Genomic DNA, 57,671 nt, shown 5'->3' with positions numbered 1-57,671 from the left:
TCCATGCCTGCAGGTGCACGGGAGATCGTGATCAGCGACTTCAAGTACACGCTGCCCGGCACATTTGCGCCGGGTGAGCAGGTCACCGTCCGCAACGACGACACCGCCGAGCACACCGTGACCGCAGACACCGGCGACCTGTTCGACGTGGAGGTCGAACCGGGCGCGACCGCGACGTTCACGGTGCCCGGCCAGCCGGGCACGTTCGCCTTCCACTGCACCTACCACCCGAACATGGTGGGCACGCTCGAAGTTCGGTGACCCCCGTCAGTCCAGCGGCTCGATGCGGAACACCTCGCACCGGTCGGCCGCGGCCGCGAACGCCTCGGGAGAGGAGTTCGCGACCGTCCCAGCCTTCAGGAACATGGTGACCCCGTGCGGCACCCGGATCGGGAACTCGCGGAGGATCCGGGCTCGCTCCGGCACCGGCAGCGGGACCAGCCGTACCCGCTCGCGGTGGCGCCCGCGGGTCAGTTCCCCGCGCCCGGCCGCGCGGGCGTTCTTCGCCCAATCCGATTCGGCGTACCCGGCGACGACATAGGTGTGGCCGTCCACCTCGTACGGCGAGACCGGCGTCGACCGCGGCACCCCCGTCTTCCGGCCCGGGACGGTGAGCGCCGGCATCGGCATCGGCACCCCCAGCCGGTGCAGGCCGACGATCACCCTGTTGACGTGGGCGAGTTACCACGGCGGCAGCACTCTCCCCGTTCGGCGCACCATGGCATCGACTATTCCGAATCCGTCGCGCTCGTGGCAACCGCCTCGGGCCGAGCGGGCTGATCGCTGTCGCGCCACCAGCAGAAGACGAACAACGCCAGTGACGCGACGAGGGTGGACACCACCCACACCGTGAGGGCGATGTCGACCCACGACCCGATCGGCGGGCTTCCCGGCAGGATTCCGCGCAACGGCACGACCGCGAACAGCATCGCCGCCATCCAGCCGAGCATGTCCGTGTTGACGGCGCGTTTGCGCCGGAACGTCTGCAGCGCGACGAACGCGGCGAGCCCCGCGAGGATTGTCATCATCAGCAGGAGGATGCCGGCGTAGATAAGGTTCCCGCCCGTGCGTGCGAACAACAGCGCGGCGCCGGTGCCGTTCCGCGAGAGGTCCGTGTCGACGGCCACCGCTTCGGCCCTCGCCTTCCACCCGTCGACTCGGCCGTCCACGAGGAGACCCGTCGGCAGCAGTTCACGGTCGGCGCCGGCGCCCTCGTACGCCTCCACGACCATCGGGTTCACCTCGAACCGGTCGAACGGCCAGTACGCCGCGTTGCCGGTGGCGATGAACTCGGTGTCGAACGTCGTCGGTGCGGCGCCCGCCCGGAACACGATCTCTTCGTGACTGGTGCTCGGGAAGAGCAACAGGGTGATGTCCCGATTCAGCGTGTCGCCGTTGGCGTGCAGGTACTCCTCGCCGACGGCGATCGTCACCTCGGCCTGCACCCGGTCGGTCGTCGGCTGCAACGACTTCGCCGTCACGAGGACCACGACCTCGTCGGTGCTGCCCTCGAACGGTCCTTCCTCCTCGCCGGTGCGGCTGCTCAATCCGTACACGGTGAGCGACGCCGCGTAGATCAACGCGAGGAGCAGCGCCGGGGCGACCCATCGGAGGCGGGGATGGTTTGAGTTCATGATCGGCGGCGGATCACAGGGATGCGGTGCTGATCTCGGGGTCGATCAGGATCTTCGCGTGCACCTCGGGGTCACCCAGCGCGGCGAACGCGGATTCGACCCCGGGCAGGCCGACCGTGCCGGTGATCAGAGGTGTCGGATCGACCTTTCCGTCGGCGAGCATGTGGAGGGTGTCGCGGAATTCGCGGGGGTCGTAGGCGACGGCGAAGCGGAGTTCGATCTCCTTGTTGACCGCGAGCGCTGGCCGGAACGTGTCGGTCTCCATGCACACCCCGACCACGACGACGCGGGACCGCAGCGGGGCCCCGGCCAGGATGCCGTCGATGACGCCGGGCATGCCGACGCACTCGAAGACGACCGGCCCGGACGGTGTCGCGCCCACCGTGTCGGCGAGGGCGAACGCATGCCACCACGGCAGCCTCGGGATTCGGCGCAGTTTCTCCATGGTGTCCAGCCCGAGACCGAGCACGTCCGTGATCGAGGTCGTTTCCCGACGTCGCGGATACGACGTCCAGGGCGACGCCGCGGCAGGGTCGACGACGACGTCGGCACCGCACTGCCGGGCGAGTTCGCGGCGGCGGGTGGAGAAGTCGGCGGCCACCACGGTACGGACACCGGTCGCCTTCAGCATGGTGATCACCGCGAGACCGATCGGGCCGCACCCGATGACGACCGCGTTCCGGCGCTTGCCGACGTCGCCCTTGCGCACCGCGTGCCACGCCACCGCCATCGGCTCGGTCAGGGCCGCCTTCTCCGCCGTCAGACCGTTCGGGACCGGCAGTGTCATCGACTCCTGCACCACCACCTGTTCGGCGTAGCCACCGGGCGCCGAGGCAGACAGGCCGGTCAGGTGAATCCCGGTGCCGGTGCGCACGATCGGCAACGCCACCACCGTGCTTCCCACCGGCCACCGTTTCCGGCAGCCGGGCCCGTAACCGGCAACGGTGCCGCTGAACTCGTGACCCAGCACGACCCGCTGGTGTGAACGCATGAAGTCGCGGTAGCCGGTCTCGGCGGCCAGTTCCGCCATCTCGTCGGCGTGCACGCGGGCGTGCAGGTCCGAGCCGCAGATCCCGCATCGGGACACGTCGATCAGCACCTGACCCCTGGCCGGGACCGGAGCCGGGACGTCACCGAACTCCAGGCGAGTCTCGGTGCAGACGACTGCCTTCATGGTGACTCCTCGGGGTGCGGCGGGGTCGGCCTCAGCTCCGAACGTAGAACACTCCCGCCGCCGGGACACGGCGATTGCCGAATGGCCCAGGGGTTGTCTCGGTCCGGCGGCGGGTGTAAACCGACAGCATGAGCGTCCTCGGTCAGATGGACTCGTTTCGCCGCGTCTTTCCCACCGCCCGCCGCAACCGGGCAGACCTGTTCCGCTGGTTGCGACGCCGGCCGCAGCTGCTCGCGGCCGTCGGATTCCACGAGGTCGCGCTGGCGGCGAGCGCCCGGGTCGACCCCCGGTTGAAGGCGCTCGCCGAGATCAAGGCGGCCGCGCTGACCAACTGCGAGTACTGCCTCGACATCGGCTCGGCGTTCAGCCGTGCGCTCGGGGTCAGCGACGCCCAGTTGCGCGCCCTGCCGGCGTTCCGCGAGAGCTCCGCGTTCGACGACACCGAGAAGCTGGTCCTGGAGTTCGCCGACGCGATGACACGCACCCCCGCCCACATCGGCGACGAACTGCGGCGATCGCTGCTCGCCGCCTTCTCCGAGTCCCAGGTGACCGAACTCGCCGCGGCCATCGCCTGGGAGAACCACCGTGGACGCCTCAACCAGGCGCTCGGCGTGCGGCCGTCGGGCTTCTCCGACAGCGACTTCTGCGCCGTCCCCGAACAGTGACGCGAGCGTCGACGTCACCGCCGGACGGTCAGCGGTTGCGGAGCCGCGACCACCCGGTGAGCACGTAACCGAGCCCCATCCCGAGCATCCACGTGTCCTTTGCGATGGCGGTGCCGTTCTCGTTCGGCCAGATGCTGCCGGGGTTCCGCAAAGCGGGGGTCCTCGCGTACATGGCCACGAGACCGCCGGAGAACCCGGTGAGCGCGGCCCCCGCCACAACGGTGGGCACGAACGGTGCGAGTAACGCTGCGCCCGTGCCTATCTCGGCGATCGACAGCAACTTGATGAATCGTTCCGGCGGAATCGCGTTCAGGAATGGGAACGCGCCCGCCGCCATACCGTGAACGCCCTGGGCGGTCTGCTCGTCCGCCGACCATTTCTGCAATCCCGTATGGAGGATGAAGCCCCCGGTCGCGATGCGTCCGGGAAGGTCGCCGAGTGTGGTCAGTCGCATGGTGGTCTCCTGTCGTCCGAGTCGAACCAGAGAACTGTGTCCCACCTCAGCCTCCCACTCGGCCGACGGCCGGGAGCGGTTTCGACGGAGCGAGCCGCCCGGTGGTCGTCGCCGCGCCCGCCCGCGACGCGGCGACGACGTCAAGGCCGGCCGCTCAGTGGGCGAGAACCACGTCGGTCGCCGACGTGGACTCGGCACCGGGTGCGCTCAGCTGCGAAATCCTGCGGGGCAGCGCGACGGCCACCACCGCACCCAGCAGCGCCGAGATCGCGCCGATCACGAATGCGATGGTGATGCCGGTGTCCGTGTAGAAGACGGCGCCCTGCACGACGGTCGCGATGTGCGAGTTCAACACGGTGAACGCGATGACCGGAAGGATGGCGGGCAGAATGCTCTGGAACACCGCCACCATGCTCGCCGTCGTCGCCTGCAATTGCGGGGGCACCGCGGCGATGAGCAGGTTCGGGATGGACGCGTACCCCATGCCCATTCCCACTCCCAGGAGGGCGGCGAAGCCGATCAGCAGCGCCTTGTCGTCGTGGATCGTCGCCGTGAGCAGGCAGGCCGCGGCCATCAGCAGCATGCCCACGACCATCAGAATCCGCGGCCTCACGTTCCGGGGCACCAGGGTTCCGACGATCAGTCCGCCGATCACCACCGCACCACCCAACGGAGCCTGGAAGATCGCGAATCCCTCTGCGCTGATACCGAATCCGTAGCCGAGCCCCAGGATCGCCGGGGTCATGCATATCATCGGGAGCATGATCGTGAACACCGAGGACGTGCCGTAGCAGAACCCGGCGCCGAGCGCCGTCAGGAACACGGGCCGCTTACCGAAGAACCGGACGTCGATCAGCGGGTCCGGCAGCAGAAGTGCGGACACGATCCACGCCACCAGCAGGGCGACACCGCCGGCGATGAACTCGAGGGTCGACCCCGACGTCCAGCCCCACGACGGCCCGAAGCTCACTCCGACGAGGATGCCGGCGAGTCCCGCGCCGAGGAGCGCGGCGCCGATCAGGTCGATGCGCGAACGCAGGCGGACGGTCGATTCGTCGGTCGTCACCCGGATCAGGAAGCTGAGGACCACGAGACCGGCCAGGAAGAACCAGAAAATGCTCCGGAAGCCGAAATTGTCGATCAGCCAGCCGGTGAAGAACGGTGCGGGGATCGCGATGAGCCCCATGCCGCTGGTGGCGATGCTGACCGCCAGTGCCACCGTCCGGGCGGGGAAGACGTCGCGGATCAGCGAATAGCTCAGGAACAGGCACGGCACGAGCAGCCCGGTCAGGGAGCGGCCGGCGATCAGCACCGCGTACGTCGGTGCGATCGCCGAGATCAGCGACCCGACCGCAGACAGGCCGACGGCCGTCAGCAGCAGCTTGCGCTTGCCGTGGGTGTCGGCGAGCTTGCCGATCAGCGGACAGGTGACTGCCCCCACCAGCAGGAACGACGTGAGCAACCACGCACCCTGCGTCGTCCGGTAGTGGGTGACGATCTGCGGCAACGCGATCGATATCATCATGTAGCTGACTGCGAGCATCTCCAGCAGCAGCACGATCGAGGTGAGCGAGAAGATCAGTCGGGGCGTCCATCGCTCGTCGGCGACGTCCTGCTGTCGCGTCCGAGCCGATCCGCCGTCTGACGCATGGGTGACCATCAATCGGGTCCTTTCGAATACCTGCACGGGAATTCGTGGCCGCGCCGCGGCAGTGCGGCGCTCCCGAGCCGGGCGGTAGGGGTGGGTGGTCACATTCGGTGGTCGAAGTCTCGCGAATGTGTAATTGACATCACAGTTCTCGGGGATGCGGCACGCCATGCGGCGTTCCGCCCAGCGGGAGGCCGACGCGCCCGGTCTGCACTCGCGCCCGGGGAAAGGCCAGTTCGGGCCGCCGAATCGGGCGTAGCAGACGCTGCGGTCGGCTTCTTCGTTTGGGCAAGGGGTCGGTTGACGCGAATCGGTGACTCCCGGTCACCGCTCGAGCGAGGATTGACCCATGGCCGAGATGCAGCGCGAGAAGCAGATCCGTCGGCTGAGAACGCCACGCTCGGCGGCCGTCGCGGGAATTGTGTTCGCCGCGTTCTTCTCCGCCAGCCTCGTCCTCCTGCACACAGCGCTGCCCGCCGACCCGTTCGACGAGACACCCTGGGTGGGAAGCGGTGAGACGCGGATCAAGACGGCCCTCGTGCTCGCCCCCTTTGCGGGCATCGCGTTCCTCTGGTTCATCGGCGTCATTCGCGACCGTCTCGGCGACCTCGAGGACCGTTTCTTCGCGACGGTATTCCTAGGCAGTGGCCTGCTGTTCCTCGCGATGGGCTTCGTGTCGATGGGCGTGGCGGGCGGCGTCCTCGCGATCGCCCGGCACTCGGGCAGCTCCGCGGACGAGATCGTCTATTTCGGACGCGAGATCATGCTGCAGATCAACCACGTCTACGCGCTGCGCATGGCGGCGGTGTTCATGATCTCGCTGGGAACGATCTGGCTCCGGACCGGACTGATGCCGCGATTCCTCGTCGTGACCACGTACCTGCTCGCCCTGGCCCTGCTGCTGGTCGTCAGCTTCAGCCTGTGGACGACGCTGGCGTTCCCCGCCTGGGTGCTGCTGGTCAGCATCTACATCCTGGTCACCGGACGACGCCTGCGCGCCGCCCGATCCGAGGCACCGCAGGAACGGTGACCGGGGTGCGGAACGCAATTTACCTGCGTGCGGGCGTGGTGGACACGAAGTCGTCGATGATGCCGACCACCGCGGCCGGATCCTCGAGGTGCGGGTAGTGGCCGATACCGGCGAGGACGGCGAGCCGGCTCCCGGGCATCGCCTCGTGCGCCGCGTAACCGTGCGAGACCGGGATGATGCCGTCCGAATCGCCCCAGATGAGCTGGGTGGGGAGACCCGCGTTCAGATACAGCCGGCTCAGCGCGCTCACTGCCTGCCCCCGATGGTCGACGACCGCTCGGAGCGTCCGAAGGAACGCCTGCCGGGTGTCCGGATCGGACAGCGACGAATAGGCGTGCCACATCTCGTCGCCGCGAACCGACTGAACCCCGATCGCCGCCAGCCAGCTGCGAACCTTGTTGCCGGCGTCGCGAATCGCGGCAGGCGCCATCAGGGGAAGCAGGAACTCGGACCCGGGCGCCGCCAGCAACCTCAGAGTCCAGTTCACGTCCGGTCCCAGTCCGCCGCTGCCGATGAGGACCAGGCGCTCGCACAGTTCGGGATGCTGATAGCTGAACTGCATCGCCACCCCGCCGCCGAGCGACTGCCCGACGACGGTCACCCGTTCGATCTCCAACTCGTGCAACAGGTCGCGCAGCCACGCGGCGAACGCGCCCAGCGAATAATCGCCGCGCGGTTTGGCGGAATCACCGTGACCGGGCAGATCCGGTGCCAGCACCCGGTAGCGCAGCGCCAACTGGGGGAGAACCGCACGCCACGTCGCCGAACTTCCGGCCATCCCGTGTACGAGCAGCAGCGTCTCGCCCTCACCGCTCAGCCGGTAGGCGACGTCGTCCCCGTGCAGTGCGATGTGTCGCATTTCCGGCATACAGCGACCTCCCGATCGGGTGATGCAGCGGTCTCACCGTAACGATAGGGGAGTTCCGCTCGATATCGTCATCAACTGCGGCGTGGGAACTTGATCTTCGGCGCCGGGTTGATCTATCGGCACACCGACGTGAGGCTCGAAAACAGGAGGAATCCGCATGAACTCTGTGTCGAGCCCGGCAGTCGCCCGGCCGCGTGTCCTGCTCATCGACGCCGACGTGGAAAGCTCCCTCGTCGAACGCCTCCGAGACAGCGGATTCTTCGTCACGCGAACCTATGCGGAACCGGTGCGCTCGCGGATCGAACCCCCCGACGTGGTGATCGTCGACGCACGATCACCGCACCTCGACGCCGACACCACGGTTCGGGGGTTGAAGGCGATGCGATTCGCGCTCGCCATCGTGGTGATCGGCACCTTCCGCTCCGGGAACCGTCGCAGCGATCTCCTCGAGGCCGGAGCCGACGACGTGCTGGAGATGCCGGTCGGTGCGGACGAACTCGTCGCCCGGCTCCGCGCGATCCTCCGCCGTGTGAAACCCGAGGTGCCTGCGCCGGCGCCCGCCGGCAGCCAGGACCTGTGCCTGTGCGAGGAGCGCCACGACACCGACTACGACGGGTTGCGCACCACGCTGACCAGGACGGAATTCGTCCTCTTCACCGTGCTCGCGCAGAACATCGGCAGGGTCGTCACCCGCCGCGACCTCATGCTGATGGTGTGGGGTGTAACCGTCGAATCGAAGACGAACGTCCTCAACGCCTACGTCTGCTCCCTCCGGCGGAAGCTGGTGGTCGTCGGATCGCCGTATGTCGTCCACACCGTGCGGGGCGTGGGTTTCGCTCTCGGCGAGGACGTACGCCCGGAGACCAACGTCCCTGCCCGTCAGGTGTCCGCCGCCGTGTCCTGACGCCCAGGCCCGAGGGAATGATTACCGTCCCCGATGCCGCTCGTCGACGAGGAAACGCGAATCACCGTCGACGCGATCGTGGACTCACGGAAGGGGAGCGGACCACCGGAGCGTGGTTCCACCGCCGAGAGTCGAGTCGACGGTGCAGTGCCCGTTGACTTCCCGCGCCCGGGCGGCCAGATTGGCCAACCCGCTGGTGGCGACGTTCTCCTCGAACCCCTTGCCGTCGTCCGCGACCTCGATCGCGAGATCGTCGTAGACCGAGATGCTCACCGTCACCGTCTCGGCTCCGGCGTGCCGGACCGCGTTGCTCAACGCCTCACGCAGAACCGCCTCGGCATGCTCGGCGAGCGAGGCGTCGATGACCGACAGTGGCCCCGACATGTGCACCGTCGTGCGCAACCCGGAATCCGCGGTGGTCTCGGCCACGATCTCATGCAGACGCCGCCGGAACTGGGTCATCCCGCCCGAACCGCCGTGCAGGTCGAAGATGGCCGTGCGGATGTCCCGCACGATGTCGTGCAGATCGTCGATCGACTGTTCGAGCCGGTCCTTGACGACGGGGGCCTTCGCCCGCTGCAGGGTGCTCTGCAACGACAGACCGACCGCGAAGAGCCGCTGGATGACGTGGTCGTGGAGGTCACGCGCGATCCGGTCGCGATCGGACAGGACGTCGAGCTCACGCATCCGGTGCTGACTGTTGGCGAGTTGCAGTGCGACCGCCGCCTGATCCGCAAAACCCGACATCAACGCCAGCTGGTCGTCCGTGAACGGCGGCGCATCGAGGTGACGGAGCGTCACCAGCACACCCGACACCGACTGCGCGGCGCGCAGGGGCAGCGCCAATGCCGGACCGAACTGGGTGGCCAAATCGAACCCGGGATCGAAAGCCAGCGCCATGACGCGTAACGGGGTCCGCTCCCGGAACGCCTCACCGGACGTGGACCGGTCCACCGGGATCGTCCGCCCGATGATCCGATCCGTCACCGTTCCGGACGACGCGGTGACCACGAGCTCGGTCACCTCGTCCGACGGGATGTCGGGATCCTCGGGAACAGCGAGGAAGGCACTGTCGGCGGCGGTCAGGGCCAGCGCGTCGTCGGCGATCACCTGCAGCACCTCCGCGGTGTCACTGCCCGCCAGCAGCTCGGTCGCGATCTCCCGTGTCGCCTCCAGCCACGCCTGCCGCGTCCGGGACTCCTCGTACAGGCGGGCGTTCTCGATCGCGATACCGGCGGCCGCCGCCAGCGCGCGGAGAAGCACCTCGTCGTCCTCGGTGAACTGCGCACCGTTGGCCTTCTCCGTGAGATACAGATTTCCGAAGACCTTCTCTCTAATCTGAATGGGAACTCCCAGAAAGGTTTTCATCGGCGGATGATCGGGCGGGAACCCGACCGATGCGGGGTGCCGGGACAGGTCCACCAACCGGACCGGCTTCGGATCCGTGATGAGGAAACCGAGGACCCCGCGACCACGAGGCAGGTCGCCGATCCGCTCCCGCGTCTCCTCGTCGATGCCCTCGAAGATGAACTCACTCAGGCCCTCACCCGGGGCAAGCACTCCCAGCGCGCCGTACCGGGCATCGACGAGATCGATCGCCGCGTGCACGATGGTGCGGAGCGTGTTGTCGAGGTCGAGTCCCGACGTGACGGCCAGCATCGCCTCGAGTAGGCCGTCGACGTGATCCCGCGCATCGACGATCTGCGCGATGCGGTCCTGCACCTCGGTCAGGAGCTCACGCAGCCTCAGCTCGGACAGGCTACCGAGGAGGGGCCCACGGTCGTGTTCGTCCGGTTGACGGGTCACACGACGCATTGTCCCACCCGGTGACCTCACGAGGAGCCGGAACAACCATAGGTCCCGTCAGGTGCCGGGCGGTTTCGACGGCAACTTCGTGGCCAGCACCGCCGCCTGAGTCCTGCGCTCCACACCCAGTTTGGTCAGCAGCCGGGACACGTAATTCTTGACGGTCTTCTCCGCGAGGAACATGCGTGCGGCGATCTGCCGGTTGGTGAGCCCCTCACCGAGCAGTGCGAGCAAGGTCCGCTCCTGATTGGTCAGGTGCGCGAAGATGCCGTCCTTCCCGTCGGCGTCCGCACGTACCTTGTCCATCAGGACGCCGGCGGCACGACTGTCGAGCAACGATTTGCCCGCCCCCACATCGTGGACCGCCTGAGCAAGCTCCATGCCCCGGATGTCCTTCACGACGTATCCGCTGGCCCCGGCCAGAATCGCGTCGAGCATGGCCTGCTCGTCCGTGAACGACGTCAGGATGAGGCAATGCAACTCCGGCATCAGCGAGTGCAGCTCCCGGCACAGCTCGATTCCGTTGCCGTCGGGCAAACGCACGTCCAGGACGGCGACATCCGGTTTCAGGGCAGGCACCCGCGCCATCGCCTGCGCATAGGACGCGGCCTCACCGATCACCGTCAGCTCGGGATCGGAGGTGAGGAGATCCGCGATCCCTCGTCGGACGACCTCATGGTCGTCCACCAGGAAAACCCTGATCATGGGCACCCTCCAGGCCTGGCCGCGTCACCGTCGGAGTATTCAGATTACGCCGGTGAGCGTCGGTCCGGTCAGCGCGCGGCCGGACGAAACGGCCCGGATCCGCGCCGGCGCGGCCGGTGCGGCATCAACATTGCCGCCGCCAACCCCACGGTGGCGACGAGCGTCGCCGCGGCGCCGACTCCGACGAGGGGAGTTGCGAGCCACGCACCGAGCAGGACCACCAGTCCCGCGGTCACCGCTCCCGCCACCACCGCGAGCGCGAACCCCGCGGGATGCACGTACAGGAATTCGCCGGGCTCGTCCTCCCACCGGTGACGATCCTCGCGCGGCGATGCGGTGGAGTGTTCGAACATGGCGTCCTCGTTCCTTCGCCGGCTCCGATGTCGTGCGCCGGCCCTCGTACAACGGTGCGATAACGGCGAGCACAATGACAGGGCCAAAGGTCACACGTCCGTCCTCAGGCGTCGGCGGCGCCGAACCACGTGGGCAGCACCTCGAGCAGATCTCGCTGATCGTCACCGACCCACGCCACGTGGCCGTCCGGACGCAGCAAGGCCGCGGGCACGTCCAGTTCCTCGCTGACGTCGACGACGTGGTCGATCCGATCCGCCCAGCCCGTCACGGACAGCCGGCCCGTCTGGTCGAGCAGCAGTCCGCGTCCGCCGTGCATCAGCCCGTACAGGCGACCGCGCTTCAGCGCGACGTCCCGCAGACGCCTGCCGAGCAGTTCGTGCCCCGCGCCGAAGTCGTAGCGGACCCCGACCGCGGTGACCTTCTCGATCGGATACCGGTTGACCTCCTCGAAGTCCATCAGTTCCGACAGCAGCCTGCGCACCGCCCGGGGACCCGGCTCGGTGGACGTCAACTCCATCTGCGCGCGGGTGTTGTCCAGCACGGCGGCGGCCACCGGGCGCCGTTCGGTCTGGTAGCTGTCGAGCAGCCCACCCGGGGCCCGGCCGCCGATCTCCGCGGCCAGCTTCCAGCCGAGGTTGAACGCGTCCTGGAGGCCGAGGTTGAGGCCCTGCCCGCCGGTCGGCGGGTGGATGTGCGCCGCGTCGCCGGCCAGCAGCACACGGCCGGTCCGGTAGCGGTCCGCCAGCCGGGTGGCGTCGCCGAAGCGGGACAGCCAGCGCGCCGAGTGCGCGCCGAAGTCGGTGCCGGCGATAGCCCGCACCTGCCGCTTCAGCTCGTCCAGGGTCGGCGGGACCATCCGGTCCTCGGTGACCCCGTCGGCGGGCGCGACGAGGCGGTACAGCCCGTCCCCGAGGGGCATGGCGCCGAACCGCTTCTGCGTCTTGCGGACCTCGGCCACCACGGCGGCCAGTTCCGCCGGCGGCGTCGTCAACTCCACCTCGGCCAGCAGCGTCTCGACTCTCGACGGCTCGCCGGGGAAGCCGACGCCGAGCAGCTTGCGGATCGTGCTGCGGCCGCCGTCGCAGCCGACGAGATACCGGGCGCGCAGCCGGGTGCTGCGGGACTCGGCCAGTTCGACGCTCACCCGGTCCTCGTCCTGACTCAGCCCGACCAGTTCGCAGCCGCGCCGGATCTCGACACCGAGTTCGGTGGCGTGCTCGGCCAGCAGGCGCTCGGTGACGGTCTGCGGGATGCCGAGTACGTACCCGTGTGCGGTGTCCATCCGATCGGGCCACGGTGTGTCGATGCCGGCGAAGAAGCCGCCGACCTCGTACCGTGTGCCCTCCGCGAGGAAGCGGTCCAGCAGGCCGCGCTGATCCATCAGTTCGATGCTGCGCACATGCAGGCCGAGCGAGCGGACCACTGTCGTCGGCTCCGGTTCCTTGTCCAGCACGAGGACGTCCACTCCGTGTAGCCGCAACTCGGCGGCCAGCATCAAGCCGGTCGGTCCGCCGCCGGCAACGATCACATCGATCATTGAAAACCCCCATTTCGGCATGCGTGCATTTCGGCCAGTTTGCTCCGCGTTTTCCGCAGGTTCTGGCTTCGACGGGAGATTCTGCGGCACGACCGGGGTCTTGCCGCAAGGCCACCGGTGCGCCATACGTTGAAAGGGGCACGGAGTGGACGACTCCCTGCCCTTTCCTATGCCGTCCCGTGATTCTGACGGTTCCTTGATCTCCGGCACCGTAGAACACTGGGTATAGGACCACCTCGGTCCCGCACTCACACCGAACGGAGGCCACCGGACATGAACGAGACGACATGGTTGGTGGAGATCGTCATCGACGAACACGACTCGGACGAAGGCGGCTCCAGAACCCGCGCGCAGGCCCGGCTCCGCACCCGCGACACTCGCACGTTCGTCGGGTCCGGACTCGCCCGTCGAAACCCGGACGACACCGAAATCCCCGAGATCGGAGAGGAATTGGCCACCGCACGCGCGTTGTCCGACCTCGCACACCAACTGATCGAGGCCACCGCGGCCGACGTGGAAACGGCCACGCACAGCCGCGTGCATCTCACGGGATAACTGCTCTCACCGCCGCGCCCCGTCAGCGGGGGACACGACGCCGGCCGACCGACAAGACCGATTCGACCGGCCGTCTCGGCGTCTGCCGCGGCGCCGACTTCTTCTCGGTGGTGCCCACCCTGATCAGCGCCTGCGGGAACCCGCGGTCGGGGAGCAGTTCGCGGATGATCTCGCGGCTCTGACGGAGTTCGGTCATGTGGGTCAGCGGACACGTCGACAAACCGCCGACGGTGGCCTCCAGCAGCACCGCGGACAGGGCCTCACCGGCGCGGAGCCACTCACCGCGACCGTCGGTGGCGGTGCTCAGCACCAGTACTGTCGAGTGATCCGTCTCCGTGGTCGCGCCGGCGTCCCGGCCGGCGGGGAAGCGGCGCCCGATGTCGACGCGGTCCCGGTTCTCCGCCGTGGCCAGCGCTTCGGCGGGGATTCCGCCCTGAGCGGTGGAATGACCGGCCCACCAGTGCAGCTCGGCCTGATAGGCGGAGTCGTATTTCCTTGCGGCCGCGGTCGTTTCGGTTGCCCTCGCGAGCGCCGGACGCGCCTCCTGCCTCAGCACGGTCAGGTGGACGTCCTGGCGGCGCACCACGTCGTCCAACGCGGCGGGCAGCGGCGTCTTCACGCTGACGGGACCGAAGGGCCTGCGGTCGGAGTGCCGGTGCCGGATCGCCGCGAGCAGATCGAAGTCGTGCGACTGCGGCCGGGCGTCGTGACGGAACCGAATCGTCGCCAGGTGACCGGAGCGGGGCCCGTCCGGGACACGCTGGACGTCCGCCGCCCATCTGAGTGCGGTCAGCGCCGTCTGAAGATGATTCAGCGCCGCACCGCAACTGACCACCAACTGCCGGCCCGACGGGTCGGTCGACGCCAGTACACGGCCGTGTTCGGTGTAGAGGTCGAGTTGACCGTCGGCGTACGTCCACTGCCACGGCTGGCTGTTGTGCACCGACGGCGCCCGGCAGGCAAGGTCCACGGCAATGCGAACAACGTTCTCGTCGGGAATTGTGCTGTTCACGATCGCCTCCTCGGTGAATCGCGTTCCGCCCCGGCCGGCGCGGAACGCCGGTGCCTTTATCCCAGTGTTCGCCGTCCGTCGGCGCGAGGTTAGGGCCAATGGTCACCGCCGGGCGGCGATCCGGGTCAGAGCGTGACATCCTAATTCGCCACAGTGACGAAATGGAGAGTCCCAGCCGGGCGGCGGGGGACCACCCGGCACCGAAAGTTCATTCGGAAACGGCCGGTTTCCGGGCCACTCCGGCGTCGGCGCGGAATTGGCCTTACCGGCCCGGCGCCGCACATCCGGCCGCGTGAATATTATTCACACTCGGATACTTCCGATCGTGCCTCGCCGCACTTTCGTATGTGCTTCTGAGCATCGGGGCCGATATCGGCATCGGTCGAGAGCCAGGTCTGTGTGTTGACCTCGTCCCTGAGTTTCGACGTGACCCGGGCGTACGGCTGGCCGACACGAGCCCAGCCCGGCGGAGCCGTCTGCCGTCGGGGACTGCCTGGTTGCTGTGGACGACGGTGTTCGGGTCCGAGACATCGCCGTTCGATCCCGGCCTGGGTTCTGCAGCTCACCGGCAAGCACGCCCCGGGTGAAGGGCCGCACGGTCAAGGTCGAGGCTGTCGACGGGGAGGAGGCGCTGTGCCGTGTTCTTGCCGCGCCGTTCGACTCTCCGGAGAGCCGTACGGGTCACACCACACGGATCTGGGTGCGGCGATTCACGCCCACGAGCACCGGTTATCGCCTGATACGCGAGGCGGACGGGCCCCTCGCCCGTGGAGGTGTGATTGTCCGGTGATCGGGATGCGCCCCGGGTCGCAGCCGGCCTGATCAGCGGGACCCTTCGAGGTACGACGCCCGGTCAACCAGTGTGGAGGTGATCCCGGCCTGGTGTGCCGATCGGTCGATGTCGGCAGGCACGTCTGTGGAGCGGATCCGCCGCCGGCGCCGGTATTGGGTGAGCTGGCCATCACCAGCCGTGCTGGTGGTGGTGGCGTGCGGGGCTGGTGTCGGCTCTGACGGCCCGCCCGCCGGTTCGCTCTGGCTGTGGGTGGGAGCGTTCGTGATGGCGGCAATGCCACGGCTCTTCGTGCCCGCCGCGGGTGGCGGCTCGCGCGCACCTGAGAAGGCCCGGTGTCAACGAGGGAAGAGATGTTCCATCAGTTGCCCCACGGCGCCCTCGTCCAGGCGGGGGAGGATGTCCACCCACACGCGCAGTGGTGGCTGTCCGATCACGGGTACGTCGACGAAGACGAGGGAGCGCTGCGGCGAGGACCAGTCGCGAATGTCGAGTGTCGAGCACCCCGGGGTCGGTTCGAAGCCGCTGGTGCACACCACGCTCACCCCTGGGCTCGACTGGAGTCAGGACGCGGGTTCCGGGGACGTCGGGGTTCCAGAAGCCGGGGTCCTGCGGACCGAGTACGTCGTGGACGGTACGCGTCGATGTAGTCGACGATCACCGCAGTCGGCGGTCGACCTCCGCCGCCGCGAAAAACGCACTCGCGGTCTTCAATATCTCATTGGCTCTGCGTAATTCGGATACTTCCCGGCGAAGCCGAGCGAGTTCTTCCGACACATCGGGTTCCGGCTTCGGAGCCCCGGGCGACGCGGCTTCGTCCCGCTCGACCCAGTCCCGCAGCGTCGCCGGCGCGATGCTGAGTGGTCTGATTCGTTAATTCGTCGGGGGTCATGCCGCTTGCAGGGTTCGGTCGTGGAGGTCGAGTCGTTCGAGGTGTCGGTGCAGGTCGGTGGTGGTGTACCGCCACTTGAACGGCACGGAGGTGGCGTTGTACCGTTCCTCGAAGGCGAGCAGGCGCCGTTCGACAGCATCGAGTTCTTCGAAATCGGTGGGCGAGAGCACTTTGCGTTGGACTATGGAGAAGAAGATCTCGACCTGATTGAGCCACGACGCGTGCACCGGGGTGTGCACCATCACCGCGTTCGGATACCTCGCGGACAGCCGATCGATCGCGGCCCGGCCCCGGTGCGAGGATCCGTTGTCGACGATCCAAAACACCCGCTCCGCAGAGGCGTAGGGCTCGCAGGTCATGACCTGATCGACCAGGTCGGTGAACGGCACTATGCCGGTGGACTGTTCGCATCGACCGAACACTCGGGCATGGTGGACGTCGTAGGCCGCCAGATACGCCAACGCCCCACCGCGGCGGTAGTCGTGATTGACGCGCATCGGACGTCCCTTACCGGCCGGCTGGGTGGGATGGCAGCGGCAGCGGGCCTGGATGGAGGGTTTTTCGTCCGCGGAGATCACGTACTCGTCCGCGCCCAGCGCGATGCCGTCGTACCTGCGGGCGTAAAGGTCCAACACCACCGCCGCCTTGGCCTCGAACCGTGGATCCCGGATGAAGATCCACGACTGGTACTGCCAGGGTTTGAGGGCGTCCTGGGCGAGCCAGCGGCGGACCGTCGACACCGAGGCGCCGATCCCGTCGGTCAGTAGCTGGCGGGCCAGTTCCGGGGCGCTCCACCGAGACAGGGGCAGCTGGTGTTCGGCCGGCAACTCGCACGCCCACGCCTTGACTCGGGCCACGTCCGTGGGGGTGTACACCGGTGGGCGCCCCGAGCGGGGCGCGTCGACCAGTGCCTTGATACCCTTGGCGCAGAACCGGGCCCGCCACTTGCGGGCGGTATCGACGCAGATGCCGAGTTCGTCGGCGATGGCCGCGTTCGAGGCGCCGTCGGCGGCCAGCAACACGATCACCGCGCGCAGCACCACCTTCTGCGGGGTGTTGCCCGCCCGCACCCGCCGTTCGAGCCGACGCGGTCGACGTCGTCCAACGCGACCTGGAACGGACTGACCATCACCACAGCAGCACCATCAGGTCACATTCATCACACATGCCACAACCTTCGCGTGCGACACCCCCGAGATAGGTGACCGACACGGGTGGTCATCGGGCACGATGAACCCTGTGCCGACACCACCGGAATCGACGAAGAACTCGCTGCGCCTTCGGTTGTTCGACCATGCCCGCGCCCGCTGGCCGCAACTGCGTGACGTCGACGCCCGATTTCGAGGATCCTTCGCCTACGTCGACGCGACACTGCCGGACGGCACCGTGCTACCGCTGATGCGGCTGCGTTACGGAGGATCGGCCCGCTCGTGGGGATTCGCGATCCACCTCGCCAGCACCGGCAAGTACCAGGACTCGATCCTGCCCAGCGGCGCCTTCGCCGGCACCCCCGAGGACGCACTCGACTGCGCCTGCGGGTTCTACCTCGCCGACCCCACCGCCTGGCAACAACCCCCGACGAACTAACGAATCAGACCACTAAGCTTGGATCTGCATCGGTGCCGGTTGCGGTGGCGAACCGGATTCGGCTCCGGACCCGGTCGCCGTCCGACCGAACTCTTGGAAGGCGATCAGATTGGGGCATGATCGTCAATGCTGCACTGTCGAAACATTTCTCGAATCCGGCGAGCGGCGCGATCGTCGCTCAGGGCAGGATGGGGACATGGGCGACCGAACCGATGCAGACCCCGGATCGCGACCAACAATGACCCCCCGGCGCCCGGGCAGGGGCCGCACATCGTGACCGGTCCGATCGCCGTCACCGGTGCACGCCCCGGGGACCTGCTCGCGGTACGCGTCGACGACCTCGTCATGCGAGCACCCTACGGGGTCATCTCGACCCGACACGGCCGTGGAGTCCTCCACCGGAACCCGCTGCTCTCGGGGAACTACGGATCGTTCTGCCCGGTGACCGCGGATCCCGACCGCGGGTGGGTGGCCTCGATGGCACTGCGCCGCGGCGAGCCCGACACCGTCTCGTTTCCGCTGCAACCATTCCTCGGCATCATGGGGGTCGCCACTGATTCCACGAGCCGAGCGAACTCGATCCCGCCCGGACATCATGGTGGCAACCTCGACCTCAAGCTGTTGACGGTCGGCAGCACGCTCTACCTCCCCGTGCAGGTGGCGGACGCACTGCTGTACGTCGGCGACCCGCACTACGCCCAAGGAAACGGGGAGGTCGCGCTGACCGCGCTCGAGGCTCCGCTTCGCGCGACGCTCACCGTCGACGTCATTCCCGCCGACGATCTCGGCGAGCTGAAACGGGTCGCCGGCCCATTTGCCATCAGCGACGGCCTTCTCATCCCGACGGGACTGCACGAAGACCTCGGCCACGCCTTGTCGTCCTGTGTTGCCAACGCCGTGCAGATGCTCGTCTGTCTGTTCGGCATGGACCGAGAACAGGTGTACCTGTACCTGAGCGCGGCAACAGACTTCCAGGTCTCCCAGGCCGTGGATCTCGTGCAGGGAGTCCACGGTCAGATCCGCACCAGCGACTTCGGTCCCACCGGGTGGGCTTCGCTTCAACGCTTGATCCTCTCCTCGAAGGCCTTAGCGCCGTGACTTTGGAAATTCCTGCTTCCGTATCCATTCTCGCGCACTTTCTTCTCACCGCGATACGCACTCCCGCGAAGGAGTAGGCGGTGACCCCGGCTTCGGTACGATCGACCGGATGTGTTGTACGCGAACGAGGTAAGTGGATGTCAGGTGTCGGGCTCGACGGAAATGCCGCGTCCGTCGGCCCGCGCTATCTCTGTCGGATATGTCGAAAACTATTGTACTCAAGTAACTTTCAGTCTACAGATCGCAGTTCTCGCGCAACATATGGGTGGCACACTCGAGGCTCGGAATGAGCAGTATCGACAGGTAGTCGATGCCCGCCGCTGTGCGGCGCGGGCTCGTCCTTCCTCCGAACCCCAGCTCTCAGAATCCGGGAACCCCGTCGGTCGCCGAGGTCGGCATCGTCGGGATCCGAAACTGAGCCTGTCTACCGAGAAGGGCAATCATGACGACAGACGGGTTTGGTTGCGGGTCTGGAACGCAAGAACGGGTGGACCCTCGCCGAGCGCGCCGGCGAAATCAGCCCGGACGGGATGCAACGGCTGCTGCGGCGGGCGGACTGGGACGTCGACGGGGTCCGCGACGACGTCCGTGACTACGTGGTCGAACGCCTCGGCGATCCGGCCGGGGTACTGATCGTCGACGACACCGGATTCTTGAAGAAGGGCACCCGCTCGGCCGGGGTGCAACGCCAGTACTCGGGCACCGCCGGGCGGGTGGAAAATTGTCAGATCGGGGTGTTCCTCGCCTACGCCAGCGGTGCCGGGCACGCGCTCATCGACCGGGAGCTGTACCTGCCCGAGTCGTGGACCTCCGACCGGGACCGGTGCCGCGCCGCCGGGATCGGTGACGAGGTGGAGTTCGCGACCAAACCGAGACTGGCGCAACACATGATCGAACGCGCCCTCGACGCCCGGGTCCCGTTCTCCTGGGTCACCGCCGACGAGGCCTACGGGCAGGTGAAGTACCTGCGGGTCTGGCTCGAGGAACGCGATGTTTCATATGTGTTGGCCACCCGGTGCAACGACGATGTGTTCACCCCGCACGGCCGCTCCGGCCGCGCCGACGAGATGATCGCCGCGGTCCCGGCGAAGCAGTGGCGCCGGATCTCCGTCGGCGACGGCGCACACGGGCCGCGGGAGTATTCCTGGGTGCGGATCCCGATCCGGATCGCCTGGGCACCCGGGCGTGGGCACTGGCTGCTCGCCCGCCGATCCCTCTCCGATCCGACCGAGATCGCGTACTACATCTGCGCCGGACCCCGCCGCACCACGCTCACCGAACTCGCCACCATCGCCGGCTCCCGGTGGCGGGTCGAGGAATGCTTCCAACAGGCCAAGAACGAGGCCGGCCTCGACCAGTACCAGGTACGCACCTACCGGGCCTGGTACGCCCACATCACCTTGTCGATGCTCGCCCTCGCCTGGCTCGCCGGAACGAAAACCGAAGCGGTAAAGGGGGAATCGGGATCGAAGATCAGGGCATGATCGCGTACACGCTACCCGAGATCCGCCGCCTGCTCGTGCAACTGATCCTGCGACACGCCCACCCGGACGAGCACATCTGGTCCTGGTCGAACTGGCGACGGCGCCGACAACACCAGGCCCGCACCTCCCACTACCGACGTCGCGGACACCTCCCATAAGTGCCGTTGCAGTACTAGGCGACGTCCCACGAGAGGTGAGGCAGTCGTATGCCAGAAGTCGATCGCTGAGAGTCGGGCCCCAGATTCTCGCGGCCGGTGCAGCGACCGGCCCGCTCGCCGGCACCTCGACCGTCGTCAAGGATCTGTTCGCGATTGCGGGGCACCGAATCGGTGCCGGAAACCCGGATTGGCTTGCCGCTGCCCGCGTCGAGTCCTCGCATGCCTGGGCCGTGAAACGCTGGACGGACGCCGGTGCCTCCGTCATCGGAATCTCCCACAGCGACGAGCTCGCATTCAGTCTCTCCGGCACCAACGTCCACTACGGGACCCCGGTGAACCCGGCTGCTCCGGAGCATGTACCCGGCGGCTCGTCGAGCGGCTCCGCCGCAGCCGTGGCGGCAGGACTCGTGGACTATGCCCTCGCCACCGACACGGCAGGGTCCACCCGTGTCCCCGCCTCGTACTGCGGCACATTCGGAATACGCACCACCCACGGCAGAATCCCGATGACCGGCGTGGTTCCACTGGCACCGTTCGTCGACACCGTCGGTGTGCTCGCCGCCACGGGCGAGGCCATGCAGCGGGCAGCGACCGTCCTGTTGAAACCTGGTGCCAGACCTCAGGTCGCTGCCGCATCGCCCACCGAGATCGTCCTCGCGACCGACCTACTCGCGCTCGCTGACTCCGACACAGCCGCCGCCGTGACCGCAGCAGCGCGAGGACTGGCCGACGTCGCCGGGATACCGGTCACCGAGACCACACTCGCCGGGGTCGACACCCTCGCCGACTGGCAGCAGCGGTTCTCAGCGCGCCAGATGACGGACATCTGGGCAACCCACGGCACCTGGGTGACAAGTCGACACCCCCACCTGGGGCCGGGGGTGACCTCACGCATGCGCCAGGCCGCCGCGGCGGATCCCGAGCAGGCCCGGCTCGCAGAGGAAGGACGAGCGATGGTCCGCGAGAAGATCGAATCCACGATCCCGTCTGGAGGCGTGCTGGCCTTCGCAACGGCCTCGGGGCCGGCACCACGAATCGACCTCCCCGGTACCGCCAAAGCCGAACTGCGGAGCCGCACCATCGCCATGACCTGTGTGGCCGGGCTCGGCGGACTCCCGGCGGTATCCCTCCCGCTGTCCACAGTGTCGGGACTGCCGGTAGGAGTGTGCCTCGTCGCCCACCCGGGCGACGACGAGATGCTGCTCGCGGCGGCAACAGTGGCAGACCGCATGCTCGCGCCGACCCGGAGAGTGAAGCCATGACATCGACCACTTTGTTGGCGGCTCGACTGCTCGACCGTGACGGGCTGGTGGACATCGGCATCACCGACGGACGGATCTCGTCGGTGACTCCTGCCGGAACCGGACCCCGACTCGCTGGCGTCACCCACGACGCCGGCGGGCGAGTGGTGTTGCCCGGCTTCGTGGAACCCCACCTGCATCTGGACAAGGCCTTTCTGGGAACACCGACCTCCGGTGGGTCGCTTCACGAGGCCATCGCACAGACTGCAGCGGCGAAGGCACTGTTCACCGACCACGACGTGCGTACACGCGCCCTGCGTGTTCTCGCCCGGGCCGTCGCCCACGGAACCACCTCGATACGCGCGCACACCGAGATCGACCCCGACATAGGTCTGCTGTCGGTCCGAGTGATCGACAAGCTGGCACGTCAACTCGCAGGCGTCGTCGACATTCAGGTGGCACCGTTCCCACAGGAGGGACTGTTCTGCCGTCCCGGCACGATGCCGCTGCTGCGAGAAGCCCTCGACATCACCGGAACCGTCGTCGGCGGGTGCCCCTACGCCGAGGACTCGCTGCGGGACGCCCAACGACACGTCGACGCAATTCTGGACCTCGCAGTCGAGTTCGGGATCCCGGCAGACCTGCACCTCGACCTGGCGAACGACGACTCCGACCCACGCTTCACACTCGCCGAGTACGTCGCCCACCAGACAATGGAACGAGGCCTCGAAGCCCGCGTGGCCATCGGCCACGTCACCACCCTGGCGGCACTGTCACCCTCGACCCGAAGCCGAGTACTCGACGCTCTCGCCGCCGCGAGGATCACCGTCGTCGCCCTGCCGGCGACAGACCTCTACCTCATGGGCCGCGACGACCAACGAAATGCCCGGCGCGGTGTCGCACCGATCCGGGAACTGTGGTCCGCCGGCGTACCGACAGCTCTGTCGTCGAACAACATTCGGAATGCATTCACTCACACCGGGAGAGCGGACTCGCTCGACATCGCCCTTCTCGCGGCCAGAATCTCGCACATTTCCTCGCCGGACGAGTTCGCGCGAATCGTTGACATGATTACCGTTGCGGCCGCCGCGGTCGTCCGGCCGGGCGAGCCCCACGGAGTCACCGTTGGCGGGCGGGGCGATCTGGTCGTCCTCGACACGGACGAGCCCACCACACTTCTCTTCGATCAGCCGCCCAGACGTCTCGTACTGACGGGCGGTGTCCCGGTCTACACCGAACGTCGGGAACGCGACTGGCACCACCAGGCCCGACAACTCGAACTAGCGAAGTAGCGGTTAGCCGTGGAGAGCACTGTGCCTCGAAGCGATTGGGCCAACGAGTTGGTGTGAGGTTCGCGAAGAGCGGCAGGTTCGACGAATTGGTGGTCGAGGTGGATTCGCCAATGGGCATACCGCTGGGGAGGAGACGGCGGGGACGGGATGAGGCTCGCGGACTACGCGAGTCGGCGCGGTCGCTCGGGTAGTTCCGATTCGGTGGTGGCGAGGAGTTGCGTGATCTGCTCCTCGCTGACGAACACGTGGTGGCCACGGTGGCGGAGGTGAGCAGACCGGTCCTGCAGCTTCCCGCGTCCAAGCCGGCGTTGGCGGCCCTGTCGGAGATGCGTCGCGACGATCTCCAGATCGCGATCGTCGGGCGGGACCGCGGGCATCGTCACGCTCGAGGACATCGTCGAGGAGGTGGTCGGGGAGATCGGGGACGAATTCGACGCCCGCCACACCACGGACACCCGTCCGCGTCGCCAGACAGTGGAGGGTCTGTTGATCACCGAGGACTTCGAGCGGGACACCGGGATCGCGGTGCCCGACGGTCCCTACGAAACGGTGGCGGGGTTCGTGCTGCACCGTCTCGGACGTCTCCCACAGCTCGGCGACACCATCACCTTCGATGGCGCCGAGCTCACCGTCAGTGCTCCTGACGGACGCCGCATCTCGCGTCTGAGTGTCACCTTTGCCTGGCCGGTTCTCCCATGCGGTCAGTGCCCGTGTCGGTGCTTGCGCTCGCTAGTGTGCTCTGACGGGTGCCGGGACTGGGAGGCTTCTCGTCATGCAGCAACTTCTCGCCGATCACGAACCGTTCGTCACCGTGGTGATGGTCGTGGTCGTCGTGGCGCTCGCAGCCGCCGCGGTGTGGACGATCTTCCGCTGACCGGCACGGTGCCGGCCACCGCCCGGGCGACCGGATCGTCGGCTGTTCCCGACGAAGTCGGCGTCGGGGTCTGGAGAGTCCACCGGAGCGCTGCTGCTCGACCTCCTCGTGGACAGTGCGCTCCCTTGATGCGATCGCAGAGTTTCGGATGGGTGGTGCGGCGACCACCCTCTGTTGCGTTCTCTACGGCTCTCTAGTGCGCACGGCCCGGGGCGCGCCTTCGACGTGCGCCCCGAGACACCGATCCCGCAACGCTCACCGGTGTCTCGTGGGTGGCCTGGGTTTTAGATGCTGCCGGGGATGTCGAGGACTTCGATTCCGGCCGTGGCGTGCAGCGCATCCCAGAGGTCGGTGCGATCCGATAGTGCGTCGGTACCGGCCACGGTGAAGGCGGTGGGGGTCGCTACCGTGCTGGTCTGGTCTCCACTGGGTGCGAACAGGGCGTGGCAGGCGTGGACGTGGGTCATTTCGTGGCGCGCCCAGTAGCGGATGCCGTCGAAACCGGCTGCGCGCAGTGCCTGCGCCCATTGCTGGGTGAGCGGGTAGTCGGTGGTGGTCGAGATCTCGGACGTCATGCCGAACTGAATTGCGGCGTTCGAGGTCGCGTCGGCGAGGCGGAGTTCTCGGTCGACTGCCACCGCGGAGATGACTCGTTGCGCGATCTCCGGGCTCGGGATGAGCGCGATGCCGCACCAGGTCTCGAGGAGGGTGATCAGTTCGGACTCGGCGGTGTAGCAGGTTCCGTCGGGGCCGGTCAGGTCGAAGCGGCCCCCGAGGCTGGTGCCGAACCACCACGGGGCGAACTTGGCCCCGTGCGTGCGGTACGTCGTCGTGCCGGCGGGCACCGTGCACACAGGGAACCGTCCCCGGAGTGTGTCCGGGGACGGTGGGACGGCGAGGTGTTGTGTCGCTCGGGATGCGCTCACGAAGCCAGCCGTTCGGCTGCCTGCCGGGCGAGCGTCACGACATCGGCGGTGTCACCGTCGAGGAGGGCCTGCCTCGGGGTGCGGTCGTCGAGTTCGGGTTGTGGGCTCGACATCCACGAGGCGATGGTCCAGGTCTGGACGTCGGCGGACGCCCACACCTTCAGGACGTCTTTGATTCCCCGGATCGGGACGTGGGGTGCGGTGTCGGTCAATCCGCCGGACCAGTAGCCGATCGTTCCGTCGGCGGCCTCGAGACGCAGCACACGAAACTCCTTGACGGCTTGGCTGAGGGCCTGCTTCGTCCAGCCGGTGGCGTCGACGGCCTGCTTGTGGGTCAAGATCGCACCGATGTGGTTCTCCCAGGCGCGGCGGGCCTTGAGGTTCGAGAGCACGTTCTTCACGCCGGCGGCGACGTACTTGGCGTCGACGTCGTCGAGTTGTTCTGCGGCCATTCCGCTGGCGGTGAGCTGGTCGTCGACGACCTTCTTCAGTGGTGTGCTCATGCCACCATGATCCTCGGTCAAGTAGGTCAAGTCAAGAGGTCAAGCAGTTCGCTGTGTGACAGCTCTCCAGCTGTCTAAGCAGGGGGTTTCTTCGCGCCACGTGGTGGGGATCACCGAGGTAGCCACCTTTCGGCAGGTATCCGGCAGGCACGGTGCACGCGGGGACCGACGGCCATTCGCGGCCGCCAGACCCTCCGACTGCCTCCCCTCTTCGGCGGGCGGGCCGTTCGTCGCTCGCGGTCGGAGGGGCCCCTCAACCTCCGACCGTGCGCGCCCCTCCCAACCCCTCGGGCCGCTGTTGTGAGGCGTCCGACTGCTACGCGTTTGCCAGCGGCCGGCACGTCGAAATGTGGCACCGCGTAATTAAGTAGTTGCTCGCGCTCGTTTGATCAGAAACTCGTCGGAATAGGCAATTGTCCAATTGAATTGGTCGGTTGTTCAAGTATCGCATTTAAGAAGATTGTCGTATTGGTGAAACTTTTCGGGTGTCGATGCGATATGTGAAGTAAGCGGTGAACGCGATCGCGGCTTCCCTGGTGGGGGCCGGCGTCACCGTCCTATCTGAGTCGGGACTTTTTCAGAATCGAAGGTGAGCACGATGAACAAGATCGCGTTGCGCACAGCTGTTGCCGCAGCAGTTATCGCCCCTGTGATGCTCGTGGGGCCGGCACCGCAACAGCCGCACCTACTGTCACCGCGGGCGGCAAAGGTGAGATCAGCATTGCGGTACCGGCGGGGGAGAGCTGGAATTGCTTCGCACTCGACTCGAATTTCGGATTCAAAGCCGGCGTCGGAAAGATCGGCGGTTTCGCGTCGGGATCCAATGTGAACGTTTTCTGCTTCGGAAGTGTGGCCCCGTTCTTCTTCACCGGGAGCGTCAAGGTCACGTAACCAACTTCGTCCTGCCGAATCCGCATTTCCACTACGAGAATCGGGTCTGCCTGGTGCCCCGGTCTTTCCATCTGTCGGCCGCGCCCGGACCGCGTCGTGGAACAACGACCGCGGATGCCGCGACTGCGCGTACCGTGACCTTTCGACTCGACTGCACACGGGTCAGGACCGGACCCCATCACCCCCAACGCCCGGTCGTCGGGGTGGTAGGGTCCTGTCCCTTTGCCGTCGATGTGTTCGACCGGCAGGCTTCTGCGGCGCGGCCGGTGAAACGGCCAGCACGTGATCGAGGGCCGTTACGTCGAGGAGTGCATCGTGCGGGAGATCGTTGACGAGAGCCCGAAGGCGTCCGCCCTGCTCGAGTCGATCCGCGGCCAGCCCGAGGTGCTCACCCGCGATGCCCGGATTGCGTTGGGCGAGATCATCGGCCACAGCCTGGAGGCCACGCGGGAGACGGACACTCGCACCACTCTCGATGCGTTGTCACCGCTGACCGACACCGTCACCGTCCGCGAACCCACCCACGACGAGGACGCCGTCCAGATCGCGATCCTCCTCGAGGTGGACCGGCAAGACGAACTCGAGCAGACGGTCGGCGACCTGGCCGCATGCTGGGACAACCGGGTCACCATGCGCATCCTCGGCCCCATGGCCCCCTACGACTTCGTGGTGAGACCGAAGCCTGAGGACTGACGAAAGATTTTGTGGCATGCAGGATTCGAAGCCTCTGCTCACCTGTACGTTCGATGCGGCGCTGCGTGCAGGACGATCGCGGTGGGCCTGCGGAGGATCGGGTGAGTCCGGGGATCCGGCTGGTCTGAGCGCCGCCCGACCCCACGGCGTGGTGAGCGGACGGGGTGCGTGCCTACCTGTCCCCGGGCGAGTCTGCAGAACTGCTGGTCGCGGGGGCCGACCAGAGGTGGCGATGGTCGGCGGATCCGACATTGTGCTCGAGGCGTCGGCCATCCGGTGCCGGCTCACTCCGCGTGCTGGTGTCGGGGAGTCAGGTCTCGCAGGCGACGCCATCTCGGTCGCGGTCGAGGTCGAGGCTGTAACCGGGGGAGCCGGCGTACAGGGGTGCTGCTCCCGCTGCTCTCGCTGCGGCGCAGTTCGGGTAAACCACTGTGTATGCCGGCGGTGGCGGTGGCGGTGGGTGGTGGCGGTGGGGGCGGTGGAGATGGAACCTGCGGAGGTGGTACGTACGGCGCGGGCACCGGTGCCGGGGCAACGGGAGGTGGTGCGGGTGCGGGTGTCTGCGGCACGGAGTCGGTATTGCCGTTGCAGGGCGGCCCCCACAGCCCCCTTCCCGCGGCGATCGCGTTTTGCTCGGCGGCGACGATCTGCGGATGGCGAGTGACGGGGGAGTCGTAGACATAGGACTTTGCCATTCCCGCTCGGGCCGACTCGACGGAATAGTCCCAGCCGTCCGGCTTCACGACGTAGACCAGCGTGCGTCCATAGGCGTCCGTCGCGTCCTGGGTGGAGTCCGCTACCAGTGCCACCCGCTCACCTTCGAGTTGCTCCTGCGCCCAGGAGGACGCTTCGGGACCCCAGCACGCCACGGTGTGGCCGGGCTTCTTGGTCTCTGGGGTGTCGATGCCCAGCACCCTGATGGTGAGCGCGCCCTTGGCGTCGTCCTGCACCTCGATCGTGTCTCCGTCGATTACCTGCGTAACCGTTGCCGTGGCCACCACGGTCGCCGTGGCGGCACGTCGGTCTGGCTCGTGAGAAGGACCGACGGTGGGGACTGGCGCCGGCGCGGTCGTGCCGGCCGGAGTGTCGGCTGTGGCCGGTGGTGCTGGATTCGACGTGGTCTCGGGCGGTTCAGACGTTGCGGCCGGTTGGGCGGCCGTGGTGGTGTCCGGGGCACCGTCGGCGGAGGTATCGACGGGCGTCTCGGTCCGGGAGCCGCCGATGTACGCAATGATCAGCAGTGTGACGGCCACCCCGACGCCGACGAGCTTGCCGCGTTTCGGCGGCTCGACGATCGGGGCAGCTGGGACGTAGTGGCCGGTCATTGCAGCCTGGTGTTCGGCGTCTGTCCGCGCCGCGACCCGCAACTGTTCGATCCGCCGTTCCCTGGCTGCCACCACGTGCTGGCGGAACGCCGCGAAGTACAGACAGACTCCAGCCAGAATGAGCAGAAAGAGCCCGGTGAGAATGTCCAGCTCGACGAAGGCGGACGCCGCTGAGAGGACGAAAAGTGCTGCAAGAAGCCAACATACGACCCGTACGCTGGTTTTGATTTTGTTCACGGGAGACTCCCGAGAGGAGAGATCAGTGTGCTTGCTACATCGCTCCTCCGGTGATCGTCGTTACCGGAGGAGCGATGTCTGACAGGATCGCCCTCGCGTAGTCCTGCTCTGGATGTCGGTTGACCTCCGATCTGGGATCGTCGCCGGTGTGCGTCCATGGCAGCGGCGATCTCTCGCCGCATCGTGCCGCTCCTGACTGCGACGTGACCTGGTGGTATGACGGCGGCAGGCCGGTGGGCATCTGCCTTGCTCGGGTGTCGGGAGGAACGGCGGTCCCGGGCGTCCTGGCGCGTCGCCGCGGTGGGTGATGCTGGACGTGGCCACGCGGGTGCTGGCTACGGATGCATGCGGTGTTGCCCCCGCTCGGTGCGGTGACGGCGACGACTGCCGGTGTGGGCGCCGTTGGGTTGTTTGGGTTTCACCGTCCCTGCGACGCTCGTGTGCATTGCCGCGGCGTTGGGTCGCGGTACTGACGGGCACGGTGGCACTGGCGGCCCAGTGCATCAGCAGGCAGCAACCGCTCGGGTGTTCTCCCTCGTCGGCCACACCGGTACCGGTCGGGGCAGGCGTCCGGCGGCTACCGCGTGCGACCGAGCATCGGTGCAGTGCGCGTTATGCGAGGAGCGGGCCCGCGGTGCGTCAACCCCCGCCGGCGACCGACGACGGCGCTCGCGTTCTGGCCTTCTCGCTGCAGTCCGCCGGTGTGTCAGCCGGACGGAGGGCGGGAGTGGTGCAATGAAGGTGGGTGACGAGGTGAGTGAGCGATGAAGCAGGTCCTGAAGGCGGTGCTGGTGTGCCTGGTGGTCGGCGCCGCGGTGCTGGTGGTGTGGGTGGTCGCGTCGCGACCGCAGCCGCCCGAGCCGCCGCGCCCGCTGCCCGATCCCGCGGTCATGGTCCACGGCCGGCCGACGACGTGCAGTGAACTCTTCGGGCAGCCCTGTGATTTCGGGTTGCAGTCCGCCTTCAACCGGTGGGGGCCAGGCCTCGGCCCGTTCGTCGATTCTGGGGTCCTGGGCCCATACGCCGAGAGGATCGGGTTCGTGGCGTCGGCGAAGCTGAGTCTGGACGCCTGCGCACTGTCACACACCACCGGAAAGACGGTCCTCGAATTCGACGAACAAGCGCAACGGCAACACCCGGACGCCGGCAGCCCCGAGTTGTTTGCGTTCTGGAACCGGACCCGGCAAACCCTGTGCCCCCTGTGACCCGCTTGGTCGACGACGGCACGACGTCGGGCGATGGTGACGCCGGATCACTTGTCGCAGGCGATACCGTCCTTGTCCCGGTCGAGTTTTGTCGAGTAGCCGGGCTCGCCTTGGTAGATCGGCGCCGCCCCGGCTGCTTTCGCGTCGGCGCAGGACGCGTAGCTGACCGAGGATTGCGGGGCGGCCGGGATCACGGCGGGGGCGGGCGGGGGAGCAACGGCCACGGGTGTCGTGGGCGCGACCGGGGCGACCGGCGGGGCGACGGCCGGCGTTGTGGTTATCGGCAGGGCGGCGGTGGTCGTGGCGGGCGCCGCGCCCACGGCGGTCGTGGGCCGTGCGCTCGATGCGTCGACCAGCCGGGCCACCGAGGCCGTGGTGGTGGTCGACGTGCTGCTGGACTGCGCGCCGCCACCGCAGCCGCTGATGAGGGCGGAGATGGCCAGCGCTGCCATCCCCAGGGTTGTCTTCTTCATTCCGGCATGAAATCAGGCAAACAGGACGTTCGGTATCCGCTGAGTGACCGACAGACGACACAGAAGGCGCTCCGCGGACCGAGTATGTCGTTGCGGTTGTTTCGTTTGTTGCGTATATTTCGTTTAGGAGGTGTGGGATGTCCGCAGCGCATGATCAGCCGACCGTGGTCGAGCAGGAGCAGGCCCGGCAGGCCCTGCAGCTGCTTCGTGATGTCGATCCGGCGGGGGAGACCCTGGATGTGACCGTGGCCGGCACCGCGGAGTCGGTGCATCTTCCTCGGGCGGCGCTCGATCTGATCCGCGAGGTGTTGGCGAATATGGCCGCGGGGCAGGGGGTCACCGTGGTCCCGGCGCACGCGGAGCTGACGACCCAGCAGGCCGCGCAGATGCTCAATGTCTCTCGGCCGCATGTGATCAAGCTCCTCGACGAGGGGCACATCGAGTACCGGTTGGTCGGCCGGCATCGCCGGATTCTGGCATCGTCGCTGCTCTCCTATCAGCGGACGCAGCTGGGGGCCTCGCGTGCCGCCGCGGACGAGCTGGCGGCCCTGACGGAAGACCTCGGGCTGTACTGACGTGACCTTCACCGTGCTCTACGACGCGAATGTGCTGTACCCGAATGTGTTACGAGATGTGCTGATCCGGCTCGCGCAGACCGGCCTGGTGCACGCGCGGTGGACGGATAAGATCCTGGACGAGACGTTCGAGAACTTGGCCGAGGATCGCCCGGACATCCCGACAGCGACGTTGACGAAGCTACGGGAGCTGATGAACAGGGCGGTACCGGACTGCCTGGTCACCGGCTACGAGACACTCATCCCCGCACTCACGCTGCCGGATGCGGACGACCGGCATGTGCTGGCCGCGGCGATCCGCGCCGGCGCCCAGGTCATCGTCACCGCGAATCTGCGGGACTTCCCCGACGCGGAGCTGGCGCAGTTCGGCATCGAGGCCAAGCATCCGGACGAGTTCGTGATGGATCTGTTCCACCTCGACGGGGTACGGGTCCATCAGGCGGTCAGCGCGACGGCCGCGGCGTGGCGTCATCCACCGGGGACCCCCGCTGATGTGTGCGACCGCCTTGCGGCGGCGGGGTTGCCTATTTCCGCGGCGGCGCTCCGCCGCTGAGCGGCGCCAACGACCACTCCGGTGGCGGCTGCTGTTGCCACTGCTGTGGACGCGGTCCGTCAGCTGGTCGGCCCGGTTGCGGCGCCCGCCGGCCAGTTGCTTCTGCTTTGGAAATATTGGGTGGCTTCCGGGGTTTCGGTGTATTCGAGGAGGTTGCCGACGTGGGCGGCGAGGACGTCGCGGACTTGGGCGGGGGTGGCGAAGAAGAATTCGCGGCGCAGGTTGGCGTGGTTGAGGCGTTGCCCGGTGAACGCGTTGTGCAGTGCGTTTTCGAGTGTGATGGCGTCGTCGGAGAAGTACAGGGCGTGGGTGTCGAAGGGGAAGGGCACGGAGGCGCTGCCGAGTTCGCGGACCCGGTCGGTGGGGTCGAGGCGTCGGGTCATGCCGATCTTGACGACGTTGGGGCCGAAGGCGCCTTGGTTGCTGATGACGTAGACGTAGCCGGCGCGGATGTTGGCTTGGCGGTAGTCGTTGTCCTCGATCGCCCGGTCCAGGTCGGCGAGCTTGTCGAGGATCCGCTGCTTTTCCTGCGGGTCGGCGGTGTCGAGGGAGGTGAGCACGTTCTGGTAGTGGGCGCGTTCCTTGTCGAGTTTCTCGCGTTGGGCGGCGAGTTCTTGTTCGACTTTGCGTTCCTCGCGGAGGCGTTCGCGTTCGGCGCGGGCGGCTTCTTTCTCTTCCTGCACTTTCATCATGTAGTCCGCGGTCAGTTCGAGCTCACGGATCCGTAGGGCGTGATAGGTGTCGGCGACGTGCATTTGCATGATGTCGCCGAGTTTGGCGATCGTCGTTGCTGCTTTGTCGAGGCGTTTGACGGCGGTGGCGAGGTTGCCGGCGCGGATGGTGCGGACGCAGATGTCGGCTTCGGCGTTGTAGGCGCGCAGCATCAGTTTCGTCAGGTCCGCGGTCATCTTGCGGCCCTTGGCGAGGGAGTTGTTGAAGCTGAACATGTTCGACGCGTCGATCGCCTCACCGCTGGTGACCGCGTCCTTGATCGCGGCCTGTATGTCGGTGAGTTGGTCGCGGTAGGCGGCGGCGTTCTCGAGGGGGTGGTGGTAGGTGTAGATGCCGACTTCCTGCAGCACCAGGCGATCGTCGGTCTCCACGATGCCAGGATCGGCACCGCCGCCCGTGGGCGCGAGGCCGTGGGCGGACTGCGCGCCGGCGCGGTGGGCGTTCTCGGTCGCCTGCGCGAGGTCGCGTTCGAGACCGGCGATCCGGTCGAGCAGGGTATTGGCCTCGCGTTCTTTGACCACGAGCATCTCGCGGAGCGCCTTGATGGTGACGCTGGGATCCGGACTGGTCATCTGATAATCCCCTTTCCGCCGTTAGCCACGGACGCCGCGCGTGTTGGCGACCGGAACCAGGTCGTGCGGATTCTTGGACACCCCGGCACGCAGGTGGTCCAGGGTGGCGCGGGCCTCGACCCGAGACAGATCGAGGCGGGTGAAGGTGTCCCGGTCGGTGGCCAACTGCACCAGGGTGAGGGTGGTGTCGTGCCCGGTGCCGGGGTCGATCGCCCTGGTGCCGAGTTCCATCGAGATCGTCGCGATGATGCCGTCTCGGTCGGCCTCGAAGATCTCGTGGACGGTCCGGATGGCCACTTCGGAGACCGCCTTGGCGTAGCGGTCCTTGCGGGCCTTGACGGTCAGCGGGGTGCTGGTGATCGAGTCACTTGCCTTGACGTACTTGAACGCCTTCTCCGCCGGGAGGGCAGCCGGGGCCGGAACGGTGACGGTCAACCGCAGTTCCCGATCCGCCGGGTCGAACGCGAAGTCGTGCTCGACGGGGAAGCAGTCCGGGTACACCGAGTTCCCGAGCACGATGGACACGTACTCCTCGAGCGCCCATGGCTCACGCTCCTGCAACGCCACCATCAGTCGCTCGAGTTTCACATTCGCCGACAGCACCGATTCCCGCCGCTCGCGGCATTCGCGCTCGTACTGCTCCTGCGCGGCCTGCAGTTTCTGCGCACGCTCGGCCTCGATCCGCGCATATGTGTGCTCGTTCTCCGTCTCGACCCGGGTGCGGTCGGCGAGCAGCCCCTGCCAATGGTGATGCTGCTGCCAGAACAACGCCTGCGCGTCGGAGATCGCGGACGCGTGCTTCTTCTTGCCGCCGAGCGCCGCCCCGAGCCCGGTCGGGGCCGGGGGCTCGGTGTAGACGGGCTCCGGCGGGTAGGGCAGCGGATCGGGGCGCCGGGTTGGGGTGGTCAGATCGGGCCGGTCGAACGGCGGGTGTGCGATCTGCTGCCGCAGCGCTGCCAGGTCGACGTAGTCGTCGACCGACAACGTCGCCGACAGGAGGCTGTCGATGGCCTCGGACTGCTCTGCCAGTTCTGTGTTGAGCCGTTCGACCTCCGCGAGCCGTGCTTGTTCGTGCAGCCGGGCGCGTTCCTTCGCCGCATGGGCGGCGTCGGACGCGGCCATCCGGGCGCTGGCGGCCTGGGCGCGTTCGAATTCCCGCTGGGCGCGCTGCGCTTCGCGGACCGCGCGGGCGTGTGCCTGGGCGGTCGCCCGTTGTTGCTGGCGTTGCCGTTGCTCGGCGAGCCGCGCCTGGTGTTGCATCTCCGCGAAGAATCCACGTCGCCTGGCCATACCTGGGCCCCCTTCAGTTGAACAGTGCGTCGATCGCTGCATGTCGTCGATGTGAGCTTCGCAGCTCAAGTGGTCCGGCAGTGCGTCAATGCGTAGATGATTGATACCAAACAGCCCGCACACCAACGCGCTGTCGATCGAACGATCGACGCGGGCGCGCTGCAATGGAGTGGGCGGCGGAGCAGACACCGATCGACGCGGACTATCCGCACCGGCACCAAGGGCAACGCGGCCGCTCGTGAGGTGCGGATCCGTGTCAACAATCGGGAAACCAGCTCCGTGGTACGGGGATGACAAGATCGATGGTGGGCTGTCGCGATCAGCTGGGCATCGCTCGCGACGGCGAGTAGGGCGCCGGAAAGCGAGGTGGCGATCTATTGGCAATCAACCATCATCGAACAGTTCAAGCGTGTCCTGAGCGATCCGACAGGCAGGTGATGCAAGGCCCGCCATTGGCGAGCACCCACAGGACTATAAGGCAAGATGTTCGCTCGTGAGCAAGACAGACGGCCGGCAAAGTCGACGTGCGGCGTGGTGGACCGACATGAGGTGCGTCCACCGAGCGTTCTTTGTCAGCGCCTCGGTGGTCATGGTTGCTGGTGTCATCGCAGTCGTGTGCGCCGACCAGGACCTGACCCTCGACCTCGCTGCAGGGGCCGGGATTCTGCTGTCGGCGGCGGGGGTGATGGCTGCAATCGTCATTTTCGCGCGCCAATCTAAGCAGGGGGAAGCTGATCGCCTGTTCCACGAAAAGTTCATGGAAAGAACGGAAGGGTCGCTTGGTGAGTTGAAAGATCAGCTGGAACTTCGAGAGCAGATCGGTGCGGGTGCGGCCAAGCAGCTCGACGATGAGGACGCGACTACTGTTGAATTCAGTGGTACCGGAGCGGAGGAGGGGGTTCGTTCACAAGTCGATGCCGGATTCGGCTCAGAGGGAACTCATTCTGCTTCGGTAGGTGCGATCGAAGCCGATTTCCCGGCGGATTCGCTAGGCCTGGAAACCCAGGACGGGAGTGTGATCGTGTATGACCCAAAGGACGTCAAACTCTGGATGATTGGGGAGGTCGTCGATTTCTGGAAAAGGCAGGAGACGACTGGCCGGTGGAATCTGAGCACCCTCAAAGGCGCCGCACAGAAGAAAGGACACAGTCGCAATTCGTGGTTCCTAGTGTTCGAGAACCCAGATTCGAAGGAGTTCGACTACTACCGTGTGAGCACCGGAGGTCGGGGCAAGAAGACTCCGACGGTTACTCCGACCCCCCACGACGATGTAGCAGCGATAATGTACGGGAACAACGGATAGCGCTCTCTGGCGCCCGGTCTGGTGGCCGCGATTCCAATAAGAGATGGATCCGACGCGGGCAGGCAATCGGTCGTACGCTGGACGATAGAGGCCCGGATTCTGATATGGGTGCCGTGAACCTCCTCGGCGAAGGCATCGGCATTAGCCCGTGGAATAGCGTCCGCCGAGGGAACAGCGTCCGCCTTCGTTTTCGGTGTAGCCGCTACCTGAGCTCGCAACCAGATCAGATCCTAGTCGGGCGGGGCCCACAATCAGCGGCGATGAAGCGGAGTGCCGAATCCCGAATCCCTGACCGCTGCCAATGCAAAGATGAACAAGACGGACCCCCAACGTGTAGTCGTCTGCCTTGCGGCTCTTGTGCTGGTCGGTGTCGATGACCAACCGGACCATGAACGGCTGGCAAAGTTACTCGTTCTCGCGGAGGAAGCCTCGAAGAGATTTGTAGGTGCGAGCCCGCGCAACCATCTGGCTGCCGCCGCGAGCGAACTTTCTCAGCTATGGCTTCTGCCAACCCAAAGGCCGTACTGGACATTCTCAGGCACAGTCAAACCAATACTGATGACATCTCCGACAATTAGTCTGCACATACGTGATATGCGATGCGGAAGAAAATGTTAACGACAACCGGCGTCGAGATACCTTGATATACAAGGTCTTTCAGTCACGTTAGTACCCCTGTTTTCGTTGGGGCGCGGCAGGATGCGGTGTCGGTGGTGTCGACGTGCCCCTTGGCCGAGGGCGATGACCATAGCGACCAATTCTTCTTCCTGCCTTTGGGTCAATCGGACCGGGTCCGGGTCGCCGACTGTCGCTGCGTTCGCCATCGGGCAATGATCTACTAAAGATGTTTCGTTAATTGAGTGAGTGGTGATCATAAGGAAAGTCCGGTGTGGTTGAGGAAGCTGTGACACAGGTCGTAGCTCGAGCCGATCCGAGTCAGCCCGGACTCGGTCGCCACACGGACCTCGTCGAGTGTATCGGGGCACAGGTTGGCGAGTTCGGTGGATTTCATGTTGCCCCATGCTTGTTCGATCGGGTTGAGCTCGGGTGCATACGCAGGGAGGCGTTCGACGTGGAGCCAGCCGCGTTGGGTGGCCAGCCACGCGGTCATCGCCTTGGATCGGTGGGCCATGAGCCCGTCCCAGATCAGGATGACCTTCTGACCGGCGAAGTGGGCGCGGAGTTCGGCGAGGAACTCGATCAGCTTGTCGGTGTTGTAGGCGCCGTCGGTCATGGAGAACACGAACGCGCTTTGGCTGCGATCGGGCCGATACGCCAGCACTCCGGCCATGGACATGCGTTTCCAGGAGAACCGGTGATGCAGCACGTGAGAAATGATCAGAACCTGTGGATCCCGGGAGGGCGTGCCTTCCCGGAAGATGATCTGCGAGGTATCCGAACTCTGATCAAGACCAGCGCGCCAACGCTGGCGGGAAGGTACGCCCGTGCTCACGGTAGTACACGACGACGACCAGTCCAACGACGACAGCGGGCGGTCGCTGCTGGATGAGATCGTCCGCGAGGGTGCCCGGCAGATGCTCGCCGCTGCGTTGCAGGCCGAGGTCGCCGACTACATTGCCCGGCATGCCGGTGAGATCGACGAGAACGGCTACCGGCTGGTGGTACGCAACGGCTACAACCAGGAGCGTGAGGTGCTGACCGCCGCGGGTGCGGTCACCGTCAAGGCGCCGCGGATCAACGACAAGCGCATCGATCCCGACACCGGTGCACGGAGGCGGTTCTCCTCCGCGATTCTGCCGGCATGGGCCCGCAAGTCCGCGCAGGTGTCCGAGTGCTGCCGCTGCTGTACCTGCACGGACTGTCGACCAGCGACTTCGGCCCCGCCCTGGAGCAGTTCCTCGGCTCCGGTGCCGGCCTGTCGGCGGCCTCGATCAGCCGGTTGACCGCCCAGTGGCAGGACGAAGCGAAGGCCTTCGCGCAGCGGGATCTTTCGCAGGCGGATTACGTGTACCTGTGGGTGGACGGCATCCACGTGAAGGTACGGCTCGACCAGGAGAAACTCTGCCTGCTGGTGATGATCGGGGTCCGGTCCGACGGCCGCAAGGAACTCGTCGCCCTCACCGACGGATACCGGGAATCGACCGAATCCTGGGCGGACCTGCTGCGGGACTGCCAGCGGCGCGGGATGCGGGCCCCGGTGCTGGCGGTCGGTGACGGTGCCTTGGGGTTCTGGCGGGCCCTGCGCGAGGTATTCCCCGACACCCGCGAACAGCGGTGCTGGTTCCACAAGCAGGCGAATGTTCGTGCTGCGCTGCCGAAGTCCGCGCATCCTGGCGCGTTGGCGGCGATGAAGGAGATCTACCTCGCCGAGGAGGTCGACAAGGCTCAAGTGGCGATCAAGGCGTTCGAGTTCGATTACGGCGCGAAGTACCCGAAGGCGGTCGCGAAGATCGTCGACGACGCCGACGTGCTGCTCGAGTTCTTCCGGTATCCGGCCGAGCATTGGGCGCATCTGCGCACGACAAATCCCATCGAATCTACCTTTGCGACAGTACGATTGCGGACCAAGGTGACCAAGGGTCCGGGTTCGCGGGCGGCCGGGATGGCGATGGCCTACAAGCTGATCGAGGCGGCACAGGCTCGGTGGCGGTCGGTGAATGCGCCGCATCTGGTGGCGTTGGTGCGGGCCGGTGCGCTGTTCCACAAGGGCAAGCTCCTCGAGCGGCCAGTCGAGATCACCCCGGAACCGTCACCGGACACCCCGGTGACGGAGGTCGCCTGACGGCCTCTGATCCACAGGTTTTGACAATTCCTCTGCAGCACGGGTGTGAGGCCTTTGGGCGCCCAGGTTGCGCGGATGACCGGCAGCAGCGACACACCGCTTTCGTCCTGGAAGCAGATCCACGCACCTCGGCGCCGCGCTATTTTTTATCCGCGGCCACTCGTTCTCCCGCCAGGCGACGATGGCGTCCTCGTCACGTTCGACTGCCCGCCGTGCCGGCCGCTGCCGGCTCCAGCCCAGTCGGGTCCGCAGGATCGTCCACGTCTGAGTGGGTCCGTAGGTCACGCCGGTGAGCCGCTCGATCACGATCGCGACCCGGCCCAGGGTCCACACCCCGGTCGCGAAGCCGTGAGCTTGGGGTCCTTTGAGTAATTCCTCTCGGATCACGGCGATCTGGGCGTCATTGAGGCGGGGTCGGCGTCCAGCGCGACCGGCACCTTCCAACGCCTCGTTGCCCCCTTCGATCCACTGTCGATGCCAGCGTGAGGCGGTCTGCTGGGAGACCTCCAACTCGACCGCGACATCGACCTGCCGCCGCCCAGCGGCGAACATCTCCGCAGCCCGCATCCGCCGATCACGCAACGCCTCGAGATCCCGGCGACCGCCGCGCTGCTTGACTTTCCGGGCATCCGAGCCCTCGCCCGAACCGGTTTCCCTTACCTGCCATTCATCAATGATCCAGCAGCACAGTGTGAATCCCGTTCAACGACACGCCCTATTACCGAGACATCTCTAATCGCCTGAAGATGAGTGACCGTCCTGCGGGTTTCCGTGCCTCCAGTCTGGGCCACCCCCGAACTCGCTCCAAGCCTGGCCGTCGCGACCGGACCCGGTCGGACGTCCCGGGATCAAACGCGGCGACCTCACCGGACTCACCGTCGGCGGCAACCTTCGACAGGCGATCTGGTTGTACGAAGGTGACCTGCGAGGTGAGGATCGTGACGGCGTGGCCGGGACCAGGTCAGGTCTCGAAGTCGTACACCCTCGTCCTTGCTGTTAGTGGCTGCCCGTCGGATTCGCCGCCGCCAGCTCCTGGCTGTGTAGCTCCGCGGCAGCGGAGATCAGCTCCTCCATGGTTTCGGCTTGGACACGAACGGGTTCCCACGGTTCTCCATGAACTAACAGAAGCTGGTGCTGGCGTCCTTTGATGAATGCGGCGAAGGCACCGGGTGTGGTTCCGATTCCTGTCGCGAAGTGCTGGGTGAAGAATATCCCGTTTCCGGGCGTGGGCTCGAATGATGCACGGATGATTGCGTGGTGGTCGTATCCGCACTGTTCGAACGATCGCGGCCATCTGGGTAGCGGCCGGGCGACATGCCAATCACCGTGAGAATCCGCCGCGCCGGTGACAAACCGCGGACGATACCTGTCACACAGCAAACTGCCGACGGCCGTGACGATCTGGAATCGAAGGAGGCGGAAGTCGGGTTCACGGCCGACGGCGGTGGTCTGTCTCGCAGGACGGCCTGACTGCGATCTCCGAGGCTTCTGAACGACGGAGCCCCGACTCGCGTTGGGCATCGGTGGCATATGTTCCGCGCGAGTATTCATTCGAGATGTCGCCGCTCTGTGCGGGTGTGGCCGAACTTCCAGGTACCCGATCCGTATAGAACAGCTGTCGTATCGATTTCGGTCCAGTCACCAGCCAAACCTGGTTGGGAATCGTTTGAACTGAAGAGCTGCTTCTCGCCCAAATGGCCGAAGACAATTGACCATTGGGCTGATTCGAGTACGTTTGTCAGCCACGTGTGGCGGACGAGTAGTGCGGCGTGTTTTTGGTCGGCGGTATCTAAATATTGGGCGGTGACTTGACGATCGGCGTCGAGCCATTGTCGCGTGCGGTTCAGCCAGGTCAGCTGGCCGGCTTCGAAGAGTTCGAGCGATGGCATCCAGGCGTTGACTGCCTCGTCGATGGAGCAGTCGAGGACAACCGACTCCCAGCAGTATTCATTCCACGTGGGATAGACCGGTTTCGGAAGAGGCTTGGCACCATGTCCGGTGTCCCATTCTTGGGGATACTCGTTGGCCGACGCTCCCCACGGCATCTCGCCGAGATAGACCACCGAGGTTGGGCTGCTTCCCTCTGGCATCCATCTTCCCATTAGCGAGTTCTCTGATAAGAACTTGTAGACCGACGACGTATTTGATTTCGCAACAAGCCAACTGTAGATGTGGCTCCCTTGTTGGCGACGGTTGCGGTCAGGATCCTCCCCTCCGAGGGGATCCTCCTCTTCCCAATTGTGTGTCGAGTGAAGTACCACCCATGCGCTACCGTCAGGAGCGAATCGCTTGAGGTGTGGTTCAATTTCGACTATGCCATCCGGGCGCGCAGCCCAGTCGCAGTCTGCTGGAGGATCGGACCGACGATAGTCGGGCCCGTCCGGGAGCCACCAGTGTGTGCTGTCGTCGGTGGGGAACGTCGTCTCGAATCGCGTCTGCCGACGGGTACTCGACAACAGTGGCGACGGCGGCAGGGTCGGATCGATATCGCGTCCATGAATCTGCCAGGCGCCTCGATAAGCGCTCTCGTTGTCGCCCAGTCGTCGTCGAGGGTGGTAATTATCGGCGATCCGCGCTAGCAACTCGCGCAGCGCGATCCACTGATACTTCTTACCGAAGCGTTCGGGTTTGTGGCCTTCTCTGCCACGTGAGGAGATGGTGGCATCGAACTCGGCGAACAGTTGCGGAGTCCATCCCAATTGCAGCACCCTTCGGAAGATCCATGTCTTCGCGGAGTCGTCGGGGAACTCCGTACGTGGCTGAGTTTCAGTCTGGTCTGGCGTGCGTGGGGAATTCTCCTCCGGGTCTTTATCTCCGGCGTCCTCTCGTTGAGCCCTACTCTGCAGCGCGGCAAGTCTCTGACGGATGTCGTCAAGGGCGGCCTGGGCGGGCGGAGGGGGAGGCGAGGGATAGGGTTCGTCTACGGGGTACCGGCTGAAATGCCGGACGTCGGGGCCGACGACCTTCACGCCGAAGTCGCCAAGGCCACAGATGGACATAAGAATACTCGAGTACCCGGCCTGCGCTGTGGATCCCGTCGCGCGCGGACCATATACGGCAAATAGCTCGCTCTCGGTAGGCGCGTCCAAGGTCAGCGGCGACCGCGCCGACTGGGGAAGCTGATCGGCCGCGTCACGGTCGAGCATTCCCGCTCGTACGCACCATTCCACGGTACCGTTCAGTGCGTCTCGGGCCAGCAAATCGGGTGCGGAGCGCCGGGCGACCGCTGCGGCCATGCACCGCACAACCTCGACCGCATCCTGTTGAATCGATGTTTCCGACGTGATTAGCGCACCATGGGTGATCACGCAGAGGCGTTCGAAGATGTAAGGGTCGTCGACTGCGCTGAACCGTTCATACAGATTCTTGAGGATGTCTAGACGGTGCGAGAGCAGCCGAGAGAGCGTCTTTGTGATGTGATCGCGCATCGGGCGATGCGGTGTTCCTAGCATCCAGACCAGCACAATCGCGACTCGCTCGACGACATCGTGCGGGTAGTTCTCGTGGTCCGGCCGTGCGGCCCATCGGATGATTCTGCCGAGGGCGCCGGCATTCATGTTGTGATACAGGGAGATTCCCCATGAAGCGTCGCGCTCGGGCATTGCGGTCTGATCGAGAAGTCGGTGAAGGTAGTCAACATCAAGGCGATGGCCCGGATGGACGGACAGCTCGACCAGCGTTTGCGCCGCCAACTCGCGCATCGACGGCGGCAGTCCAGCCAGTTGCTCGAAAAGCTCGACGGTGTCAGTGGTGATGGCGTCACCACTGCGCGTTGGCAGGCTGCGTAGAAATGCCTCATGCCACTGCTGTTGGTCGAGCGGATCGAGGTTCCACGTCGTTGTTTTGAGCAACTCGACGCCAAATCGTTCGGGTATTAGCACTGACAGTGCCTCGATGACACCCGAGGACGATGCACTGATGGTGGACGCGGCTGCGGCGAGCTGTGAGACCGTCGTGATAGTGGAGAGAATCTCTTCGGCGATCATGTAGTCGGAGAACCGTTGATAGCTGAGCTTGACAACTTCGGTCGCGACGAACTCGGTGCCGTCATCGATGTCGATGATATCGGCCGACAGCAATCCTTCCGACAGGAGTTCGCCGAACAAGGTTCGTGGCCACGACTGCAGATGAGACGCAAGCGCCGTGATGTGCTCTTTCGCCTCGGATCGTGGAATCCAATCCTGTCTGTGTTCAGTGAACTCCTTTGCCATGAGGCTCATGCATCGCTGCACGAGACGATCGGATTCATCCAGCTCTAGCGTTCTGGACACCTTCTGATTGACTTTGTCCAGATACCGGTCGAATAGGGTACTGACGGTTATAGCTCGCTGGTTCGCCGGCGGGGACCAGCCGTTTTGCACGGTCTCGCAGTACAGCTTGAGGAACAGCGGATTCGACATGTCCTGACCGACCAACGGTAGCTGTGGTGCCGGCAGCTGATAGTGCGCGAAGAACGTCTCCGCAGCCAACTGCTCGACACCGGCGAAACCTTGGTGCTCGACGGTGGGTAAGTCGGGAGCGGCGGCGCCGAGCACGATGTCGCGATAAGTTGTGCGAACCGACACTGCCACGACAATCCAGGGAGCGTGGTGGCGGATCTCGGCGAGCAGGGTGGGGAGCTCGGTCTGCCAGCCACGCGCCTTATCGGACTCGTTGATTCCGTCGAGTAACAGCACGAAGGGGCGTTCGTACGCCTCCGCGGCCGATGCCATTGCCTGGAGCATCGTCACCCAACCCACGGTCTCCATACCGAGTCTTCGCGACAACTCGCTGAGCACATCGCTCCCGGTCAAGCTGCTTCCCATGATCAGCGCCGTGGGTTGACCGTCGCGCAGTAGCCGGTAGGCGGCATCGACGAACAGATGGGTTTTTCCCTGGCCGGCATCACCGGTAACGATCAGCGCACGTTCGTGCGCCGCCTGTGCCGCTCCCGATCGGAGATAACCCTGGACATCGAAGAGCCTTTCAAGCATCGAGTTCGCCTTGAGCGACACAGATTCATCGCCACATTCATCGATGACCCGGTCCACCTCATTAACACATCGCTGCAGAGCGTCGCGCAGATCGAGGGGAGCCGCCGGTGCATCGGCATCGGCATATCTCGCGAGCATCGCGCGGCACGACTGGATGGCTTCACGCAACGCGTCGTCGAAACGAACGCGCAGCAGCCCGTTAGCCGCCGAGTTAAACGACGTCTGCAACAACTTCCGATCGCGGCGAAATCGCGGTGCGCGCGCGAGTCCGTCGATCGCCGCCGCGATCGGCATCTCGATGTGCAGCTCCTCTGAGTAGCGAGGTCCGGCGACAGCTCGCGCCGAGTCGACCCGCTGGCGACACCAAGACAGCGACAGCACATCCTGATCCCAGAAGAACCAGGCACGTCCGCGATTGCTCGGGTCGTTCAACCGGGTCAGCAAGTCGCCACCAGGCCACAGCAGAATCTCAATGCGCTCGGATCCGGGCACCTTCGCCTCGCGCTGGTCGCGCCACCGTTCGAACTTTTCGACAGCTGAGGATCCGGTACGGCGGCCTCTCGTCTTCGGCACGACATCGGGCAAATCGAACGGGATGCAGAACGTCAATCGCACGCAATTGGGTCGCTCAGCGACAACCGTCTCCAGAGTGTCGGTGGCGAGCTTGAGGAAGTCGTCGATCCCGAAGGTGTACTTGACCTGCCATCCCCACTCGGTGTCATCCTCATGGCGAACGAACCACTCGTACCCACGGTCAGGGTTGCCGACCTTCCACAGGATGGCCCCGTCGGGGGTGGGATCGCGCAACTGATAGCACAACTCCTCGAACGCATCGGGCTGCGATCCATTCCAGGAGCGGATGCTGCGGAAACTGTCCAAGCTCAGCACTCTCGATCACCACTGACGCAGCTGAAATGATCGATTAGATCGCCGTCGAGACTCATATGTGGACTGTAGCGACAACATCGGACCGGACCTTCACTTGTACCATTTGTGGAGTCAGTTCCCGTTTCGGTCTCGCGCTGTGTCGTCGGCACAATCGGGGCTACGCCAGACGGGCCGCCGCCTCCCCGGTCCGTGATGCATATCGGCCACCGATAGCCTGGCACAGGATGGATTGCATCGTCTTTCGTATGCTTGATCGCATCTTCGAGCCCGTACGCCCCGTGAATGAGTCGATCGTCGGGTACGTCGAGCGTTGTCAGGGGCCGGGTGCCCAGGTACCGGTCCCGGTGCGGCCGTTGCTGACGCAGAACAGGTCCTGGCCTTCGGGGGAGATGGCGATCCCGGTGGCGGCGGGATTGCAGCTCTCGCCTTCGGCGGCTTGGCCGATGATCGGCACGGACCTCACCCAGTGTGGGTGGGTGGATCCGGCGTAGGTGCATTTGAGGAAGGTGCCGTCGGCGGAGGTGGCGTGGTTGTCGACGGATGGATCGCAGTCGCCGTTGACCATGGGGGATGTGGCCGGCTCGGGCTCGTCGACAGTGGTGATGGCCTCAGGCTCGGGTTCGGTGGTCGCCGCAGCGGGGGAACGAGGGCGGGCGGAACCGGGGGCGTCGGCGTAAGGCTCGGGGCCTGCGCGGAGGGGAGGGTGTAGCTGGTGGCCGGCGACGAGTCCGTGACCGCGTCCGAGAGGGAGGTCCCGGCCGAGTACAGGATCGTCCCGGCGGCAAGTGCCTCCAGGATCCCCAGGATGAGTGCCGCGACCGCGATGGTCCGCCCGGACAGTCGCCAGAACGCGAGAATGCCGAAGACGATCGCCACGGGGAACAACCCGAGCAGCGCGGCAACGAGGGCGATCACGGCGTACGGGTTGATCGGATCAGGATGCGGCGTCGAAGCTGGTGCCGATGTCGGCCCCTTCGCCAAATCGACGGTCATCGCCCATCGCCCCAAGTGTCGACGACACGATCGCACTCGTTGCACATGGTCATCGGCCCTCCGGTAGCAACAAAGTTGGAGACGACGATTGCATCCCCGGGCTGCCGATCCTAAGTCCGCCGGCAGTGCGTGTATGCGGCGGCCGGGTGATGTTCATTCACGTGAATGACACCGTCAGGGGCGCATTTTGGGTATGAACAACACAGAAAGCCCCAGCGTCCGGAGGCAGTGGACCTCGGCCCCGCACACGATCGTGTAACCCGCTCTCCGTGGTTGCCGCGGCACGAACGGTTGGTCGGATGCATCGGCATGCCTGATGGACTGGCATGGGTGGGTGGTCGCTAGTTCCCAGGGGGCGTCGGTGGCCGAATCGGCGGCACATCAACGAAGCCTCCCGGAGCGGTCACATACATCAGAAGTCGTCTGCGGGAGAGCCGGTTTGATCTGGTTCTGTGCGTCAGCGGGTTGGAATGTTTATGCCGGATCAAACCAGACAACTCGATGAAGCGGTATAGATCGAATGAATGTATCTGCGTGTAACTCGAATTGATTCTGGCGATGCCGGTCTCGGAGGTGCGTCGGGTGCTTGCGATCGCCGCCGGTAGGGGTGACGGCGCGCCGACACCGGGCCGTTCTGGCGCCGGATCGAGCAACTCGAAGGAGTCCGACAGGCCCGGGCCTGATGTCATGGCTCTCGCGGATCCCGCGACCTGGGCCCGTGGGAGAATGGAGCGAGTCAAAATTGCTTTGACCTGCACCTATTCATGGTGCTGGGAAGATCTAAGCGCCATAAGTGGTCAATTTGGCGATAATTGTGATTACACTAGGTGTATGACACAACGAGAACGATCGACGGCAGACCATGCGCACTGACTTTTAGTCCGACAATGCCAACTGTCTTGACAAGAGCCTCAGGTTTGGCTGAGGACCCTTGTCGGTCCATCTCGAAGAGGTTCACACATGCCTACTGATCTGTTGACACGTACAAGCGAAGACACCACCAGGCTCGAAACCCACGAAGTTGCCAAGTATCTACTTGACCACTTCGGTCGCACCTTCACTGCGTTCGTGGCCGGTTCCCGGAGTCGGGCACTACCAGCGCGTTGGGCGCTGGCTCCAGGGGAGCCGAACCACGTCACCCCGGCTGTGGACAAGGTGCGCCGATTGCGCGCTGCCCACACTCTCGCTACGGCTATCGACCAGAAAGAAAACGACCAAGTGGCCAGAGCATGGTTGATCGCGGCCAACCCGCGACTTGGCGGCGCGTCCCCCGCAGAGCTGATACGCGAAGATGAGATGCAGCGCGTATTTGCAGCGGCGAAAGCGTTCCTCGAAGGAAGCTACAACGCTTAAACGGACTCTGCCAAGCGGAGACTGGCGGATGGTGCTGTCCCGTCCCGCCCTATACTGTTGATCTTGGTATAGGGCGGCGGGAGACCGGTGACACAGACAGCAACAACCAGTGCGGGCAGTGGAGAGAAGCGCATCTGTTCGCGCACCGGTCTACAGATCGTTCCCAGTGTCGGCCAAACGGTCTACCGTATCGGCGAGACCGAGTGGGGCCCGATGAACCCGCTGAAGCGTCCCCGGAGCGATGATCGGGGATCGTGGTCGCGCTGGGATGTCCCCGGACACCGCACCCTCTACGCTGCCAGCGAGGAGACTGCAGCGTTTTCCGAGGTCATCAGTTACATCGAGCCGGGCTTGCCCGCCACGCCGATGGGCGAGCTGTTCGATGACGTCGGTGATGACGACGCCGAGACCCTCGATGCCCAGATCGCCGCGGAGCTCCCTCGGCACGGCTCGATGCTGATCCCGTCAATCTCCAAAGGGTGGCGACAGGCTCGGTCTATCTATACCCTGCGTCTTCCCTGGCAGGGTTGGTTCGTGGACGTGACGGCGGCGCAGAGTATCTCGACCATCCAAGCGGAACTGCGTGACACCCTGGAGAGGCTCGGGGTCAGCGAACTCACCTTGGGCGTGATCACCGGAAACCTCGACAAGATGATCACCACCACGATCGCTGAGTGGATCCGTTCTGTTGTTCTCGACGATGGATCACTTCCGCACGGGATCGTGTACCGATCGAAATGGGGAGCCGATTGGCCCGCCTGGGCGATTTGGCTCCGCAGAGTCGATGACGGACTCGACCCCGCATCTGAACAGCTGACGTCCATCGGCCAAGAAGGCATCGGGATCCATACCAAGACGCTGGTGGACGCGGCCAGGCTCCGCAACATGCGGATCTACTGACGCGAGGATGGGCGGCGACCACCGACTGTTCCTGAACTTGTAATGAGGTAACGGATGCCAAGTAACCAGTCGACGGGGATTTTCACCGACACACCGATCACAGACATCACCCTGGACCGGCTCGATCGAAAAGCGTTCGCCGCCCAGGTTGCACGTCGTATCGGAACGGCGGGGAGCGGCCCGAGTGTGACCTTCGGGTTGACCGGTGCATGGGGCAGCGGAAAGTCGTCCGTCCTACGCATGATCGAGCAGCAGATGCCGCAGTCGTGGTCGGTTCGGTACTTCACGCCATGGGCCGCCTCCGACCCGGCGACGCTCATGGCAGAGTTCTATGCCGTGATCGGCTCCGCTCTTCCCAAGAAGACACTCGCGAAGGTCTCGAAGATGTTCGAATCGATGGCCCCAGTCGCTGCCGGTGCCGTCGCGGGCGTGCCCATGGCCGGCCACGGCTTGAAAGCGCTCATCGAAAGGGGCGCAAAAGCCCTCGATAAACCATTTCGCGAGCAGTTCGAGTCCGCGTCGAAAATCTTCGCCGACTCCGGCCTTCAGGTCCTGGTAATCGTCGACGACATCGACCGACTCCACCCCGATGAACTGAATGCCGTTCTGAAGACCGTGCGACTACTGGGCAACTTCCCCGGCATCCACTACCTGCTGGCATACGACCAAGACACCGTGTGCGAAGTCCTCGCAAAAACTCGGATCGCGGCGAACACCGACCGTGCACTGCAATTCCTCGAAAAGATCGTGCAATACCCGTTCGACCTCCCGCCCTTGCAGCATGGCCACCGTCTCCGCGACCTCACCGAGGCGCTACAGGCTCTCGAGATCGATCGTAATCTCGGCGCGATCCTGACCGGGCGCAGCCAATTCGGATCGTCACCCGCGAACAACCTTCTCGACCTTGTTCCAGACGTCGACCTGGCAACCATACGTGCGATCCACCGCCTCGTTGCGCAGTTCGACACCACGCTGATGGTGATCGGCACGGAGGACATAAATGCCGAGGATCTTCTTCTGCTGACGTTCCTTCGATTGCGCTATCCCACGCTCTACCGTCAGATCGCACGGATGAAGACGGACCTGACAGACACCCGCACGCGATCGGGAAATCAACAGGTCGACTGGTCGCCGATTCTGACGGACGTGGTGCCACAGGGTACCGACGAACAGCGTGAGCGCTTGAAACTCCTACTCGGATACCTGTTTCCCGCGACAGCATCACGAGGACTGGTTGGTCGTTCCATTGGAAGAGGCCCCGGCAGAAAACGGGTTTCCGAACCCGCGTACTTCGATCGGTACTTCGTGTTCGGAATTCCGCTCGGCGATATCAGCGACACTCAAGTCCTGCGGGGCTTGTCCGAGATGGCTAGTACGGGACAACTCGACCCCGCATCAGCATTAGGCGCCGCACTTGCCGACGAGAACACGGCTAACTTCACCGCAGACAAGGCAATCAGCCTGCTACCGGACAGAGTCTCGGAGTTCAACACCGCGAACGCGGTGTCCGCCGCATTAGCAATCGGGCGACTGATTGGAGACCCAGAATCGGCCTCGTGGTGGTCCGCACGCATTCGCCTCGCGGATAGGCTCGTCCGAGCCGCCCTCACCCAGGCTCCATCCGACGACGAGGCCCGCCAGGCCATTGTTCGTGTCGAGGCAGCATGGACACTGCCTCACGCTGTGCGAGCCCTCGCGGGAATCGATCGAACCACGCTGTCAGGACCGGAGCGCGCCGCGGTCGAGTACCTGGAAGCGAAGTCTCTCGCAGCGGCGATCGCCGACTTCGATGTCCAGGAGTCGGCCGCGGCGGGATCGGTGCTCTTTCACGTCGGTTTTCTCACCGAGGACAGCCAGCGGAAACTCCGCGAACGCGTCTATGACATCCTCCAGGGTGGCCGTCCACTCGATGATGTCGCCGCCAGGTTCGTGGGCATCAACATCGGCATCGCCCCACATGCCGGTAGGCGGACACTCGGGGACTTCTACAGGGAGCAGTTCGAGCAGGTTGTGCCCCGGCAAACCTGGGTACCGCACTTTCGACCTGCTCACGACGGCACCCCGATCCAGGTCGATGACGTCACCTTTGCGAACCGTCGACGCCGCGCCAGACAAGAACTTGCACTGATGAGTACACCTCAGTCGTGATCGTCGATGGATTGCGCTTCACAAGCGTTCGGGTGGGATGGCTTGATCGCTCCTAGCCGCGGCGATTGATGGGGGAGAATCTCGTTTGAGCGGAACTGCTCTGAGGTCGCCGCCCAGTCGCTGGGATGGGAGACCGGCAGAAGTCGGATTTGCTGGGCGTGGGTGCTGTCGTAGGGCGTGACTGCTTCGAACTTCATGCGACTGTGATCGCGGATGAGGAGCATCTCGACGATTTGGGCGGCAGTCTGTAGATCAGCGTCCGTCGTCCCGGCCTCGATCTGAGTGGGGGAGGCCACTGCACCGGCGCTGTCTCGATCCACGTAGAAGCCGCGCTGCTTGGCGAGATTCGCTTCGATCGCGGCCGGCTTCGGTCTCCTTCATGCGACGCTCGGCATCTGCCCCCGAATCTTCCTCGGTTTGGTGGTCCGGCATGGAGCTGCACTCCCCCCAGAAGGCGGCGAGCTCGTCGCCGAACACGAAAGCTTTCAAGTACTTCTTCGTGTGACTGCGCCCGTACCGCGCCAGTGCATCGACTCTGGGTGGATTCTCGTCTCCCTGGCTCCACGCGTTCTCGAACGTGTTGTAGACCCACAACGCCTTTCCTAGTGGTGTGTCTCGGATTTAGCTGATCTTTTCCAGCGCGACGCGGCCGCGCGCGACCTTGGCGAGGATGGATTCGGCGGTCGCGGTCCATTCGTACGGTCGGGGGTTTTCGTTGTGGGCATCGAGGTATTCCTCGATCGAGGCGATGAGGTGCGGTACGGAGTGAAAGACCCCGCGCCGCAGAGCTTTATCGGTCAGCTCGCGGAACCAACGTTCGACGAGATTGAGCCACGAGGAGGAGGTGGGAGTGAAGTGCAGGTGGAACCGGGGATGCTTGTCGAGCCAGTTCCGGACCTTCTCGTGTTTGTGGGTGGCGTAGTTGTCCAGGATCAGGTGGATTTCCAAGTCCTTGGGCACCTCGTGGTCGATGGTGCGCAGAAATCGCAGGAACTCCTGGTGGCGGTGGCGGGGCAGGCACTGGCCGATCACGGTGCCGGTGAGGACGTCGAGTGCGGCGAACAAGGTGGTGGTGCCGTGGCGCTTGTAGTCGTGGGTCATCGTCTCGCCGCGGCCCTTGATCATCGGGAGCGAGGCCTGGGTCCGGTCGAGGGCCTGCACCGACGACTTCTCGTCCGCGCACAACACGATCGCCCGCTCGGGCGGGTTCAGATACAGACCGACGACGTCGACGAGCTTGTCCTCGAATCGCGGATCGTTCGACAGTTTGAACGTCTCGACCCGGTGTGGCTTGAGTCCGCGAGCGGACCACACCCGCTGGACGGTGTCCTTGGAAACCCCGACCGCCTCGGCCATCGTCCGGCAACTCCAATGAGTCTCGCCTTTCGGGCGGTAGTTCTGCGTCAGGTCCACGATCTCATCGATCTTCTCCTGCGGGATCGAGGGCTTGCGACCACGACCCTTGCGCACCTCACCCAACCGCGCCATGCCGTCCTCGGCGAACCGCGCCCGCCAGTTCGCCACCGACCCCGGCGATACCGACAATGCCTGCGCGATGGCCGTGTTGGCCATGCCCTCGGACGCCATCAAGAGCGCCTTGGCCCGCACCACCTCCCGGTGTGCACCCGACTGCGACCGCGCCAACGACTCGAGCACAACGCGCTGCCCATCGGAAATCTCCAAAGCGGGTACCGGATTCCTCATGTACGGATTCTATCGAATCGATCGACAATTATTTGCGAGACACACCACTAGCTCCTCCTGAGCGAGAACGGTCAACGACCTGGCACGCCCGTACGACTCGGCAGCTAGCAAGACGTGGGCATCGGCAATCAGCGAGGCCGCATTATCCATCAACGCCTTCCAGAACACCCGTGCTTCCCTCGGAGCCATCTCCACCATGCGACAAGTCTGCCGGACGGCACTGACACTGCCGCGGCACGCGCTGTCGACGCATTTCGAGGCCCGGATCGCTGGTAACGATGGTAGATGCCGCCACACGAGCGGGCAGACATCCGTATTTATCGGTCGGCGCGCCACTCTCATAGGATCAGTACCTATGCCGGTGAACGAGTATCTGGAGCGAGTGCGGCCTGCAGTCGACGCACTGAACACCTTCCGAGGAACCCTGACCGCCGACCTGGACGTCGACAGCGGTGGGTTCAGATATTGGGCTGGGCAGTTGGACTGGAAGACACGCGTTCTACTGGCGGACTACTTGCTCCAGACTGTCGCTGGCGCCGCCGAGGCACTGACGTCGGCTTCACTCGCCGCAGTCGACCACAAGGAAAATGCGCACGCCGAAAACTACGCGGTGAGACAGGCTTGGCGAGAACTGAACCGCAGGTCCGCCCATCGACCTTCGACTGAGCAGTACCTCGCAGCCATGCCTCGCGGCGCGACCGTGGATCGTCGTGCGCACCGTGTGGTTGCATCCGCCGAACAGTGCTTCTTCCACCTCGGACAGGGACTTGACCGCATCGCTGCGGCGATCATCATTGTGGGAGGTTACGGCAGCAAAGATGTGGTAGAAGCCGACTGGACGAGGATCGAGAATCTACGAGCCACCGCAGGTAAGCCACCTCAGATTCCGAAGAACCGGTTCGACTACCCCGCAATTCTCGCAGCGGAGACGCCCGGCGGCGAAATGCAACGTCGGCTGCTCGCAGCGACTGATCCCACCCCGTATGGGCCGAGCGCGTGGCTCTCATGGTTGCGTGACACTCGGAACGCGATGACCCACCGATCGCCGTCGAAGAAGATGAACGTCATGGTGGACGGTGGCACTTTCACGAGAGTGTTCTATCGTCACCCAAAATGGAGCGAGATCCAGTCATTCGTCTACTCGGCTCAGAACGATGGCAGTGGACGCCGCGAGCATCAACTGGCCTTTCGTCAGCAGTTCCTGATGAAGGCCAGCACAGATGTGCTCGATGGCCTATGCGCTTCGGTGACCACGATGGTGGTTCATATCATCGAATCGATGGAGCAGTGTTGGGCAGCCCGAAAGGCCGATCCTCGGCTTGTAGTACAGCACGCTGTCCAATGGTCGAAAGTTGAACCGAGAGTTACCAAATCTTCCCAGTTCGATGGATACGGCCGAACGCTCGAACCGAAACTCGATACCGTGGCGTTGAATCCTGCGGATTCTCTTCGGTGGCAAGCCGCGCGTGTCCACGACAGTAGATGGACAGACTGGAACAGATGATGGAGTCGTAAACCGACAACGTTATCGGATCCAGATCAATGACAGATCCCACTAGCCCGGTGGTGTTGGTGGACGAGGAGCTGGCTCTGGCAGCGCCGGCGCCGGCGCCGGCGCGTAGCGAACCACCCCAGCCCCGGTTGCCGGCGCCTGTGGGGTGAGAGGGTGCGGGGTATGACTTTCCGGCTGCCGACCACCCTCGCGACGGACTCGGACGCTGCGGCGATCGCGGCACTGAACCGGTACTACGGCCACCCGTACCTGGGCGACGACGCCTACGTCGGCGCACACTTCGACTCCTGGTCCAGATCCCCCCGACCGCGGCGCGGGCGATCCTGCACACTCAGGCGGAGGCGCTGAACGCCCTTCTGACGGGGATAGGTCCGGATCGGGACCTGGTTCGACGAACCGGACCCGCTCGCCCCGGGGTGGCCCGCCTGGGACCTGGAAACGGCCTTGTGGGCGTTGCCGGGTATCGGCCGGACGAAGGCGACGAAGCTGATCGCCCGCAAACGTCCCCAGCTGTATCCGATCTGGGGTGCGTCCAGCAGAACACGAGAGGAGTGGCTATGAGTTCGAGGTAGTCGATCTTGTCGTGTTCGTAAGCTCGTCGTCGCTTGCCGGTGGAAGTCCGGTCCGGGTAGCTGCCAGGAGGCCCGGTAGCAGACTGGCGGCTCGGTCTGGAAACGGGTCGGGTCGGAGCCCAGTGTCGAAAGCCCTGTAATAGGGGGAGCGAAGATGCGGTCCGTAGCATGAAGCGAAACCTGCGGCGTCGTTAGGGTATCCCGCCCTTGGGTGGGGAAGAGGGAGTGCCGAGCCCGCTCCATCAGGGTGAAGGCCACGGAAGGTGCCCAAGACCTGGAAATGCAGGCACCGAAGGACTCCTCGGCGTATGGGGTGCGGAACGTATCGATAGTGGCGGCGGGAACTGGAGAGGCCCTCCCCGGCCCGGGAACCTGCGGATTGGTGTTCTCCGGAGCAGCGTGCCCTATAACCGGTAATCCGGGAAGTGGGTGGCGTGCCGGGTGGGCGTCGGAGGCGGCCGTAGTACTGCTTGAGCCGAGCGGACAACATAACCGCCGGTGAGGGAAGGGCCGCTGCTTCGTCGAGGTGTATTGCTGTTTTGGAGGGGCTCGGTGAGTGTCCAGGTGACTAGTTCTGCCGCTGCGGGATCTTCTCCCGCAGATCCGGTTCGTGCCTTGCAGCATGCGCTGTACCGGGCGGCCAAGGCCGATCCCGGGCGACGGTTTCATGCGCTATGGGACAAGGTCTGTCGCAGAGACGTCCTATGGCGTGGGTGGGTTGCGGTGCGCGCGAACGAGGGCGCACCGGGTATCGACAGGGTCACCCTGGTCGAGGTCGAGGAGTACGGCGTGGTCCGTCTGCTCGACGAGTTGGCCGACGAATTGAGGCAGGGACGGTATCGGCCGCTTCCGGCCCGGCGGGTGTTCATCCCGAAACCGGGTGTGGAAGGCGAGTCGAGGCCGTTGTCGATTCCCTCGGTTCGTGACCGGATCGTGCAAGCCGCGATGAAGATCGTGCTGGAGCCGGTGTTCGAGGCGGACATGTTGCCGTGCTCGTTCGGGTTCCGGCCGAAACGTGGTGCGCACGACGGCCTGCAGGTACTCATCGATGAGTCCTGGCGGGGCCGCCGGTGGGTGGTCGAGACGGACATCGCCAATTGCTTTTCGGCGATTCCGCACGAGAAGTTGATGCAGGCGATCGAGGAACGCGTCTGTGACCAGTCCGTCCTCAAGCTGCTGCGCGCGATCCTGCGTGCGGGGGTGATGGAGGATGGGCAGCTGCGGCGCCCGGTGACGGGCACACCACAAGGCGGGGTGATCAGTCCGTTGCTCTGCAACGTGTATCTGCACCGGATAGACCGGTCGTGGAATGCGCGAGAGCACGGCGTGCTGGTTCGCTTCGCCGACGACGTGGTGGTGATGTGCAGATCGCGTGAACAGGCCGAGGCCGCCTTGGCGCGGTTGAGGGCTGTGTTGGCTGAGCTCGGTTTGGAACCGAAGGAAGCCAAGACGCGGATTGTGCATCTGGAGGTCGGTGGGGCCGGGTTCGATTTCCTCGGCTTTCACCACCGGCTTGTTCGGGTGACCGGACGTCGCAACAGCAAGAAGTCGGTCACATTCCTCGCTCGCTGGCCCGCGGACAGGGCCATGAGGCACGCCCGTGACCGGGTCAGGGAACTGACCCGCCGGTCGCGGTTGCTGCTTCCGGTCGAGGTGATCGTGGCGAAGGTGAACCGTTTTCTGCGCGGCTGGGCCGCGTATTTCCGGTACGGCAACTCCGCGATCGCCTTCGAGAAGATCATCCACCACGCGTGGACACGGGTGGCGCTAATTATTGCCAAGCGCCACAAGCGTTCCCGCGAGTATGGGTGGTCGGTGCTGGCGTACCAGTCTCCGGACCATCTTGGGCTGATCTCGCTGTCGGGAACTGTCGTCGCTCCCAGGCCTTTCAAGGCTTGGCGGGAGAGACCGAATGCCGGCGGTGAACGACGTCGGTAAGCCGTGTGCGGGAGAACCGCATGCACGGATTGACGGGCGGGAGCTGGAAACGGAGCACCCTGGCCACGGCCGTGAAGAAGAACAGTCGAGCGGGAAACCGTTCTGCTCATTGGCTTCGCGACCTACAGTCAGGATCTGCCACCGCGCCAGCTCTCGACCCTACACTCCGTTGTCAGTCAGGTCCTGGGCACCGAGCGAGCGCATCTGAATCCGGTCCGGGAGGCCCTCCGGGCGGACGACGGGGCGTTGCATCACCGGTTGCTGTCGATCCGCGGGGAGGCCGGCCTCCCCGACGAGATCTCCGTACTCCGCGTGTTTGGTGTGATCGCGTGGATGGATGGCAAGAACCGCGGTCTCGGCGAGGGCTCTGACCTGGGAAGGTGATACGTCCCGGGGTGGCCCGTCAGTGGGCGAGGTCGATGATGGGTGGTGTGGACGAGGTGACACCCGGGGGATCGGGTAAAGGGTTGCGGATTTCGCTGGGCGTCATCGCGGGTCTGCTGGTGGGGTTCTTCTGCTATGTGCCGGCGGTGATCTTGTGGCAGCACTTCTTCGAGGTTCCACGACCTCGGGTGTATCCGCACGGGTCGTTTACCTCGTTCGGGCCGGATCCGCCGCCGGCCGGGTATTGGGTGAGCTGGGCGGGGCCGGCGGTGCTGGTGGTGGTGTTCGGGTTGGTGACGGTTCCGTGGCGCGCTGCCCGGCAGTTCGCCGTTCCGTTTGTGCTGGCGTTTATGCCGATCGCCGCGTTGGCGGCGTGGTTCGTCATCGGGATGGACCTGTTCTTCACCCCGGACTGAGCGTGCCGCGTGGCCCGCACCAGATTTCCGTTTGTTGCCAGGGTGGTCGTGAGACACATCGTGGCAGGGGCGCGGGGAAGCGAGTGATGCATGATCGACATCGAGATCGGACGCACCCCGACCGGCGGGAGGCAATTCCCGATTGCCTTTCGGCTCGAGTTCATCCACCAATGGGATGCTGCGACCGCTCGGGGCGCCAGGACCAGGTTGCTGCGCGAGCACAACCTCACCCGGGCCACCGTGCGGCGTTGGCTGCGCAGCCGTGACGAGGGAGAATTCACGGGACTGACGTCGGTCACCCGAGAAGAGAGGTCGCTGCGCCGAATGGAGAACGCCGACCGTGCCGAACTGGCACGACTACGCAAGGAGAATGCGGCACTCAAACACAAGGTCGCCCAGGGTGAGGCCGTGCAGGAAATTCTGGGAAAAGCGTACGAGCTCTTGGAGGGGATTACCACGAGCTCGACGACCGACGACGAACCCGAGATCCCGCCGGCGCTGCTGAGCGCCACCGAGTACGCGAACTGGCTCGAACGCAACAAACTGTACTGATCGAGTTCGTCGACGAGCTCGCCGCAACCGGGATCGGGGTCCGCGCCGCGTGTGGGCTGGTCGGGCTGCCACGCTCGACGTACTACCGGCTCACCCGCAACTACCGGCACTACCGGCCGGTGACCGACCCGATACCGCAGAAGAAGCGACGGCAACCGGCCGCGCTGACCGCCGATGAACGCACCGCCATCATCGCTGTGCTCGAATCCGACGAGTACGCCGAACTGTCTGTGGTGCAGACGTATTGGCGGGCGTTCGACGCGGGAAGGGTCGGTTGCTCGGAGCGGACCTTCTACCGGGTCGCGACCGAACAGAACATGGTCGGCGATCGCCGACGCAGGAAATACGGTGGTGGCTCAACTCCTCGGCACAAGCCGATCGTGCACTGCGGGCGGGTCGGGGACTTGTGGTCCTGGGATGTCACCGAGCTCCGTGGGCCCCGCACGCAGGACCGGTACAAGCTGTATCTGGTGATCGACGTGTTCTCTCGGTATCCGGTGGCCTGGAGGATCGAGTACACCGAGAACACCGACCTGGCGGTGCAGATGTTCGCGACCGCCATCGCCGAACACGGGGCGCCGGGGGTGGTGCACGCCGACAACGGATCGATCATGCGTGCCCACACCCTCGTCGATGCGCTTGCGGGCGACGGTGTGCTCGCCTCGTATGCCCGGCCGCGGGTCAGTGACGACAACCCGTTCTCGGAGTCGTTGTTCAAGACCATCAAATACGACCTGAGCTGCCCGCTCGTGTTCGACAGCATCGACCATGCCCGCGACTGGACCGCCGGGTTTCTCCACCGCTACGCCACCGAACACCGCCACAGCGGACTCGGCCGCCACACCCCGGCGGCCATCCATGCCGGCACCGCTGCCCTCGACCGGCAACGGCGCCAGCAAGCGCTCGACCGCTACTGGTCGCAGCATCCCGAACGGTTCCGGGCCAGACCGGTAGCACCAGCCCTTCCCGGACCGACGGGAATCAACACCAACGTGTCTCAGACAGGTTGACAACTTCCGTTTCCTGGGTGCGGGCCGCGGCTGTGTGGGGGTGTGATGGTGTTGTGACCTGGTGTGATGACATGTCCCCGGTTTGTGATGTGGGGTCGCCGGCGACCTGTGTGGTTCAGTGCCGGCGCCGGGGTGTGGAGGGGGCGCGGGTGTCTGTTTCGTCCGTTTTGGAGCCCGATTTTGAAAGTTGTTGTTCAACAACATGTTTGAGTAATCAATTGGGTAATAATACTTTACATGTGTTGTGCACAAACTTGATGTTGTAAGTTTCGTAATCTGTTGTAAATCAACAGATTTAGGTGTTTCTGGGGTTTTGCCTGTTTTTGGTTTGTGTGAGGTGGGGTGGTATGCTTTTGGGTATGACATGGAGCGGTGCGGGAAGGCGAGTGGGCGGCGAAGCAGGAGCCACCTCCGCGTCCCCAGCCCCGTTGGGGTGTGGGGGACCGGATCGAACGTTCCGATCAAAGATGCAGGTGAGAACCTAATTTCGGAAACGCAGAGGAGCGAAGCGACTCGATCGACGGCAACGGGAATCGACCCACTG

At 65.3% G+C, this 57,671-nt stretch carries 53 protein-coding genes and 6 pseudogenes (1 of these 59 running past the window's edge); 30 read left to right on the top strand and 29 right to left on the bottom strand.

The window, feature by feature from the left end; genetic code table 11:
• Positions 1-261, top strand: the 3' portion of a protein-coding gene (locus I1A62_RS07230) for a cupredoxin domain-containing protein (RefSeq protein ID WP_219458358.1). 156 nt of this gene lie to the left of the window's left edge; only the last 261 of its 417 coding nucleotides appear in the window; its start codon lies off the left edge, out of view; the stop codon is at positions 259-261.
• 6 nt (positions 262-267) lie between these two features.
• Here I1A62_RS07230 and I1A62_RS07225 read toward each other — a convergent pair whose 3' ends face one another.
• The 3 genes from I1A62_RS07225 to I1A62_RS07215 all read right to left on the bottom strand — a co-directional run bounded on the left by I1A62_RS07225 (position 268) and on the right by I1A62_RS07215 (position 2,808).
• Positions 268-663 (bottom strand): nitroreductase family deazaflavin-dependent oxidoreductase, encoded by a 396-nt coding sequence (locus tag I1A62_RS07225; RefSeq protein ID WP_257890711.1) that lies wholly within the window; start codon positions 661-663, stop codon positions 268-270.
• 65 nt (positions 664-728) lie between these two features.
• The gene (locus I1A62_RS07220; protein WP_219458357.1) at positions 729-1,634 is read right to left on the bottom strand and encodes a DUF4436 family protein; all 906 of its coding nucleotides are present in this window, start codon (positions 1,632-1,634) and stop codon (positions 729-731) included.
• 13 nt (positions 1,635-1,647) lie between these two features.
• Complete coding sequence (locus I1A62_RS07215) at positions 1,648-2,808, bottom strand: zinc-binding dehydrogenase (RefSeq protein WP_219458356.1); 1,161 nt, start codon at positions 2,806-2,808, stop codon at positions 1,648-1,650.
• Positions 2,809-2,936: 128 nt separating this feature from the next.
• Between I1A62_RS07215 and I1A62_RS07210 the strand changes: the two genes are divergently transcribed.
• Positions 2,937-3,473: a carboxymuconolactone decarboxylase family protein gene (locus I1A62_RS07210; protein WP_219458355.1), complete on the top strand. Its 537-nt coding sequence runs from the start codon at positions 2,937-2,939 to the stop codon at positions 3,471-3,473.
• Positions 3,474-3,501: 28 nt separating this feature from the next.
• On the opposite strand, the gene I1A62_RS07205 is transcribed toward I1A62_RS07210, so the two are convergent.
• Complete coding sequence (locus tag I1A62_RS07205) at positions 3,502-3,927, bottom strand: hypothetical protein (protein ID WP_219458354.1); 426 nt, start codon at positions 3,925-3,927, stop codon at positions 3,502-3,504.
• Positions 3,928-4,081: 154 nt separating this feature from the next.
• Positions 4,082-5,590 (bottom strand): MFS transporter, encoded by a 1,509-nt coding sequence (locus I1A62_RS07200; protein WP_374710737.1) that lies wholly within the window; start codon positions 5,588-5,590, stop codon positions 4,082-4,084.
• 334 nt (positions 5,591-5,924) lie between these two features.
• Here I1A62_RS07200 and I1A62_RS07195 point away from each other — a divergent pair, with 334 nt between their 5' ends.
• Positions 5,925-6,605 (top strand): hypothetical protein, encoded by a 681-nt coding sequence (locus tag I1A62_RS07195; protein WP_124393416.1) that lies wholly within the window; start codon positions 5,925-5,927, stop codon positions 6,603-6,605.
• Between the two features lie 19 nt (positions 6,606-6,624).
• Here I1A62_RS07195 and I1A62_RS07190 read toward each other — a convergent pair whose 3' ends face one another.
• Entirely contained in the window at positions 6,625-7,473 is an 849-nt protein-coding gene (locus I1A62_RS07190) for an alpha/beta fold hydrolase (protein ID WP_124393415.1), read from the bottom strand.
• A 157-nt stretch (positions 7,474-7,630) separates the two neighbouring features.
• Between I1A62_RS07190 and I1A62_RS07185 the strand changes: the two genes are divergently transcribed.
• Positions 7,631-8,377: a response regulator transcription factor gene (locus I1A62_RS07185; RefSeq protein ID WP_219458352.1), complete on the top strand. Its 747-nt coding sequence runs from the start codon at positions 7,631-7,633 to the stop codon at positions 8,375-8,377.
• A gap of 84 nt (positions 8,378-8,461) precedes the next feature.
• Here I1A62_RS07185 and I1A62_RS07180 read toward each other — a convergent pair whose 3' ends face one another.
• From I1A62_RS07180 to rox, 4 genes are all read right to left on the bottom strand, one after another.
• Positions 8,462-10,192 carry a GAF domain-containing sensor histidine kinase gene (locus I1A62_RS07180; RefSeq protein WP_219458351.1) on the bottom strand — a complete coding sequence of 577 codons (1,731 nt, stop codon included), beginning with the start codon at positions 10,190-10,192 and terminating at the stop codon, positions 8,462-8,464.
• Between the two features lie 48 nt (positions 10,193-10,240).
• Entirely contained in the window at positions 10,241-10,888 is a 648-nt protein-coding gene (locus I1A62_RS07175) for a response regulator transcription factor (RefSeq protein WP_124393412.1), read from the bottom strand.
• Positions 10,889-10,956: 68 nt separating this feature from the next.
• Positions 10,957-11,241, bottom strand: a complete 285-nt coding sequence (locus I1A62_RS07170) for a hypothetical protein (RefSeq protein ID WP_192581939.1) — start codon at positions 11,239-11,241, stop codon at positions 10,957-10,959.
• A gap of 104 nt (positions 11,242-11,345) precedes the next feature.
• The gene (gene rox / locus I1A62_RS07165) at positions 11,346-12,779 is read right to left on the bottom strand and encodes a rifampin monooxygenase (protein WP_219458350.1); all 1,434 of its coding nucleotides are present in this window, start codon (positions 12,777-12,779) and stop codon (positions 11,346-11,348) included.
• A 273-nt stretch (positions 12,780-13,052) separates the two neighbouring features.
• Here rox and I1A62_RS07160 point away from each other — a divergent pair, with 273 nt between their 5' ends.
• Positions 13,053-13,334 (top strand): DUF1876 domain-containing protein, encoded by a 282-nt coding sequence (locus I1A62_RS07160; protein ID WP_072951674.1) that lies wholly within the window; start codon positions 13,053-13,055, stop codon positions 13,332-13,334.
• A 22-nt stretch (positions 13,335-13,356) separates the two neighbouring features.
• On the opposite strand, the gene I1A62_RS07155 is transcribed toward I1A62_RS07160, so the two are convergent.
• From I1A62_RS07155 to I1A62_RS07140, 4 genes and pseudogenes are all read right to left on the bottom strand, one after another.
• On the bottom strand, positions 13,357-14,346 hold the full coding sequence (locus I1A62_RS07155; protein WP_192581938.1) for a hypothetical protein: 990 nt from the start codon (positions 14,344-14,346) through the stop codon (positions 13,357-13,359).
• Between the two features lie 1,128 nt (positions 14,347-15,474).
• Positions 15,475-15,675: a hypothetical protein gene (locus I1A62_RS07150; protein WP_219458349.1), complete on the bottom strand. Its 201-nt coding sequence runs from the start codon at positions 15,673-15,675 to the stop codon at positions 15,475-15,477.
• A gap of 86 nt (positions 15,676-15,761) precedes the next feature.
• A pseudogene (locus I1A62_RS47135) lies at positions 15,762-15,997 on the bottom strand (transposase); the annotation flags it as partial.
• A gap of 27 nt (positions 15,998-16,024) precedes the next feature.
• Positions 16,025-17,098 (bottom strand): IS630 family transposase, encoded by a 1,074-nt coding sequence (locus I1A62_RS07140; protein ID WP_257890710.1) that lies wholly within the window; start codon positions 17,096-17,098, stop codon positions 16,025-16,027.
• A 169-nt stretch (positions 17,099-17,267) separates the two neighbouring features.
• On the opposite strand from I1A62_RS07140, the gene I1A62_RS07135 reads away from it, so the two are divergent.
• The 7 genes and pseudogenes from I1A62_RS07135 (at position 17,268) to I1A62_RS07110 (ending at position 22,888) form a co-directional block, all read left to right on the top strand.
• Positions 17,268-17,615, top strand: coding sequence for a hypothetical protein (locus tag I1A62_RS07135; protein ID WP_257890709.1), 348 nt, complete (start codon positions 17,268-17,270; stop codon positions 17,613-17,615).
• A 116-nt stretch (positions 17,616-17,731) separates the two neighbouring features.
• A complete protein-coding gene (locus I1A62_RS46175) occupies positions 17,732-17,857 on the top strand; it encodes a hypothetical protein (protein ID WP_257890708.1) in 126 nt (41 codons plus the stop codon).
• 31 nt (positions 17,858-17,888) lie between these two features.
• Complete coding sequence (locus I1A62_RS07130; protein ID WP_219458348.1) at positions 17,889-18,713, top strand: acetamidase/formamidase family protein; 825 nt, start codon at positions 17,889-17,891, stop codon at positions 18,711-18,713.
• 452 nt (positions 18,714-19,165) lie between these two features.
• Positions 19,166-20,197, top strand: a pseudogene (locus I1A62_RS07125) (IS701-like element ISRhosp4 family transposase); the annotation flags it as partial.
• The gene (locus I1A62_RS07120; RefSeq protein WP_005569480.1) at positions 20,194-20,355 is read left to right on the top strand and encodes a hypothetical protein; all 162 of its coding nucleotides are present in this window, start codon (positions 20,194-20,196) and stop codon (positions 20,353-20,355) included. The pseudogene I1A62_RS07125 and the gene I1A62_RS07120, both read left to right, overlap by 4 nt.
• Positions 20,356-20,390: 35 nt before the next feature.
• Complete coding sequence (locus I1A62_RS07115) at positions 20,391-21,617, top strand: amidase family protein (RefSeq protein WP_219458347.1); 1,227 nt, start codon at positions 20,391-20,393, stop codon at positions 21,615-21,617.
• The gene (locus I1A62_RS07110; RefSeq protein WP_219458346.1) at positions 21,614-22,888 is read left to right on the top strand and encodes an amidohydrolase family protein; all 1,275 of its coding nucleotides are present in this window, start codon (positions 21,614-21,616) and stop codon (positions 22,886-22,888) included. Before I1A62_RS07115 ends, I1A62_RS07110 begins: the two co-directional genes overlap by 4 nt.
• Positions 22,889-23,049: 161 nt before the next feature.
• On the opposite strand, the gene I1A62_RS47130 is transcribed toward I1A62_RS07110, so the two are convergent.
• Positions 23,050-23,382, bottom strand: a complete 333-nt coding sequence (locus tag I1A62_RS47130) for a hypothetical protein (RefSeq protein ID WP_374710855.1) — start codon at positions 23,380-23,382, stop codon at positions 23,050-23,052.
• Between I1A62_RS47130 and I1A62_RS47125 the strand changes: the two are divergent.
• Positions 23,294-23,503: pseudogene (locus I1A62_RS47125) on the top strand (transporter associated domain-containing protein); the annotation flags it as partial. The gene I1A62_RS47130 and the pseudogene I1A62_RS47125 sit on opposite strands and share 89 nt — an antisense overlap.
• A gap of 543 nt (positions 23,504-24,046) precedes the next feature.
• Here I1A62_RS47125 and I1A62_RS07100 read toward each other — a convergent pair.
• Together I1A62_RS07100 and I1A62_RS07095 are read right to left on the bottom strand one after the other, a co-directional pair.
• Entirely contained in the window at positions 24,047-24,688 is a 642-nt protein-coding gene (locus I1A62_RS07100; RefSeq protein WP_219458345.1) for an RES family NAD+ phosphorylase, read from the bottom strand.
• Entirely contained in the window at positions 24,685-25,191 is a 507-nt protein-coding gene (locus I1A62_RS07095) for a hypothetical protein (RefSeq protein WP_219458344.1), read from the bottom strand. Before I1A62_RS07095 ends, I1A62_RS07100 begins: the two co-directional genes overlap by 4 nt.
• A gap of 598 nt (positions 25,192-25,789) precedes the next feature.
• Between I1A62_RS07095 and I1A62_RS47120 the strand changes: the two are divergent.
• Positions 25,790-26,082 (top strand): annotated as a pseudogene (locus I1A62_RS47120) (hypothetical protein).
• Between the two features lie 282 nt (positions 26,083-26,364).
• The gene (locus I1A62_RS07090; protein WP_257890707.1) at positions 26,365-26,775 is read left to right on the top strand and encodes a GvpL/GvpF family gas vesicle protein; all 411 of its coding nucleotides are present in this window, start codon (positions 26,365-26,367) and stop codon (positions 26,773-26,775) included.
• A 310-nt stretch (positions 26,776-27,085) separates the two neighbouring features.
• Here I1A62_RS07090 and I1A62_RS46840 read toward each other — a convergent pair whose 3' ends face one another.
• Complete coding sequence (locus I1A62_RS46840; RefSeq protein WP_308340786.1) at positions 27,086-27,457, bottom strand: excalibur calcium-binding domain-containing protein; 372 nt, start codon at positions 27,455-27,457, stop codon at positions 27,086-27,088.
• Positions 27,435-28,100, bottom strand: a pseudogene (locus I1A62_RS46160) (thermonuclease family protein); the annotation flags it as partial. The gene I1A62_RS46840 and the pseudogene I1A62_RS46160, both read right to left, overlap by 23 nt.
• A 1,001-nt stretch (positions 28,101-29,101) precedes the next feature.
• Here I1A62_RS46160 and I1A62_RS07080 point away from each other — a divergent pair.
• A complete protein-coding gene (locus I1A62_RS07080) occupies positions 29,102-29,542 on the top strand; it encodes a hypothetical protein (protein WP_219458343.1) in 441 nt (146 codons plus the stop codon).
• Positions 29,543-29,589: 47 nt separating this feature from the next.
• Here the strand turns inward: I1A62_RS07080 and I1A62_RS07075 are convergent, their stop codons facing one another.
• Positions 29,590-30,015, bottom strand: a complete 426-nt coding sequence (locus tag I1A62_RS07075; RefSeq protein WP_219458342.1) for an excalibur calcium-binding domain-containing protein — start codon at positions 30,013-30,015, stop codon at positions 29,590-29,592.
• A gap of 137 nt (positions 30,016-30,152) precedes the next feature.
• Between I1A62_RS07075 and I1A62_RS07070 the strand changes: the two genes are divergently transcribed.
• Both I1A62_RS07070 and I1A62_RS07065 read left to right on the top strand, forming a co-directional pair.
• Entirely contained in the window at positions 30,153-30,590 is a 438-nt protein-coding gene (locus I1A62_RS07070; protein WP_219458341.1) for a helix-turn-helix domain-containing protein, read from the top strand.
• Between the two features lies 1 nt (position 30,591).
• The gene (locus I1A62_RS07065) at positions 30,592-31,143 is read left to right on the top strand and encodes a PIN domain-containing protein (protein WP_219458340.1); all 552 of its coding nucleotides are present in this window, start codon (positions 30,592-30,594) and stop codon (positions 31,141-31,143) included.
• Between the two features lie 59 nt (positions 31,144-31,202).
• On the opposite strand, the gene I1A62_RS07060 is transcribed toward I1A62_RS07065, so the two are convergent.
• Positions 31,203-32,447 carry a DUF4041 domain-containing protein gene (locus tag I1A62_RS07060; RefSeq protein WP_257890706.1) on the bottom strand — a complete coding sequence of 415 codons (1,245 nt, stop codon included), beginning with the start codon at positions 32,445-32,447 and terminating at the stop codon, positions 31,203-31,205.
• Positions 32,448-32,468: 21 nt separating this feature from the next.
• Positions 32,469-33,737 carry a hypothetical protein gene (locus I1A62_RS46155; protein ID WP_257890705.1) on the bottom strand — a complete coding sequence of 423 codons (1,269 nt, stop codon included), beginning with the start codon at positions 33,735-33,737 and terminating at the stop codon, positions 32,469-32,471.
• A 493-nt stretch (positions 33,738-34,230) separates the two neighbouring features.
• Here I1A62_RS46155 and I1A62_RS07050 point away from each other — a divergent pair, with 493 nt between their 5' ends.
• Positions 34,231-35,040, top strand: a complete 810-nt coding sequence (locus I1A62_RS07050) for a hypothetical protein (RefSeq protein ID WP_219458339.1) — start codon at positions 34,231-34,233, stop codon at positions 35,038-35,040.
• An 871-nt stretch (positions 35,041-35,911) separates the two neighbouring features.
• Here I1A62_RS07050 and I1A62_RS07045 read toward each other — a convergent pair.
• Entirely contained in the window at positions 35,912-36,367 is a 456-nt protein-coding gene (locus tag I1A62_RS07045) for a transposase (RefSeq protein WP_219458338.1), read from the bottom strand.
• 118 nt (positions 36,368-36,485) lie between these two features.
• Here I1A62_RS07045 and I1A62_RS07040 point away from each other — a divergent pair.
• Positions 36,486-37,783: pseudogene (locus I1A62_RS07040) on the top strand (IS256 family transposase).
• Here the strand turns inward: I1A62_RS07040 and I1A62_RS47115 are convergent.
• From I1A62_RS47115 to I1A62_RS07025, 3 genes are all read right to left on the bottom strand, one after another.
• A complete protein-coding gene (locus tag I1A62_RS47115) occupies positions 37,751-38,350 on the bottom strand; it encodes a winged helix-turn-helix domain-containing protein (protein WP_374710736.1) in 600 nt (199 codons plus the stop codon). The pseudogene I1A62_RS07040 and the gene I1A62_RS47115 overlap by 33 nt on opposite strands.
• 980 nt (positions 38,351-39,330) lie before the next feature.
• Entirely contained in the window at positions 39,331-43,644 is a 4,314-nt protein-coding gene (locus I1A62_RS07030) for an ATP-binding protein (protein WP_219458336.1), read from the bottom strand.
• 313 nt (positions 43,645-43,957) lie between these two features.
• Complete coding sequence (locus I1A62_RS07025) at positions 43,958-44,209, bottom strand: hypothetical protein (protein WP_219458335.1); 252 nt, start codon at positions 44,207-44,209, stop codon at positions 43,958-43,960.
• 1,388 nt (positions 44,210-45,597) lie between these two features.
• Here I1A62_RS07025 and I1A62_RS07020 point away from each other — a divergent pair.
• From I1A62_RS07020 to I1A62_RS07010, 3 genes are all read left to right on the top strand, one after another.
• A complete protein-coding gene (locus I1A62_RS07020) occupies positions 45,598-45,990 on the top strand; it encodes an antitoxin Xre/MbcA/ParS toxin-binding domain-containing protein (protein WP_213570950.1) in 393 nt (130 codons plus the stop codon).
• An 87-nt stretch (positions 45,991-46,077) separates the two neighbouring features.
• Positions 46,078-46,890 (top strand): RES domain-containing protein, encoded by an 813-nt coding sequence (locus I1A62_RS07015; RefSeq protein ID WP_257890704.1) that lies wholly within the window; start codon positions 46,078-46,080, stop codon positions 46,888-46,890.
• A 54-nt stretch (positions 46,891-46,944) separates the two neighbouring features.
• A complete protein-coding gene (locus I1A62_RS07010) occupies positions 46,945-49,038 on the top strand; it encodes a P-loop NTPase fold protein (protein WP_219458334.1) in 2,094 nt (697 codons plus the stop codon).
• On the opposite strand, the gene I1A62_RS07005 is transcribed toward I1A62_RS07010, so the two are convergent.
• The 3 genes from I1A62_RS07005 to I1A62_RS46150 form a co-directional block, all read right to left on the bottom strand.
• The gene (locus I1A62_RS07005; protein WP_257891003.1) at positions 49,029-49,394 is read right to left on the bottom strand and encodes a hypothetical protein; all 366 of its coding nucleotides are present in this window, start codon (positions 49,392-49,394) and stop codon (positions 49,029-49,031) included. The two genes, I1A62_RS07010 and I1A62_RS07005, sit on opposite strands and share 10 nt — an antisense overlap.
• Positions 49,395-49,659: 265 nt before the next feature.
• Positions 49,660-50,742, bottom strand: coding sequence for an IS630 family transposase (locus I1A62_RS06995; protein ID WP_219458332.1), 1,083 nt, complete (start codon positions 50,740-50,742; stop codon positions 49,660-49,662).
• Between the two features lie 9 nt (positions 50,743-50,751).
• A complete protein-coding gene (locus tag I1A62_RS46150; protein WP_257891002.1) occupies positions 50,752-50,931 on the bottom strand; it encodes an AbiV family abortive infection protein in 180 nt (59 codons plus the stop codon).
• Between the two features lie 166 nt (positions 50,932-51,097).
• Here I1A62_RS46150 and I1A62_RS06985 point away from each other — a divergent pair, with 166 nt between their 5' ends.
• From I1A62_RS06985 to I1A62_RS06955, 7 genes are all read left to right on the top strand, one after another.
• A complete protein-coding gene (locus I1A62_RS06985; protein ID WP_219458330.1) occupies positions 51,098-52,246 on the top strand; it encodes a hypothetical protein in 1,149 nt (382 codons plus the stop codon).
• Between the two features lie 453 nt (positions 52,247-52,699).
• Positions 52,700-52,816 carry a DUF6308 family protein gene (locus tag I1A62_RS46145; protein WP_308340762.1) on the top strand — a complete coding sequence of 39 codons (117 nt, stop codon included), beginning with the start codon at positions 52,700-52,702 and terminating at the stop codon, positions 52,814-52,816.
• A 626-nt stretch (positions 52,817-53,442) separates the two neighbouring features.
• Positions 53,443-54,765, top strand: a complete 1,323-nt coding sequence (ltrA, locus tag I1A62_RS06975; protein ID WP_257890703.1) for a group II intron reverse transcriptase/maturase — start codon at positions 53,443-53,445, stop codon at positions 54,763-54,765.
• Between the two features lie 102 nt (positions 54,766-54,867).
• Positions 54,868-55,149, top strand: coding sequence for a DUF6308 family protein (locus I1A62_RS06970; protein ID WP_308340785.1), 282 nt, complete (start codon positions 54,868-54,870; stop codon positions 55,147-55,149).
• Between the two features lie 47 nt (positions 55,150-55,196).
• Positions 55,197-55,565, top strand: a complete 369-nt coding sequence (locus tag I1A62_RS06965; protein WP_257890702.1) for a hypothetical protein — start codon at positions 55,197-55,199, stop codon at positions 55,563-55,565.
• Positions 55,566-55,655: 90 nt separating this feature from the next.
• Positions 55,656-56,117 carry a hypothetical protein gene (locus tag I1A62_RS46140; protein WP_256973529.1) on the top strand — a complete coding sequence of 154 codons (462 nt, stop codon included), beginning with the start codon at positions 55,656-55,658 and terminating at the stop codon, positions 56,115-56,117.
• Positions 56,090-57,127 carry a DDE-type integrase/transposase/recombinase gene (locus I1A62_RS06955; RefSeq protein ID WP_219461081.1) on the top strand — a complete coding sequence of 346 codons (1,038 nt, stop codon included), beginning with the start codon at positions 56,090-56,092 and terminating at the stop codon, positions 57,125-57,127. Before I1A62_RS46140 ends, I1A62_RS06955 begins: the two co-directional genes overlap by 28 nt.
• Positions 57,128-57,671 lie beyond the last annotated feature (544 nt).

Source organism: Rhodococcus sp. USK10 (assembly GCF_019378875.1).
Classification (GTDB): domain Bacteria; phylum Actinomycetota; class Actinomycetes; order Mycobacteriales; family Mycobacteriaceae; genus Rhodococcus_F; species Rhodococcus_F pseudokoreensis.
The sequence above is the reverse complement of the archived record's forward strand: the minus strand, read 5'-3'. Positions and strand labels throughout refer to the sequence as shown.

Bases quoted from the DNA above. Each gene is read 5' to 3' on its own strand.
- I1A62_RS07220 (WP_219458357.1), bottom strand. From the start codon at position 1,634: ATGAACTCAAACCATCCCCGCCTCCGATGGGTCGCCCCGGCGCTGCTC.
- I1A62_RS07215 (WP_219458356.1), bottom strand. From the start codon at position 2,808: ATGAAGGCAGTCGTCTGCACCGAGACTCGCCTGGAGTTCGGTGACGTC.
- I1A62_RS07210 (WP_219458355.1), top strand. From the start codon at position 2,937: ATGAGCGTCCTCGGTCAGATGGACTCGTTTCGCCGCGTCTTTCCCACC.
- I1A62_RS07205 (WP_219458354.1), bottom strand. From the start codon at position 3,927: ATGCGACTGACCACACTCGGCGACCTTCCCGGACGCATCGCGACCGGG.
- I1A62_RS07195 (WP_124393416.1), top strand. From the start codon at position 5,925: ATGGCCGAGATGCAGCGCGAGAAGCAGATCCGTCGGCTGAGAACGCCA.
- I1A62_RS07190 (WP_124393415.1), bottom strand. From the start codon at position 7,473: ATGCCGGAAATGCGACACATCGCACTGCACGGGGACGACGTCGCCTAC.
- I1A62_RS07185 (WP_219458352.1), top strand. From the start codon at position 7,631: ATGAACTCTGTGTCGAGCCCGGCAGTCGCCCGGCCGCGTGTCCTGCTC.
- I1A62_RS07180 (WP_219458351.1), bottom strand. From the start codon at position 10,192: ATGCGTCGTGTGACCCGTCAACCGGACGAACACGACCGTGGGCCCCTC.
- I1A62_RS07175 (WP_124393412.1), bottom strand. From the start codon at position 10,888: ATGATCAGGGTTTTCCTGGTGGACGACCATGAGGTCGTCCGACGAGGG.
- I1A62_RS07170 (WP_192581939.1), bottom strand. From the start codon at position 11,241: ATGTTCGAACACTCCACCGCATCGCCGCGCGAGGATCGTCACCGGTGG.
- rox (WP_219458350.1), bottom strand. From the start codon at position 12,779: ATGATCGATGTGATCGTTGCCGGCGGCGGACCGACCGGCTTGATGCTG.
- I1A62_RS07160 (WP_072951674.1), top strand. From the start codon at position 13,053: ATGAACGAGACGACATGGTTGGTGGAGATCGTCATCGACGAACACGAC.
- I1A62_RS46175 (WP_257890708.1), top strand. From the start codon at position 17,732: ATGATCGTCAATGCTGCACTGTCGAAACATTTCTCGAATCCGGCGAGC.
- I1A62_RS07120 (WP_005569480.1), top strand. From the start codon at position 20,194: ATGATCGCGTACACGCTACCCGAGATCCGCCGCCTGCTCGTGCAACTG.
- I1A62_RS07110 (WP_219458346.1), top strand. From the start codon at position 21,614: ATGACATCGACCACTTTGTTGGCGGCTCGACTGCTCGACCGTGACGGG.
- I1A62_RS07095 (WP_219458344.1), bottom strand. From the start codon at position 25,191: ATGAGCACACCACTGAAGAAGGTCGTCGACGACCAGCTCACCGCCAGC.
- I1A62_RS46840 (WP_308340786.1), bottom strand. From the start codon at position 27,457: ATGTCTACGACTCCCCCGTCACTCGCCATCCGCAGATCGTCGCCGCCG.
- I1A62_RS07080 (WP_219458343.1), top strand. From the start codon at position 29,102: ATGAAGCAGGTCCTGAAGGCGGTGCTGGTGTGCCTGGTGGTCGGCGCC.
- I1A62_RS07075 (WP_219458342.1), bottom strand. From the start codon at position 30,015: ATGAAGAAGACAACCCTGGGGATGGCAGCGCTGGCCATCTCCGCCCTC.
- I1A62_RS07070 (WP_219458341.1), top strand. From the start codon at position 30,153: ATGTCCGCAGCGCATGATCAGCCGACCGTGGTCGAGCAGGAGCAGGCC.
- I1A62_RS07060 (WP_257890706.1), bottom strand. From the start codon at position 32,447: ATGACCAGTCCGGATCCCAGCGTCACCATCAAGGCGCTCCGCGAGATG.
- I1A62_RS46155 (WP_257890705.1), bottom strand. From the start codon at position 33,737: ATGGCCAGGCGACGTGGATTCTTCGCGGAGATGCAACACCAGGCGCGG.
- I1A62_RS47115 (WP_374710736.1), bottom strand. From the start codon at position 38,350: ATGCGGGCTGCGGAGATGTTCGCCGCTGGGCGGCGGCAGGTCGATGTC.
- I1A62_RS07025 (WP_219458335.1), bottom strand. From the start codon at position 44,209: ATGGTCAACGGCGACTGCGATCCATCCGTCGACAACCACGCCACCTCC.
- I1A62_RS07020 (WP_213570950.1), top strand. From the start codon at position 45,598: ATGCCTACTGATCTGTTGACACGTACAAGCGAAGACACCACCAGGCTC.
- I1A62_RS07010 (WP_219458334.1), top strand. From the start codon at position 46,945: ATGCCAAGTAACCAGTCGACGGGGATTTTCACCGACACACCGATCACA.
- I1A62_RS06995 (WP_219458332.1), bottom strand. From the start codon at position 50,742: ATGAGGAATCCGGTACCCGCTTTGGAGATTTCCGATGGGCAGCGCGTT.
- I1A62_RS46150 (WP_257891002.1), bottom strand. From the start codon at position 50,931: ATGGCTCCGAGGGAAGCACGGGTGTTCTGGAAGGCGTTGATGGATAAT.
- I1A62_RS06985 (WP_219458330.1), top strand. From the start codon at position 51,098: ATGCCGGTGAACGAGTATCTGGAGCGAGTGCGGCCTGCAGTCGACGCA.
- I1A62_RS46140 (WP_256973529.1), top strand. From the start codon at position 55,656: ATGATCGACATCGAGATCGGACGCACCCCGACCGGCGGGAGGCAATTC.